The organism is Mesorhizobium sp. M0500, from assembly GCF_040321165.1.
Classification (GTDB): domain Bacteria; phylum Pseudomonadota; class Alphaproteobacteria; order Rhizobiales; family Rhizobiaceae; genus Mesorhizobium.
Map to the genome: position 1 here is coordinate 1 of NZ_JAMYRB010000032.1, position 49,420 is coordinate 49,420.

Annotated in this window: 45 protein-coding genes; 23 read left to right on the forward strand and 22 right to left on the reverse strand. The window is 60.5% G+C overall.

The annotated features are described in order from the left end of the window. Positions 1-636: 636 nt before the first annotated feature. Positions 637-1,515: a LysR family transcriptional regulator gene (locus NKI70_RS29800; protein WP_352725816.1), complete on the reverse strand. Its 879-nt coding sequence runs from the start codon at positions 1,513-1,515 to the stop codon at positions 637-639. Positions 1,516-1,671: 156 nt separating this feature from the next. Between NKI70_RS29800 and NKI70_RS29805 the strand changes: the two genes are divergently transcribed. From NKI70_RS29805 to NKI70_RS29815, 3 genes are all read left to right on the forward strand, one after another. After that, positions 1,672-2,910, forward strand: coding sequence for an aromatic ring-hydroxylating oxygenase subunit alpha (locus NKI70_RS29805; RefSeq protein WP_352725818.1), 1,239 nt, complete (start codon positions 1,672-1,674; stop codon positions 2,908-2,910). Positions 2,911-2,913: 3 nt separating this feature from the next. After that, positions 2,914-3,975, forward strand: a complete 1,062-nt coding sequence (locus NKI70_RS29810; RefSeq protein WP_352725820.1) for an FAD-binding oxidoreductase — start codon at positions 2,914-2,916, stop codon at positions 3,973-3,975. Positions 3,976-4,218: 243 nt separating this feature from the next. Beyond that, positions 4,219-4,500: a hypothetical protein gene (locus NKI70_RS29815; RefSeq protein ID WP_352725822.1), complete on the forward strand. Its 282-nt coding sequence runs from the start codon at positions 4,219-4,221 to the stop codon at positions 4,498-4,500. Positions 4,501-4,871: 371 nt separating this feature from the next. Here the strand turns inward: NKI70_RS29815 and NKI70_RS29820 are convergent, their stop codons facing one another. The 4 genes from NKI70_RS29820 to NKI70_RS29835 form a co-directional block, all read right to left on the reverse strand. Beyond that, positions 4,872-5,129, reverse strand: a complete 258-nt coding sequence (locus NKI70_RS29820; RefSeq protein ID WP_352725824.1) for a hypothetical protein — start codon at positions 5,127-5,129, stop codon at positions 4,872-4,874. Between the two features lie 471 nt (positions 5,130-5,600). After that, positions 5,601-7,244 carry an MFS transporter gene (locus NKI70_RS29825; protein ID WP_352725826.1) on the reverse strand — a complete coding sequence of 548 codons (1,644 nt, stop codon included), beginning with the start codon at positions 7,242-7,244 and terminating at the stop codon, positions 5,601-5,603. Positions 7,245-7,915: 671 nt separating this feature from the next. Then, the gene (locus NKI70_RS29830; protein ID WP_352725828.1) at positions 7,916-8,374 is read right to left on the reverse strand and encodes a hypothetical protein; all 459 of its coding nucleotides are present in this window, start codon (positions 8,372-8,374) and stop codon (positions 7,916-7,918) included. Between the two features lie 54 nt (positions 8,375-8,428). Further along, positions 8,429-9,031 (reverse strand): hypothetical protein, encoded by a 603-nt coding sequence (locus tag NKI70_RS29835; protein ID WP_352725830.1) that lies wholly within the window; start codon positions 9,029-9,031, stop codon positions 8,429-8,431. A 118-nt stretch (positions 9,032-9,149) separates the two neighbouring features. Here NKI70_RS29835 and NKI70_RS29840 point away from each other — a divergent pair, with 118 nt between their 5' ends. Continuing rightward, complete coding sequence (locus NKI70_RS29840; protein ID WP_352725832.1) at positions 9,150-9,677, forward strand: helix-turn-helix domain-containing protein; 528 nt, start codon at positions 9,150-9,152, stop codon at positions 9,675-9,677. A 435-nt stretch (positions 9,678-10,112) separates the two neighbouring features. Here the strand turns inward: NKI70_RS29840 and NKI70_RS29845 are convergent, their stop codons facing one another. Together NKI70_RS29845 and NKI70_RS29850 are read right to left on the reverse strand one after the other, a co-directional pair. After that, positions 10,113-11,138 (reverse strand): RcgR family putative quorum lactone hydrolase, encoded by a 1,026-nt coding sequence (locus NKI70_RS29845; RefSeq protein ID WP_352725834.1) that lies wholly within the window; start codon positions 11,136-11,138, stop codon positions 10,113-10,115. Continuing rightward, entirely contained in the window at positions 11,128-12,741 is a 1,614-nt protein-coding gene (locus tag NKI70_RS29850; protein ID WP_352725898.1) for an RcgA family putative transporter, read from the reverse strand. The genes NKI70_RS29845 and NKI70_RS29850 overlap by 11 nt, the downstream gene beginning before the upstream one ends. A 262-nt stretch (positions 12,742-13,003) precedes the next feature. On the opposite strand from NKI70_RS29850, the gene NKI70_RS29855 reads away from it, so the two are divergent. Both NKI70_RS29855 and NKI70_RS29860 read left to right on the forward strand, forming a co-directional pair. Then, entirely contained in the window at positions 13,004-13,213 is a 210-nt protein-coding gene (locus tag NKI70_RS29855; RefSeq protein ID WP_352725836.1) for a hypothetical protein, read from the forward strand. A gap of 118 nt (positions 13,214-13,331) precedes the next feature. Next, complete coding sequence (locus NKI70_RS29860; RefSeq protein ID WP_352725838.1) at positions 13,332-13,676, forward strand: hypothetical protein; 345 nt, start codon at positions 13,332-13,334, stop codon at positions 13,674-13,676. Here NKI70_RS29860 and NKI70_RS29865 read toward each other — a convergent pair. The 3 genes from NKI70_RS29865 to NKI70_RS29875 are packed head-to-tail and all read right to left on the reverse strand — an operon-like array spanning position 13,673 to position 14,981. Continuing rightward, positions 13,673-13,837: a hypothetical protein gene (locus NKI70_RS29865; RefSeq protein ID WP_352725840.1), complete on the reverse strand. Its 165-nt coding sequence runs from the start codon at positions 13,835-13,837 to the stop codon at positions 13,673-13,675. The two genes, NKI70_RS29860 and NKI70_RS29865, sit on opposite strands and share 4 nt — an antisense overlap. Then, complete coding sequence (locus tag NKI70_RS29870; protein WP_352725842.1) at positions 13,834-14,382, reverse strand: thermonuclease family protein; 549 nt, start codon at positions 14,380-14,382, stop codon at positions 13,834-13,836. The genes NKI70_RS29865 and NKI70_RS29870 overlap by 4 nt, the downstream gene beginning before the upstream one ends. Further along, a complete protein-coding gene (locus NKI70_RS29875; RefSeq protein ID WP_352725844.1) occupies positions 14,379-14,981 on the reverse strand; it encodes a hypothetical protein in 603 nt (200 codons plus the stop codon). The genes NKI70_RS29870 and NKI70_RS29875 overlap by 4 nt, the downstream gene beginning before the upstream one ends. A gap of 87 nt (positions 14,982-15,068) precedes the next feature. Here NKI70_RS29875 and NKI70_RS29880 point away from each other — a divergent pair, with 87 nt between their 5' ends. The 12 genes from NKI70_RS29880 (at position 15,069) to NKI70_RS29935 (ending at position 28,082) form a co-directional block, all read left to right on the forward strand. Beyond that, the gene (locus tag NKI70_RS29880; protein ID WP_352725846.1) at positions 15,069-15,722 is read left to right on the forward strand and encodes a lytic transglycosylase domain-containing protein; all 654 of its coding nucleotides are present in this window, start codon (positions 15,069-15,071) and stop codon (positions 15,720-15,722) included. A gap of 12 nt (positions 15,723-15,734) precedes the next feature. Beyond that, positions 15,735-16,049, forward strand: a complete 315-nt coding sequence (locus NKI70_RS29885; protein WP_023749602.1) for a TrbC/VirB2 family type IV secretion system protein — start codon at positions 15,735-15,737, stop codon at positions 16,047-16,049. A gap of 3 nt (positions 16,050-16,052) precedes the next feature. Further along, entirely contained in the window at positions 16,053-16,346 is a 294-nt protein-coding gene (locus NKI70_RS29890) for a VirB3 family type IV secretion system protein (protein WP_023720449.1), read from the forward strand. After that, entirely contained in the window at positions 16,343-18,745 is a 2,403-nt protein-coding gene (locus NKI70_RS29895) for a VirB4 family type IV secretion/conjugal transfer ATPase (RefSeq protein ID WP_352725848.1), read from the forward strand. Before NKI70_RS29890 ends, NKI70_RS29895 begins: the two co-directional genes overlap by 4 nt. Beyond that, a complete protein-coding gene (locus tag NKI70_RS29900) occupies positions 18,729-19,886 on the forward strand; it encodes a transglycosylase SLT domain-containing protein (protein ID WP_352725850.1) in 1,158 nt (385 codons plus the stop codon). The genes NKI70_RS29895 and NKI70_RS29900 overlap by 17 nt, the downstream gene beginning before the upstream one ends. Positions 19,887-19,895: 9 nt before the next feature. Next, positions 19,896-20,630, forward strand: coding sequence for a type IV secretion system protein (locus tag NKI70_RS29905; RefSeq protein ID WP_352725852.1), 735 nt, complete (start codon positions 19,896-19,898; stop codon positions 20,628-20,630). A 183-nt stretch (positions 20,631-20,813) separates the two neighbouring features. Then, positions 20,814-21,857: a TrbL/VirB6 family protein gene (locus NKI70_RS29910; protein ID WP_352725854.1), complete on the forward strand. Its 1,044-nt coding sequence runs from the start codon at positions 20,814-20,816 to the stop codon at positions 21,855-21,857. An 8-nt stretch (positions 21,858-21,865) separates the two neighbouring features. Then, positions 21,866-22,642 carry a VirB8 family type IV secretion system protein gene (locus NKI70_RS29915; RefSeq protein ID WP_352725856.1) on the forward strand — a complete coding sequence of 259 codons (777 nt, stop codon included), beginning with the start codon at positions 21,866-21,868 and terminating at the stop codon, positions 22,640-22,642. After that, positions 22,639-23,436 carry a TrbG/VirB9 family P-type conjugative transfer protein gene (locus NKI70_RS29920; RefSeq protein ID WP_352725858.1) on the forward strand — a complete coding sequence of 266 codons (798 nt, stop codon included), beginning with the start codon at positions 22,639-22,641 and terminating at the stop codon, positions 23,434-23,436. Before NKI70_RS29915 ends, NKI70_RS29920 begins: the two co-directional genes overlap by 4 nt. Continuing rightward, positions 23,436-24,899, forward strand: coding sequence for a type IV secretion system protein VirB10 (gene virB10, locus NKI70_RS29925; protein ID WP_352725860.1), 1,464 nt, complete (start codon positions 23,436-23,438; stop codon positions 24,897-24,899). Before NKI70_RS29920 ends, virB10 begins: the two co-directional genes overlap by 1 nt. Further along, positions 24,896-25,921: a P-type DNA transfer ATPase VirB11 gene (virB11, locus tag NKI70_RS29930; protein WP_352725862.1), complete on the forward strand. Its 1,026-nt coding sequence runs from the start codon at positions 24,896-24,898 to the stop codon at positions 25,919-25,921. The genes virB10 and virB11 overlap by 4 nt, the downstream gene beginning before the upstream one ends. 13 nt (positions 25,922-25,934) lie before the next feature. Next, positions 25,935-28,082, forward strand: a complete 2,148-nt coding sequence (locus NKI70_RS29935) for a type IV secretory system conjugative DNA transfer family protein (protein WP_352725864.1) — start codon at positions 25,935-25,937, stop codon at positions 28,080-28,082. Positions 28,083-28,251: 169 nt separating this feature from the next. Here NKI70_RS29935 and NKI70_RS29940 read toward each other — a convergent pair whose 3' ends face one another. Beyond that, positions 28,252-28,887 (reverse strand): LysE family translocator, encoded by a 636-nt coding sequence (locus NKI70_RS29940; protein ID WP_352725866.1) that lies wholly within the window; start codon positions 28,885-28,887, stop codon positions 28,252-28,254. A gap of 32 nt (positions 28,888-28,919) precedes the next feature. Further along, a complete protein-coding gene (locus NKI70_RS29945; protein ID WP_352725868.1) occupies positions 28,920-30,068 on the reverse strand; it encodes a trans-sulfuration enzyme family protein in 1,149 nt (382 codons plus the stop codon). Between the two features lie 86 nt (positions 30,069-30,154). Here NKI70_RS29945 and NKI70_RS29950 point away from each other — a divergent pair, with 86 nt between their 5' ends. Both NKI70_RS29950 and NKI70_RS29955 read left to right on the forward strand, forming a co-directional pair. After that, entirely contained in the window at positions 30,155-30,820 is a 666-nt protein-coding gene (locus NKI70_RS29950) for a helix-turn-helix domain-containing protein (protein WP_352725870.1), read from the forward strand. Between the two features lie 32 nt (positions 30,821-30,852). Then, positions 30,853-31,491: an FMN-binding negative transcriptional regulator gene (locus tag NKI70_RS29955; protein ID WP_352725872.1), complete on the forward strand. Its 639-nt coding sequence runs from the start codon at positions 30,853-30,855 to the stop codon at positions 31,489-31,491. 195 nt (positions 31,492-31,686) lie between these two features. Here NKI70_RS29955 and NKI70_RS29960 read toward each other — a convergent pair whose 3' ends face one another. The 4 genes from NKI70_RS29960 to NKI70_RS29975 form a co-directional block, all read right to left on the reverse strand. Further along, a complete protein-coding gene (locus NKI70_RS29960) occupies positions 31,687-33,927 on the reverse strand; it encodes a relaxase/mobilization nuclease domain-containing protein (RefSeq protein WP_352725874.1) in 2,241 nt (746 codons plus the stop codon). Next, on the reverse strand, positions 33,924-34,496 hold the full coding sequence (locus tag NKI70_RS29965) for a hypothetical protein (protein WP_352725876.1): 573 nt from the start codon (positions 34,494-34,496) through the stop codon (positions 33,924-33,926). The genes NKI70_RS29960 and NKI70_RS29965 overlap by 4 nt, the downstream gene beginning before the upstream one ends. Positions 34,497-34,741: 245 nt before the next feature. Next, positions 34,742-35,794: a DUF7146 domain-containing protein gene (locus NKI70_RS29970; RefSeq protein WP_352725878.1), complete on the reverse strand. Its 1,053-nt coding sequence runs from the start codon at positions 35,792-35,794 to the stop codon at positions 34,742-34,744. A 14-nt stretch (positions 35,795-35,808) separates the two neighbouring features. Further along, positions 35,809-40,347: a strawberry notch-like NTP hydrolase domain-containing protein gene (locus NKI70_RS29975; RefSeq protein WP_352725880.1), complete on the reverse strand. Its 4,539-nt coding sequence runs from the start codon at positions 40,345-40,347 to the stop codon at positions 35,809-35,811. 186 nt (positions 40,348-40,533) lie between these two features. Between NKI70_RS29975 and NKI70_RS29980 the strand changes: the two genes are divergently transcribed. Then, positions 40,534-41,727 (forward strand): DUF1173 domain-containing protein, encoded by a 1,194-nt coding sequence (locus tag NKI70_RS29980; RefSeq protein WP_352725882.1) that lies wholly within the window; start codon positions 40,534-40,536, stop codon positions 41,725-41,727. Positions 41,728-41,763: 36 nt separating this feature from the next. Here the strand turns inward: NKI70_RS29980 and NKI70_RS29985 are convergent, their stop codons facing one another. After that, a complete protein-coding gene (locus NKI70_RS29985; protein WP_352725884.1) occupies positions 41,764-42,447 on the reverse strand; it encodes a transposase in 684 nt (227 codons plus the stop codon). Between the two features lie 319 nt (positions 42,448-42,766). On the opposite strand from NKI70_RS29985, the gene NKI70_RS29990 reads away from it, so the two are divergent. Continuing rightward, positions 42,767-43,162 (forward strand): hypothetical protein, encoded by a 396-nt coding sequence (locus NKI70_RS29990; protein WP_352725886.1) that lies wholly within the window; start codon positions 42,767-42,769, stop codon positions 43,160-43,162. Positions 43,163-43,344: 182 nt separating this feature from the next. On the opposite strand, the gene NKI70_RS29995 is transcribed toward NKI70_RS29990, so the two are convergent. From NKI70_RS29995 to NKI70_RS30015, 5 genes are all read right to left on the reverse strand, one after another. Continuing rightward, complete coding sequence (locus NKI70_RS29995; RefSeq protein ID WP_352725888.1) at positions 43,345-43,938, reverse strand: DUF1419 domain-containing protein; 594 nt, start codon at positions 43,936-43,938, stop codon at positions 43,345-43,347. A 133-nt stretch (positions 43,939-44,071) separates the two neighbouring features. Continuing rightward, positions 44,072-44,464 carry a hypothetical protein gene (locus NKI70_RS30000; protein WP_352725890.1) on the reverse strand — a complete coding sequence of 131 codons (393 nt, stop codon included), beginning with the start codon at positions 44,462-44,464 and terminating at the stop codon, positions 44,072-44,074. Between the two features lie 84 nt (positions 44,465-44,548). After that, entirely contained in the window at positions 44,549-45,025 is a 477-nt protein-coding gene (locus tag NKI70_RS30005; protein WP_352725892.1) for a UCP036055 family protein, read from the reverse strand. Positions 45,026-45,098: 73 nt separating this feature from the next. Then, positions 45,099-47,249, reverse strand: coding sequence for a ParB/RepB/Spo0J family partition protein (locus NKI70_RS30010; RefSeq protein WP_352725894.1), 2,151 nt, complete (start codon positions 47,247-47,249; stop codon positions 45,099-45,101). A gap of 324 nt (positions 47,250-47,573) precedes the next feature. Further along, positions 47,574-48,770 (reverse strand): DUF932 domain-containing protein, encoded by a 1,197-nt coding sequence (locus NKI70_RS30015; protein ID WP_352725896.1) that lies wholly within the window; start codon positions 48,768-48,770, stop codon positions 47,574-47,576. Between the two features lie 355 nt (positions 48,771-49,125). Here NKI70_RS30015 and NKI70_RS30020 point away from each other — a divergent pair, with 355 nt between their 5' ends. Beyond that, the gene (locus NKI70_RS30020) at positions 49,126-49,380 is read left to right on the forward strand and encodes a DUF982 domain-containing protein (RefSeq protein ID WP_352725900.1); all 255 of its coding nucleotides are present in this window, start codon (positions 49,126-49,128) and stop codon (positions 49,378-49,380) included. Positions 49,381-49,420: the final 40 nt, after the last annotated feature.

Consider the following 49,420-nt stretch of genomic DNA (forward strand, 5'->3'; position numbering starts at 1 on the left):
GGTTCCAGGACGGGATCGAGGTCATCGAAATGAAGCCGCAAAGCGCCGCTTGATCAACCCCGTCACCCAAAATCCGTCATAGCTCCCTGTGCTGGTCATCGGGGCGTAACGCCCGCCGCACATGGGACATCAGTGTTCGTCAATCGGGCGGGCTGCTGGCAAATGGCACCGAATTACGCCGCAACGCGCTCGGCTTTGGCCATGACGATGGGTTTAGGCCGTAAGTCGAAAGCGTCGGAAAAGCCGGCACCAGGAGGGCGACAGGCAAGAAGGTCGCGGTTTGATCGCAGAAATCGCACTCAGCGCATCAGCATCAGTCCGCAGGGGGTATAAAGAATGTGGGCTGCATTCTCGCCTTTCTGTTTCTATGCTTGCATAATTATATTACGACGATTTACAGCAACCTTGCTGCCTCTGCCTCTAATCACGTCTTACTTTGCAGGCTCTCGCCGGTCGCCGCCGAAACATGGTACTCGGCCCACTCATCGGCCGTGCCCGGCGGCAGGGCACAATCCAGCAAGAAAAACGCGGGGGGCTCGTAGCCTCGGCGGGTGAGCATTCTCTGGCATGAATTAATTCAGACGAGATTTTTCCCGTTGAGATCAATGGGCCGGCCGATGCCCCCAGCTTAGCCACTCAAAAGCTCTTGGCTAGCCAGTTTGCGAAAAGTCGAGCTTTTGCACCTGCCCGGGTGTGGACCTTCAGATAGAAAGCCGAGGGCGACGGAATACTTTGAGACACCAATACGATCAGGGGCCCGTCTTGCATCAGATTTTTGACCAACCCGTCCCAACCCAGCACCGCACCGACATCGTCCTGGGCAGCCTGAAGGGCGATCATGTAGTTGTTTACGGAAAACCTGCGACCCTTTGGGGTTGGGTATCCAAGTGCCTGAAACCACTCCGGCCAGTTGGTCCAGCTGGTTTCCTCGTTATTCATATGAATCAGGGGCGCCATGAGTAGATCTTCAACTGTGCCGATACCGTACTCGGCGGCGAACCTTGCGGTGCCGAGGGCGACGATCCGATCTTGGAAGAGTTTGTAACACTCCTCGAGGTGTTCCTGCGCATCCCCGTATTGAATGCTTAGGTCGCAATTGATTGCTGTTGCGGGCACGTCGCTAACGATCTGCGAGACCGTGACGGTTGGATGATTCTTCCAGAAAGCTGAAATCTTCGGCGTAAGCCATAGTGAGCTGACCGCCGTGGTTGTCCGGATGGTCACGTCAACAGTGTCCGAGCGATCGCGCATGTGCACGACGGCCTCCGAGATCGTCTCGAGCCCGCGCTGCACCGCAACGAACAAAAACGCCCCCTTTTCGGTCAATTCGACACCACGGCTCCGGCGCAGGAAGAGGTTGCATCGCAGGTCACTTTCTAGCGCCTTGATCTGGTGGCTGATTGCTGCGGGCGTTACGTTCAATTCGTGGGCGGCTCTTTTGAAACTGGCGTGGCGCGCGGCCGCCTCAAAGCAGATGAGGGCGTTGATGGAGGACAGGTCATAGGGTCTTGGCATCAAGGGGAATCCTCAGATCGTTTCAGGCTCTCATGCATACGCCCCCTACAAGTGAGAGGTTAGCAAAGCTAAATCGGGTTGAAAATAATTGCCCTTGCGCAAGGGGCTTTGAGGCGAGAATAGCTCAACCCAAAATAGACTCGACGGAATTTCGGCATGAACGCTACCTCGCCCTCCATCCAAGGTTTGTTGGCGCGCCGTGTGCCGGGCTATGCCCTTGAGCAGCCGTTCTACACATCGCCGACGATTTACCAGCTCGATCTCGAGCACATCTTCTACCAAGAATGGCTCTATGCGGCTCCGGCGTGCCAGCTAGCGAAAACGGGCAGCTACGTGACGATGCGCGTCGGCGCTTATGAGGTGATCATTGTTCGAGGCCGCGATGGCGAAATCCGCGCTTTTCATAACTCCTGCCGTCATCGCGGCTCGATGATCTGCAAGGCGCGCGATGGCCAAGTGGCTAAGCTCGTCTGTCCCTACCACCAGTGGACCTATGAACTCGACGGCAAGCTGATCTGGGCAAATGACATGGGGTCCGACTTCGACATGTCCAAGCATGGCCTGAAGCCGGTGCAGCTGCGCAATCTGGAGGGCCTGATCTACATCTGCATAGCGCCGACCCCGCCAGACTTCGAACCGTTTGCCAAAGTGGCCCTTCCCTACTTGAAGGTCCACGACCTCAACAATGCGAAGGTAGCGTTTACGTCGACCATTATCGAAAAGGCCAACTGGAAGCTTGTGTGGGAAAATAACCGCGAATGCTACCATTGCAGCAGCAACCACCCGGCACTTTGCCGCTCATTCTCGCTAGACCCGGAAGTGGCGGGCGTCTCTGCTGACGGTTCAGTCTCGGCGACGCTCCAGGCGCATTTCGATCGTTGCGAAGCCGCGGGCGCACCTGCGCAGTTTCGGCTGGCAGGCGGCGGCCAATATCGTGTGGCACGGATGCCATTGCAGCAAAAGGCCGTAAGTTACACGCTGGACGGTAAGGCTGCCGTGCGCAAGAATCTTGGCCAGGTGGCTCTGCCCGAAGCGGGCTCGCTGTTGATGTTTCACTATCCATCGGCCTGGAACCATTTTCTGCCAGACCATTCGCTTACTTTCCGGGTCGTGCCGATCAGCGCCACGGAAACCGAAGTCACAACCATCTGGCTGGTGAACAAAGACGCCGTTGAAGGCGTCGACTACGATCTCAAGCGCCTGACTGAAGTCTGGATCACCACCAATGACGAGGACCGCGAGATTGTAGAAACCAATCAGCAGGGGATCCTATCCCCCGCCTATGTTCCCGGACCCTACTCGCCGGTTCAGGAAAGCGGCGTGACACAATTTGTCGATTGGTACGCAACCTGGATCGAGCGCGCCCTTGCGTCGCTTAAGGTGGCAGCGGAGTAGCCGATGAGTGCATTCAACAAGCTCACCGTTTGGACGGATGCCGAGACGCTTGAATGCGTCACTCGCACTCCAGAAGCACCGAATGTTGTGACCTTCAGCTTTCAGAGTCCGTCCCGGGCGCTGTTCAATCATGAACCGGGGCAGTTCGTCACGCTGAAACTGCCCGTTCCTGGCGGGCCGCTCTATCGCACCTACACGATCTCGTCTTCGCCTTCGAGGCCCACGGCGCTTACGGTCACCGTCAAGGCACAGGATGGATCTATCGGCACGAAGTGGATGCTGGACAATTTGCACAAAGGCATGCGGATCAAGGCCATCGGGCCTGCGGGGAAGTTTTCGATCGTCCATCATCCGGCGGATAAATACCTCTTCATCTCAGCCGGTTCCGGCATCACGCCCATGGTGGCAATGACGACTTGGCTTTATGATTCCGGTCGAGAGCCAGACATTGTTTTTATAAACTGCGCGCGCCGTCCGTCAGACATCATCCTGCGTGACAGAATGGAACTCATGGCTTCGCGCATCATCGGCATCGATCTGAAGTGGGTCGTCGAAGAGGCTGATCCCTTCCGGTCCTGGACTGGCTATCGAGGAATGTTCAACCAGATCATGCTGGGCCTGATGGCGCAGGATTATCTAGATCGCGAGGTGTTCTGCTGCGGCCCCGAGCCCTTTATGCGGGCCGTCCGCGAGGCACTTGCCGGGCTCGGCTACGACATGACCCGCTACCATCAGGAAAGCTTCGCGGCAGAGCCGGACCACGCCGAGGACGTGCCAAACGACGTGGTGCCGAGCGAAGAAAATCAGGCTGAGATCGTCTTCGTCTCGTCTGGCGTTACAACGAAATGCGCCGAGACCGATACCCTTCTTGCAGCAGCACGCACCGCGGGTCTGATGATTCCTTCAGGGTGTTCGATGGGAATCTGCGGAACCTGCAAGGTCCGAAAGACCGAAGGGCAGGTGCATATGGTGCACAATGGCGGCATCACCGACGAGGACATCGCCGACGGCTATGTTCTTGCCTGCTGTTCCCACCCAATCGGTCGGGTGACGGTCGCCGCATAAGCATCCGATTGTTCTGGAATCGATCCGGCGCATCGGCGCGGCAATGATGGACGATGCAGTCGGCTGAGAGCGAGCCAGCTTATGGCCCGAAGGGATAGTTGGCCAGGATCAGAGGGGGCGTTCGACCGTGGGCCGGATGAACTCGTGAACAAGCTTGTGACCTCGCTCACTTGAACTTTCTCCTAGGCCAGCAGCTAGGGAGGGGGAATAGGGACGCTGAAAGGTAGAGATGGAGAACCAAGGTTGACCGGCATCCTGTCCCGCGTTGTGATGACCGACGCGAGACTTCCATCACAGGCGAAAAAAGCAAAGCGCAAAATCGCTTCTTATCGAGGAAATCCACAATTTCGTGAACGGCGGTTTGAGCGGGAAAAAGCAACACAGGCGAAACCGCCCGGTGGTTCCATAACAGATATTATGCGACTTTCGACTATTGATACAAGTATCTCTATGTATCTCCAAAGCATACTCTTACCGATAGACAGTTTCTTGAATATTAATCAGAGAAAATTCCGACGAACCTAGTCCCACCGAAACGTCTTGACGTCTGATCGAACTAGTCGAACGCTCTAAGCTCTCCGAATTACGGCGCCCAAAATCAGACAATCAACGATGAAATGTCTCGCGAGTAAGATGAATTGGTGCGTCGCGCGAAATGCCTTCCAGGCGCCCCAAGGATCGTGATCATCTATGTCGTACTTTCCTGAACCTGCCGGAGCTTACCTGCTCCGCACTTCGCCGTCCGGACTTGAAACACTGCCTGCTCTGCATCCGTGCAAAATCCGCGATGGCGGCTCGATTCCTGGGCCAAGATGCCATTTTCGGGTGGCAGTTTCAGCGCCACCTTGAGCGGATCATTCCGCTGATCTCTTAGATGTCTCATTGTCGTGCCCCATTTAAGCCGGCCGGGCCTCCCGACCGCCGGCGATAATGACCATCGCCTCTGGAGAATTGTTCTTGTTGTCGAGCGAGACGGCTTCCACCGTCTTGCCGTGCCGTACTCTTTGCCAATGGCCGGCACGCGGCCGAGCGATGTCATTGGCATCGCAAGCCTGCGCGACGTGCTGGTCCCTGACGCCATGCAGTCTTGCGATCTCGACCATTGGTTTCGACCAGACCAGCCTATGAAGCTCGAGGCGCGTCATTTTCAGCATGTTTCTTTCCGCTCAGTCGAGAGCAACGCCAGCCAGCCTGCCGACACGTTCGACGTGGTCCCCTGCCTTACCTGCATCGTGTGAAGGTTTTGTGGGTTCGCTCGGGCAGCGCCATCCCCAGCCTACCTCCCATCACGCCCAACAGCGAAGCATCCAATCCTAATTCGTGAAGCGTCGAGAGAACAAAAATTTGACTGGCAACCAAGTTCTTGCGGCGCCGACTTTTTTCCTGGATGCGAGAGCCAAACAGCCCGATCCACTGGGAATGCTTGCTGCCTAGACCTCGCTCCGGCCGGCCGAGCGCCCTTTGCGGCGCCGGCCGTCAATCTCGGACGTTCCGACGGCAACGTCACCGAATGCGCTCTTCCCCTCAATCCCAGTTGTCCATCCCACCGCCATCGCTTCCTCGCAAAACAAAGCGAAGGTGATGGACCGCTCAGGACTGACGACCAGGTTCCAACTGCGGAGGCGTTACGGACGGGACACAAAGGGCACGGGCTGGATTTGGCTGCCCGGGGCCGGTCTCGTCGACCGCTCGATCGAGAGTGCCAGACGAGGGAGACAACCATCGACCTGCAGAGCGGCAAGGCGCTCGCTTACCTCCCTGTCAGTCACCGTTAGCCTATGGTTTAGGCGAAGATAGTCCGTCCATGTCGGCGTGCGGAACGTCTCGGTCCAAAGCATGGGCTTCTGAAGGTCGCGCTGGAGGGTCCAGTCCCGCGCACCGGCACGGCTCTGAACGCGCCGCCTTTCGCGCATGCAGCGCAGAAATTCCTCGATGTTCTCCTCAGGGACCGAGTACTCCACCTTGACCACAATTGGGCCGCTCCTGGGCTTCAGATCGAGGGCCAGATCTGGTGGCGTGAAGTCGAAGGCCCCTTGATCCGATTCTTCCCATAGCTCTATCGGCAAGAGCTTACCCGCTGCTGCAACCAGCAACAGTGCCGCTGCAGCACCTTCCAAAGCCCAGGTCAGGGAATAATTCTGCGCGACAGTACCCCAGATCCAGCTGCCCGCTGCCATGCCGCCGTAGGTCAAAGCGTAATAGATCGACAGAGTGCGACCGACGACCCACCTTGGGCTTGCCAACTGCACACACACGTCGGTTCCGGTCCAGGTGACAACCCAGCCTGCGCCACCGATTGCAAGCGCGATCGCCGCTACAGCCACCGATGATGTGAGAGCCAGTAAAAGGCAACAGGTTGCGCAGGCAACGGACGCGAGCGTGATCAATCGATTTTGGGACGTGATGCGTCTCAAATAGCTATTGCTAATGCCGGCGATCAAGGCGCCTGTGCCGAAGCCGGCCAACAGGACGCCGTAAACAATTGGCCCACCCGCCAGTTGGTCGCGAACCAGGAGGGGGAGCAACGCAAGAATCGAGATGCTCGACAGCCCGAACAGGGTAGCACGCACAATCGCCACTCTGATCTCCGAGGAAATCGCCGTGAAGCGCATGCCATCGTGAATGGCCGTCGTCATCCGCTCGCGCGGAAGAGGCGAAGAGCGAACTTGCCATTTGGAGCGCAAGACAGCGCTCAACGGGACCAGGTCGCTCAGCGCCGCGAAGACGAAAGCCGACAGCGGTCCCAGCAACGCCAAAATCACACCGCCCAGCGCCGGTCCTATGCTCCGAACAACGTTGTACCCCACCGACATCAGCGTTACCGCAGCGGGTATCTCGCGCTTTTCCAGGATGTCCCCGACGGAGGCGTGCCAGGCTGGATCGTTCAACGCAAAGCCGCACCCGGCCAGGAAACTAAGTGCCAGGATCAGCCATGGACTGACAAAGCCCAGCCCCACAGAGAGCGCCAGCGCCGCGGATGCCGTCGCAATCAGGCAATGGCCAGCAAGCATTACCCCGCGGCGGCTGAAGCTGTCTGCAATCGCTCCAGCAACAATCGACAAGAAGAAGGCGGGCAGCGTCGATGCCGCCTGTACGAGCGCAACCATCAGATCGGAGGCCGAAATCGTTGCCATGAGCCAGCTTATGGCAACGCTTTGCACGAGCCAGCCAAGGCTGGATATCTGCGTGGCTGTCCAGATCGAACGAAAGACCGGATTCTGAAGCGGGACCAGTGTGGCTGCCGTAAAGGGGCGGGAATCTCGACGCATGACTTCTCACCTCCACCACGTAGTTCTTTCGCTCACTCACCTGCTGACAGCGGTGCGCCTGCGCCCAGCTGCATCGCAACAAAGTTAGATATCGCGCTCGCAACAAAGCCGATGTCGCATCAACGGTGCCGATGCGCGATGTGTGTGCCGGTTGGCGTCAGTTGGTCTCGGTCGCGCAGCCCGACGGGGTGCGGTCTGCCCTGCGACTCTTGGCCTTGGACGGTGCTACCGCGCCGATGGCTGCGATGTCAAACTGCCGCGGTCCTGGGAGCGCCCATAGCATCGGCTGGACGATTTCAGGCAGGCCAACGATGACACGCAACTGGGGAACAGCGAAGCATCGCGCAGGCTTATATGAAGCCAAGCAGAGCCAGTCAGCACGGCCACGGCTTCGATCGGACGCGGTGGTTCTTGGGGGTCGGCGGACTTGCGAATGTGGACCACCTTGGGTGGCCGATTTCGCTTGTCGTCGCTCTGGGGCGGGGGAGTGAAAGAGTGATGCAGCGTCTGTCTGCCGCAAGGCTCGGGGACCTTTTGGCGGGAGACCTGGTGTTTTGGCGGGCCCTCGACGATCGAACCACTTGCCGGCCGCACGGAGCAGGTCAATATGGTGCTTCGCAACACGCCTCTTGGCATGGTTGCGAACGTACTCACCTCCCCTCTCGGCGCACTCACTTGTGCGGCATGCAATAAACCCCCTCGGATTGCATCAGTACCGCGCCACCCTTCAACTCGCTCAGGGCGCCGACCCATGCTTCCGAATACGTGCGGCTGGCATCCACGGCCGACAGCCAGAGAACGCGATTGTCGGCCAGTTCGACTTTAACTTCCTGCTGCAAAGGGCTTGCCTGCACGGTCTGTTGATAGTGACGCTTGATCCTGACATTGCCAGCTGCGAACTCGGCTTCGTTGCTGCCGTAGTTCAGCACAAATCCAGAGCGGTCCTCAGTCACTGTGCAACCGCCATCACGCTCGCATACAATTTTGGCAGCGGTCTTGCAGTCCCATTTCAGTGAAGCGGGCCACATAGGATTGTTCACGCTTGATCCCGGCTTGTCGCTCTGACCAGCCGCCGTCGACACTGCGCCTGTGTTCAAAATCACAGTGGACAGGAGAAGCGCCTTGAACACTACAAACCTCCTTGAATTGCGACAATAGTACCTCGTCCTGCGTGATCGCCCGGCTCATGGCATGTTGAGGTTGAACCAGCTTTTCTGGCGCACGCCGTTCGCGTCATCATATTCGATGAACCAGGGCTTTCCGCGCATCGGTCGAGGGATGGTGTAGTAGGTGGGGCCATTACCAAGGGAATGCCCTCGATCGTTCCCCGCGGTCTGGATTGTTGCCGCAACCACCTTACCGTCGATGTCGATTTGGACCTGACGTGATCCGTCTCCATGATGCCCGCCGAGGCCGCTGTTTTTAAAAACGACGGGCAAGGAGAGCCTATCGACCGCGATGCGGCAGATGTTCCGTTCTTGGCCTAAGCCCGGCTGATCGGATTCGGAGCTCCCAACTGCTTGCCAGCCAGACGGACAGTCCTCATACTTCTCAAATCTCGCCGCGCTGGAGTTGGCTTGCGGACAGGTCGGCCAATTAAAACCCGGGGCTTCCATCGCCGCAATCAACTTGTAAATTGGCGGGTGGCACGAGGGGGTGCCTTGCCAGTCGCCGGAAAGACATAGGAGGACCTGACAGCCCCATTCCGACGCTTTTGATTCGGATGGAAGAGCCGCTGTGCCCGCGATGGCGACGGCACCCACCAAAAGAGATTTGAGTATGGTCATAGCCTTTTCCTCGCTGCGGATTTTGACAGTTTACTATGGATGGTCCGAGCGAAAAAGGATAGGTCGAAAAGGCAGGTTTGTGCGACTACATCGATTTATGAAACGAGACGACGGAGGCGTGGTCAACAACCCGTTGCGCGCCAACATTGCTTTGACGCTTGAGCGGGAGCGAGCCAAACGTGGCCTATCCCATATGCACATGGCCGAGCTGTTTCGGACCGCCGAGGGCGAAAAACTCGCCTACCGAACGTACATTCAGACTGTGCGTCAGAAAAATAACGTCACATTGACGACGCTGCAGATCATGGCAAACGGCTTGCAAGTGTCCTTTGCAGGACTGCTCGCCGGCGGTAAGAAAGTTCCGGAATGGGCGCATCGGTTGGACGACAATGCGATCCGCAAGCGGCTGGCGCACATCATCGATTTTGAGCGACAACGACGTACTTTGCACCGCTATGAGATGGCCGAACTCATCGGTGTGGCGGAGGCGACATTCACGAAACTGGAGCGCGCGAGCGGCAACATCAGCGTGGACACGATTGCCGCGATCGCCAAGGCGTTGAAACTGGATCCAGCGACCTTCCTCTTTTCCGAAAAGATCCCGCCTGGCAGAGCCGACACCTCGCCGCCCCACGAGTGTTCCTAAAGGGCCTGTAGTTCGCTCCAGCCGGCGCCGCTCCTACGCCCCTGCCGGTCAGGCCCGGCGGCCGACTAGCGCCCCCCGCCGCGCTGTCGGGCCGCTGCCGTCATCGTGTTAGCCTGTTGCAGCGACGGGGATGATAAGGGGACTTTGACATGGACGACTGTGCCGCCGGCGGGAATGCTGCTGATGAAGTGCTTTCCCTTGAGGATCGAAACCATATGAGAACAAGCCGTCAACCTAGCCCGCTGCGATTGCCGGCGCGAGTAGAGAAGAAGGGTGTCGTGGCCTTTTCGACAATTGCCGGTGTCATGCCTGTGCCTTTGTCGGCCACTTCCAAGGGTCGGTTCCGGTAGTGGGGGCGACCCCCTAAATTCATCACTTTCGTGTCGTGATGCCTACCAGAGAATCTGCTAATGAACTCACCGGCCAAAGCCAAACTCATGCTCGCCGGGCCGACTTGTCAGCACGCGACACAAACCGCTTCAAGCTCAAACCGGCCAATAAAATGTAAGGCGGCATGGCGAGCGAATAGTGACCACAGTTTAATTCCAAAATATTTGGCCTAGCTCCGGCGTCGTTCAGCCTGTGCATGAACCTCTCCGATAGCTCTGGCAACACCACTTTGTCTCTCTTAGCCAACAAAACATGAAGATCGAGATCAGGCCGTGCCAAACTATGCACGTAATTCTCCAAGTTAAGTGGACCCCAGGCCCTTCTGAGATCGGTCAGCTCAATCTCAGGCTCAAGGCTATCACGTATCAATCGTGTCGCGCGACCCGTCCAAACCATATCCGCTAGACTCCCCGCCGTCAGAAACAACGAGGCTTTTGACACAGCCGAGTCGTGCGCCGCGACCACGCCCGCAACCCAGGAGCCTAAGCTCATACCGAGAACCGAGATCTCTCGATAGCCTTCGCTTTTCAACCAACGTATGAGTTTTCGCCCATCCAACACTGCCTGCCTTACAGATTGGATCGTTCGACCGAGATTAGGGCTAAGCATATAGTCGGCGTGCACGGAGCCGGGACGGCTGCGTTCGAAGTGATAAGGCATAGCAATCTCGACAACCGTGATGCCACGCTGCGAGAAAAAGTTGGCAATCTGACGATTCCGGGCGCTTGCATTCCAATGGTGAAAAATCACCATGGCCTGGTCGAACGACCCGCTTTCTGTGATTTTCGCCGAGACGACATTGTTCTGTTCGATATCAGTAGAAATGTCCGATGGGAATTTTAGCCACCCATCTAGCCTTTCAAACCCCTGATCACTCACATTCGGGTCATCGAAAAAGGCTGGATCAGCCACGGCTTGGTCCGCAAGGGCACAGAATTCCTCGATACTTGTTATCTTCTTCGCACCTGGAAAGGCGCGTTCCGCGTCAAGGACGAAATCCGTTGGTTTCTTCCCTTCCTCTCCGCGAAGGGCCCGGCGTTCGTCCCAACGATCCAGCCAACTATGAAACACTCTGATTGTTTCCTAACTCGCTCGCTCGCCAGCGGCCTAACCCTGGATCAAACAGGCCGTATATTGCGAACAGTACTCCAACGGCCAGAAGGATCGAAAAGCCAGCAAATGCATCGATCAGCAAGTAGCCAGCCACGAGTAACGCTACGATCGCTGACATCCTCCACAAAGACATACAAAACCGACGTTCGACACCTAAACGGATGGAGCCGTACAGAAATACAACACAGGTCGAAATAGCGATAAGAAGGCTACTGAAATGGGTCGGCCTACGGTAGTTGATCCCGACGCTCACATCATTGCGCCCATAGAAGGCGGAAGACATATCGCCGACCAACCAAGCCACAATATTCTCTCCACGCGATGTCAGGTAAGCACTCTGGAGCTTCATGACTATGGCGATCAGAAGCCCCAAAACAGTACACCGAAAAATCGCACGCATAACCCTGAGGCTGGCTTCATGGAGCTCGTGTTGATAATCCACCTCCAGCCGATCATTCGCTGCTCCTCCAATTCTCCAAAGATCATGGATCACCGTATAAAGCAAAATCAGGCCTACGAAGAACAGATAAAAACAGAGGCACATGTATAGGTAAGCGAGCCCCGTGAAAACGACCGCTTCCGGCACCGATATAACCTCAGGGCGCACAATCGCTAGTGAGCCCCAATCCGTCGCATAGTTGCCACCACCTTTGAGCAACGGGATTAAAGACACGCCGATCCACTGAAAAAGACCGGCGAACACCACACAAATCAAAAAAACCGCCCAATATGAATACGAAGAAGCTTGTACGCTGCGCGCCCAGGCTTCGTCGCTTTCCATCTTGTCGCCCTGCGCTACAAGCTTTGGGCGGCCTTCATCTTTCCAAAAGGTCACCAGCTCGGTCACGAAGGCAAAAAACAGTGGCAAAAATACCATGAAAACGAATGTCCAATTCGCTGTCCAAAGAAACCCAACCTGCTTGACGACGCCATCCGCCCGGCCATATGTCACGCTGTGAATCCCCGTAAGATAGGATAAAAACCCAAGAGCGGTGACACCGGCAAACACCGACGCCGGTAAGTTCAGGGGAGATCCGCGACTAAAAAACGCCTCCGATTTCCTCGCCAAACTAAAACGCCGGCTCGGCCCCTTGGCGTCGGTATCCCGCGTCAGCTCTGCCGGGGAGACTGTCTCGTAATCGAAGGTCGCCGTCAGTGCCGTTTCAGGAATCTCCTGGGCAACGCTGCTTCCGGCTCTATTCCGTTTTCGTCTCTTGGCCGATAGCCGCGATTGCGCCGCACTAAGCTCCATCTGCCATTCGCTAGTTGCGACCGGATCATCGCATCCAAAAATCCTCGCCAGCCAACGAATGTTGGCAGTGCTAATTCCCTTCTCGTTCTCTTGGAACCATAGCTGCACAGTTCGCAGATCGACCCCAAACTGGTTGGAATCAATCTGTGAAATCGCCTCTGCAAGGAGCTCGGGCGTCCATGGGCCTGCAGGAAACCCGTCTTCGCCCAACAGTCGACCCGCACCCGCTGCCGCTAGTCGTTTGAATAATTCTTTGAAATCACTCCCGTCTCTTGGCGGAGGGAGAAATAACTTTCCGTTCCTAAACAACAAGTTACAGGCTCTAGTTTCGTTCCGTTTCGCTAGGCTTCGTATCCTATCGTGCCTTCGTCCTCAATCAACGTTTTTATCAACTCGATTTTGGCTGGCACGGGAGAAGATCGAATGACGGGTGACCCGCTGGAGAGGCTGAACACGGTTGTTGCGTGGGAGATGTCTCGCAAACCGCCGGCCAAGGCACTGAACTGCCCCGATCGGCCGCAGGGCGCGCTTCATCAGCCGCGTGCATCGCAAGAAGCCAAGAGGCAGGTCGATGCCGAAGAATATCGAGCACGGCAACCGACATGTTTCGGAACCCGTGCCCTTGTCGAGCTATCCTTTCGCCGAACAGAAGGACCGCATGGGACTGTTCATCCGCACCATCGGCCGGTCGCGCCCGCGGCAGGTCAAAATCGGCGTGGGCAATTTCGCCTACAATCTGAAACGTTTTGTCTGGTGGCAGGGGCGGAGTGTGACCGCATGAGCGAAAAGTAGGGAAGCCAGGGCTTCGGGAGCCTGAGAAGCAGAGGGATGAACCCATCCCTATTTTTCTCGCCTCCCCAGGTATCATTTACGAATTGTCATGCGCATGGAGCCGGTCGATGCCCATTCAAGTGGTCTGTAACAACGGAGTGATGGAAGAGGGCGATGGGGTCGCGAATCTGCTTGTGGCGCATCGTCAAACAGTCGCCATGGTTGAACGTCTCGGCAAGCGATGGACGAGGGCCGAAGGGCCGGACGCGACCCTGATCGGCCGGCGGTTGGATTCGGTCATGGCGGAAGAGGCTATCGCGCGTCGGCGCGCGGCCGCTGCGCCGGTGGCCGATGTCGTTGAGATGAAAATGAAGGCAACTTATTTCCGGCGGTTGTTGGGGAACGAATGGTGCGAGGTTGATGTCGACGATTTTCGCGCGTTGCTCGGTTCTTTCGCGAAACTGCAGTCCTAGGAGAAGAGGGCTGAAATCCATGAGGCCACGGTATTCCAGGCCGCATAGAGTCCCGCCGGTACCAAGATGATCGCGATAATTGCGATAGCATCGGCGATGGCGCCGTCAGTGCGTCCTTCCACGGGATAGTAATATTTGTGCGCATCATCGTCGTGCTTCATTGTTGTCTCTCCGACCGCTTGTTTAGCAGCAGCTGCACAGGATGCTGAAACGTCGTGCCCCACAAACCTGCACGTTTCATCTTGGCGTTGATTTCCGCGACGAGGTAGTTCTCATTGACGGCTTTGCCCTTTGCTGTCGTTGCGGCAAACGCGTATCCGGTCGCTATGAGCGCTGTGCCGACGTCGATTGTTTCGCCATTCAGCTGCGCACCGCACACGACAAAAACCGCCTTGTCGAGGGCGTAGCCGATTGGCTGGCATGTAACCGCCGCGCTATCGAACAGCGCAGCAAGGTGCGCCAGCGAGGTGTTCCCGCAGTCGATTTTGTTCCCATTTGGCTCGTCGGCTGATGTGCCTCGAAGACATGACTGGACGCCATAGAGGCGGAAAAGGTGGTCTCCGTCACGCCAGGTATCTCCGGTCAGCAGTTGAGCCGATTTCGATACGGCGAAGGGCGCGGGTTCGGGAGACGCGGGGGCATCCTCCGCCTGCGCCGATGCGCATACCGAGAATGCGGCCAGCACTGCAAAGCTCGCCTGTTTCATTCCTGGAACTGTCCACCGAGGTCGGCGGAATGCTCGAGATCGGGGCGCAGCGACTTGCCGTCCTTGTTGCGTCCGATCGCTGCCATGTCGAAAAAAACCATTTCGTCGTCGTCGTAGGCAACGTTGTACGGGTCGTTGGCGTTGCCCGCACCCACGAGAGAGAAACACGACACGGCGTCGGGTTCACCCTTCTTGCTTTGCAGCACAAGTGTTTTGCAAAGCACGACAGATGCACGATCGTTGTAGATTGCCTCTTCATAGTCCTGCGCGGCTTTCGTGCAGTCCCATTGCTGCGCCTTGTAGGTAATCTTTGGTTTTGGACAGGCTGCAAGGCCGCGCAGTCGATACGCCATGCCGTTGATGACGCGCTCGGTCGCCGAGGGCACCTTGACCGGCGAGACAAGGGTCGCCGCATCGCGCTGAAAGAGCGCGCCTTTCGCATCGTAGCGCTCATAGACGAACACTTTCTCTCCCGGCTTGGCAAACTGGAGCAGATAGTGCTCCGACGGCTGCGCGAAGGCACTTGGGGCGTCGGCGCCGGCAGCATAAGCGACGGCACCTTGGAGCAGCAAGACCGTGCAAAGGGCCGTCAGTTTCATCGAAATCCGTCCTTGTGATCGATATCGTGTTGACACTTTACTAGGGCTGCGTGTAGCCATAGTAAAGTGTTAAATTTTGGCGACAGTATGAACACTCGATTCGCTCTTCTGCTCACCCTCTTTGGCGCCACGATGCCGTTGCAAGCGCACGGCCAGGACAGGGCATCAGACCGCGTCGCAGTCGCCTTTGCAACGCCGGTGCAAGCCCTTGCCGCGGTCGGGGCGCAAAGGCCGGGGGCGTGTGAGACCGGAAATCGTGCCGAGGTCTCCCAACTTGTGCGTTCAATCGCGCAGGACGAAGGGTTCGACGCCGATCTGGCCGAGACAATTGCATGGGCCGAAAGCGATCTCGGCGCCAGTCAGGGCCCCTCAGAGGCCGGAGCCTTGGGAATCATGCAGCTGATGCCGGGCACGGCGGCCGATCTGGGGGTGAGCGACCGTTGCGATACACAGGCAAATGTCCGGGCTGGCCTTCGCTATCTGAAGTCACTCTATGACGAATTCGGGGACCCGCTGCTGATGCTGGCAGCATACAACGCCGGGCCCAACAGCGTCTACAAGGCCCAGGGCATTCCGGTGAATCCGGAGACGGCGGAATACATTGTGAAAATACTGAACCGCTGGAAGTTCGGCGGTGTGGTGAAGAAGTCCGCCCTGACCAAATCCGAGACGCTCGCGGCCGCTCCGCCAGCAAGCGAGGACGCTTGGCAGGGTGGTCATGTCATGGATTTCGGCAACTGAAAGGAGCCAAGGGTGGAATACAGGAAAGCGGGCAGATTTGCCCTGAAACTGGCCTTGGCCTCGGCGGTCGGAATAGCTCTCGCGCCAGCCACTGCGTATGCCCAGTCGGCGGCGCCAGTCGAAAATGTGCTGGAGTGGTTCGTCGGAGTTCTGCAGGGCAACATAGCGCGTTCATTCGCCATCATCGCCGTCTGTTTTCTCGGCTTCCTCGCCATGACGGGCCGGCTCGCGTGGATGATGGCTTTCTCCATCATCATTGGCATCGCTCTGATCTTCGGCGCTGCCCAGCTGGTGGATGCGGTTCGTGCGACCGCGGGAGGCAGCTGAGACATGGATGACGAGGAAGTCTATGTCGAGCCGGTCAGCCTGCCACTGACACGCCCCCCGATGAAATGGGGAGTGCGCTATGAGGTCTTCGCTCTGAACGGCATCCTGGCGGTTATCGGCTTCATTGCCACGAGCAGCTTCATGCTCGGCCTTGGCGTGTTCGGCGTGGTGCATCTGGTCAGCGCATATCTGTGCCAGCGCGACCCCTACATGTTTCATATTTTCGAGCGGCGCGTCTCCAAACGCGGAGCGGTGGCGAACCTTACTTTCTGGGGCGCGCGGAGCTATTCGCCATGAGCCTCGATGCCGACCTGAAATTTGGCCGCGAGCGCCGGCGTGAAAAACCCGCGGCGATGCACATCCCTTACCTTCGCCATGTCGATGACAATCTGATCGTGACGAAGAGCGGCTTTCTGATCGGCGTCATCCAGCTCAGTGGCCTGCCCTTCCAGACGATGGACCAAGCCGAGTTGAACAGCCGCATGTTCAACCGCAACACGACGTTCCGCAATCTCTCGACCTCTCGATTTGCGGTCTACACAACGATCATCCGCCGCCACGTAACGCCGGAGATCGAAGGCGACTTTGACAATCCTTTCGTGGCCGAGCTCGACGCCCGCTACATGGATGAGCTTGGGGCGAAAAACCTTTTCGTCAACGAGGCGTATCTGGCGGTCATACGCCGACCGATGGTCGGTCGCGTCGGCTGGGTGGACAAGGCGCTCAATGCGTTCCGCATCAGTACCGCGGGCGAAGAAACCCGCGAAGAGGCGATGGCCGAACTGCATGACGTTCTCGACGGAGTCGTCAAGGATTTTACGGCTTATGGTGCACGTCTTTACGGGGTCGTGAAGCGCCGCAACGGCTTCTTTTCCGAGCCGGCGGAATTTTTGGCGAAGATCCTCGCCGGCGGCATCGGCGTGGAAATGCCTTTGCCGCGCATGAGCCTTGGTGACGTGCTGGCGACGCGGCAGCTGTTTTTCGGCAAGTCCGCGCTGGAATTCCGCGGACCGGACGCAGGCAAGCTTGGCGCCATGGTGTCAATCAAGGAATACCCCCCGTTCACCGCGCCGGGCTCTTTGGACGGTCTCTTGCGCCTGCCGCATGAGTTTGTCCTGACGCAGAGTTTCGCGATCGAAGACCGTGTAACGGCGATGCGCAGGATCAACACCATCGCGAACCAGGTTGAGGGATCGGACGAGGCGGGCACGACGGTCGAGGAGTCCGTCCACGACGGCGCCGACAAGCTGGCCGGTGGCGAAGTGGTCTTCGGACAACATCATATGAGTGTCATGGCCTTGGCATCGGACATGACTGGGCTCAACCGTGCGCTATCCGACATTACGGCCGAACTTTCGCGCATGTCGATCGTGCCGGTCCGCGAGACACTGAACACGGAACTAGCCTTTTGGGCGCAGCTGCCGGGAAATTTCAGCTACATCGCGCGACGTGCGTTGATCTCGTCGCTTAACTTCGCCGGCCTTTTTTCAGGACACAATTTCCCGTCGGGCCAACGCGAGAGGCTGCACTGGAAACGCCCTATTGCCTTGCTCGAAACGACCAGCCAGACGGCCTACTACTTCAATTTCCACGTTCACGATGTCGGGCACTTCACGGTGTTCGGCCCGACCGGCTCGGGCAAGACCGTGGTGCTGTCCTTCCTGATGGCGCAGGCCATGCGCATCATGCCGCGTCCGCGATGTGTATATTTCGACTACATGCGCGGCGCTGAAATTTTCGTGCGGGCGCTCGGCGGGCGCTACGAGGTGATGGAGCCTTCCCAGCCGACCGGGTTTGCGCCATTGCAGCTCGAGGACACCGCAGAAAACCGTTCTTTCCTGGAAGATCTGCTCATCTACATTTTGACCCCGGAAGGCGGCGCGCTGGACGTGGCGGAAATGCGCGTCATCAACGCCGCCGTCGACATGATCTACAAGATCCCGCGCGAACAGCGGACCTTCGACCTGCTGCCGGAAGTGCTGCGGGGGTCGCTCATGCCCGGCATGAACGATCTGGCCGCGCGGATACAGCCGTGGCTCGACCCGAAGGACAAGGGCTGGCTTTTCAACAATCCCGTCGATCTCATCGATTTCTCGAAGCCGGTTGTCGGCTTCGACATGACAAAGATTCTGGGCGACCGAAAGCTGCGCTCGGCGGCGTTGCTCTATATCTTTCATCGTCTTGAGGACGTCATCGACGGCTCGCCGATCATGCTCTTCCTCGATGAAGGCTGGAAGCTGTTGGATGACGAGGTTTTCGCCGCCTTCATCAACGAAACTCTGAAGACCATTCGTCGCCGCAACGGCGTGGTTGGCTTTGGCACGCAGACGGCGGAGGACGTCGTCAATTCCTCCATCTCGTCGTCGCTGATCGAGCAAACGAAGACCAACATTTTCTTCCCCAACCCGAAGGCGAGCAAGGACTCCTACGTCGAGCGCTTCTCGCTGACAGCGAAGGAATTCGAGTTCGTGCGCCGCACCGCGAAGGAAACACGCACCTTCCTCGTCAAGCACGACAGCGACTCGATCGTAGCCAAGCTCGATTTGTCGGCGATGCCCGATCTCATCAAGGTCCTGTCCTCGAACGAAGCCAACAGCAAGGAATGCGCGCGGCTCCGGGAGACCTTCGGCGACGAGCCGGAGATGTGGCTGCCATACTTCTGCGGATGGGAGAACGAGCATGACGAAGCGGCTTAGCAGCGCTTGTCTGGCCCTGGCTCTCGCGACGGCGGAAAGCATGAGCGTGGCTGTCGCTCAGATCGCGGTCATCGACGGGCAGAACCTCGACAAGCGGCAAGAGGACGAGCAGCACAGCACGAAGTCGGATGAGGCCAAGAAGGACGAAACCGACAAGAAGAAAAGCGTCGTCTGCACCTATTCGAACAAATACCGCTCACAGATGTTTCGCCGGTCGCCTGCTGAAGCGCTGCAGCGCGACGCGGGCAACGTGAAGATGATCCGCTACTATGCGCAAAAGTACGGCGTTCCCGAAGGCCTGGCGCTCTCCGTCGCCTATCAGGAATCGCGCTTCGACACATGCGCCGGGAGCCACACCGGCGTCAAAGGCGTCATGCAGCTGACCAAGGGCACCGGCAAGTCCATGGGACTGGACCGTGACGTGAACGAGCAGAATGTCGAAGGCGGCGTCAAATATCTCGGAATGGGCGTGAAGCAATGCGGGGCGACGAATTACACCTGTCTCGCCTCCTTCTACAACGGATCGAACGCAGGGGAGCAGAGCCAATGGGCCGGCGGTGTCGGCCGTTGGAACAGCTACTTCAACGACTATGTGTCGAGCGGCAAGGCTCCGGCCGCCGCGCCGCCACCATTCTCGATCGTAACGGCCGGTGGCGCAGGCGGCACGGCCCAGGACGCGGCCATGGGTGCGGTCAGGAAGGCGGCTGGCGGCCTCGGTTCAAGCTCATCGCAGATGGGCGCCAACGACGCGGCAATCGACGCGCTGGCGGGTAACGTTGGCCAGGTGACCGAATACAAGGACGCCTGGGAGCTGAACTCGTCGGCTCGTGGGATCAACGCCGATGTCACCAACCAGTACCTCGCCCAGGCGGGGGATCTTACGACGTTGCTGGCCCAACTTCTATCGTTGCAGAATGTTCAGGCATCGCAGTCGGCCAAACTGATGCAACAGCCAAAGAGCGGCTCTCCAAACCCGTTCTCTTGTGATCCCGCGGAACTGGAACGGTTGAGGATCGATCGCGGCCGGTGGCTACCATGCGCACTTGAGAACGCGGGGGCAAGCTCGGCCGACAGTCGCTCGATGATCATCACCAGTGATCCTGCCGGCGCTGCCAGCGTGATCAATTCTCTACAGCAATAGGAGGCTGACATGAAGAAATTCGCGATTGCCGGCAGTCTGGCGCTTTGGGCAAGCACGGCCCACGCACAGATTGCAGTCATCGATGGCGCCAATCTCGATGTCGCCCGCAAGAATGCGGACAACACCAACTCCATCATGGACTCCAACAAGGACATTCTGAAAAAGAGCGAGGAGATCCTGCAGGCTCTCAGCGGCAGTCGCGACGGTTCGCTCGGGATCGGACAAATGGGCCTCGGCGGCAACATGTCGATTGCCCAGGCGCCGTCGTTCGGGTCGATCCTGAACGGCGGTGCGCTTTCGTTTGGTGGCCTGTCGCCCGAAATACAGAAAATCGCCGGCGCCGTCATCAACGGGCTGCAGCTGGTGAAGCAGCTCCAGCAGATTGCCGGCAAGGAGACCAGCGCCGTCAACACCGCCTATGGCGGCAGCGTCAATGTAGCCTCGCTGCTAAGCGCATTGACCTCGCAGGCTTCGCAGGGCGTTACCCAGCGCCAACAGTCGCTGCAGTCAGCGAGCGGGCAGATTGGGCAGTCGCAGGACGTCAAGGGTTCGGTGGACCAGAACACACGAATGCAGCTGGAAAACGCGCGGGCCGTCAACGAACTGATCGGCGTCCAGAACGGCGCGGTCGCGGCTCTGAATGAGAAGCTGAAGGGAGATCTTCTTCGCCAGAGCCAGGTGCAGAAGATGATGACACCGCGCACCGTCAATCCGTTCGCGGAATTCGGCAAGAGCGGGGGCTGAGCGCTTGTCGGGGCGAGTCCTGCGCATATGCGTTGTGATTGGGCTCGGCGCAGGGCTTTTTGGATGCGCAAATCGCGAACTGAAAGCTCCGTGCGGGCCTTTGGCATATGCCCACGCCGACGAATGCGGCGCGCTGAAGCCGGTCAATCCAACTCCGTTCGCCAGCATCGTTGACGAGGATCCATGAACGGTCTCGCCGCAAGCATCCTCGGTGGCATTGACAACATCGGTGAGGACTTCGTTCGCACCGTCTATATGCAGTTGGGCAATGCGATGGGCAACGTCTTCACCCTGATGCTGACCCTCTATATCGCGTGGTGGGGCTATTCGATCCTGAGCGGGCGAGAGTCGATTTCGCCAATCGAAGCGGCCTATCGCCTCGGCCGCGCCGTCATCATCTATCTGCTGCTGACCGGATGGGGCACATTTTCCGCGACGATCTATCAGCTCGTGCAAAGCATTCCCGACGAGGTCGGTAAGGTGATCGTCGGCGCCGTGTCGCGGGCCACCGGCAATCAGCTTAGCGACCAGGCGGCAATTCCAGCGCTGATCGACAATCTCTACCAAGGGGCTCAGGACGTCGCCAATCAGGTCTACAGCGGATCCTTCTATGACATTTTTGGTGCGCTGTTGTCGCTGCTCGTTCTGCTGTCGGCCATCATCTTCGCAGCGCTTGCCATTGCCGCGATCATCGCCGCCAAAGTGATGTTGTTCATCACGCTGGCCTTGGCGCCGATATGGATCATCCTTTGGCTTTACCGATGGTCCTCGCGCATGAGCGAAGGCTTTCTTTCGCTGACCACCTTCCTGATGATCCAGCAAATCCTGATCTACGGCTTTCTCGGTTTCTATTTCTCGCTCGTCAACGCGGCGCTGAACACCGCCACATCCGGCGGAGCGACCATGGACAGCAAAATGTCGCTGGTGCTGCCGCTGGTGCTGGTGACGATCATCGGCATCTACGTTCTCATGCAGATACCCTCGATTGCTTCGATCCTGAATGGCGGCGGGTATCTCAGCACCATGGGCGCTCGCTACTCATATGGGACGTTCGGCAGGAATGCCGTGCGCTACTCCGGCGCGCGATGGGCCGCAGGCCGCGCCGCTCGGGGCGCCCGGCAGCTCGCGACAAACAGTTTTCGATCTTCGCGAGCAGCCAGGGCCGATGCCGCAACCCGGACCGCTATCCAGCAAGGTGCGCGCGATAACTCCAGGCCTCTGGCCTAGACCACACAATGATCACCGATCGCGGTGCTGGATCAGATGCGTCCCGAAAACGAGGCAATAGTAAAGTGGCAATTCCAATGGAAACAGCTGCTAACAGCAGCAGCGAACTCGTCGACAAGCGCTATTACAGGGCGGGCGCGACCTGGGAAGACGACACGCACAGGTCAATGCGTCGATCGCGTACATTGGCCTGGATCGTCAGCGGCGTTTCCGGACTGGTGGCGGTGCTGTCGCTGCTGGCGCTCGTGCTGATCCTGCCGCTCCGGCAGTTCGAACCGTATGTTGTCGAGGTCGACAAATCGACGGGCTACCTCGAGATCATGCGCGCGCTGAAGCCTGGAGATTTATCCCAGAACGAGGCCGTCACGGCGGCCAATCTGGTGCGCTATATCAGGGCCCGCGAAACCTACGATTCGCGTGAACTGAAACAGAATTACGACCTGGCGCAGCTCTACTCGACCGACGCCGCGTCCAAGGATTTGACATGGCTTTATACGCCAGCAAACCCACAATCGCTGGACAAGATTTTTGGCCGCAATGTCACTATCTCGGTCGAGATCAAGTCGGTTTCCCTGCTCAATCGCAACACAGCCTCGGTGCGCTTTGCCACGATGACGCGGCGGGACAATTCGTCCACAGCCGACAATTGGGTGGCGGTGATAAAATTCCGCTACACCTCAACGCCGCTCAAGAACGAATGGCGTTTTGACAACCCGTTGGGATTTCAGGTTACGGATTACCGCCGCGACCAGGAATCGGCGCCGGCCGCGGGGAGCCTGCAATGAGATGGCGCGCGGGCCTCGTCCTATCGGCCGCCTTTCTGCTCGGCACGATTCACGGCGCGGCCGCACGCGACGGCCGCATCCGATATGTCACCTTCAACAATGACGACGTGACGTCGGTGCGCGCCGCTCTTGGGATTTCCACGATGGTCGAACTCAGTCCGACCGAAGTCATCGAAACCGTGTCGGCTGGCGACACGAAAGGCTGGTCGATCATCCCCAAACGCGGATCGCGATTTCTGTTCGTCAAGCCGCTGGAGCGCGATGCGTGGACCAACGTCAACGTGGTCACAAACCGGCGCGTCTATTCCCTGCTGCTGCAGGCGACTGACAATAGCCGTGACCGGGCATCCTTCCAGGTCCGGTTCAAATACCCGGACGAGGACATCAACGCGCGGCTGCTTACACAGGCCAAGGAGAGCGCCGCCGATCCGGATTTGAAGGATCTGAACTATGCCGATCTCAACTACGACTATGCCTACAAGGGCGAGGACAGCTTGAAGCCGCGCACCGTATTCGACGACGGCACCAAGGTGTTTCTGGAGTTCAAGGGCGACATTCCGGCGATCTTCGTTGTCGACGACAAGCGTCGGGAGTCGCTGGTCAACGTTCGCACGCAGGGCAAATACACCGTCATCGACAAGGTCGCACGGCAATTCACCTTGCGGGCCGATGGCAAGACGCTCTGCCTCTACAACCGGGCGCGATCCAACGCCATCGATCCCGTCGAGCAAGTCTACGGTCCAACGAAACTGACAGGCGGTTCCACCCTGTTCGGATCCAGCGGAGGGCGGTGATGACCCAGATCGATTATAACCAACTGGACGGCAGCCCAACGGTGGCGCGCCGTGGTGCCGGCGTGGGTACCAGGATCGCATTGGTCAGCCTCGGCGTAGTGCTGGTAGGCGCGCTGATATGGCTCAACTGGCCCCGGGAGCCTGTATCGCGAGATGTTCGCAGCGATGGCGAGGAAAATTTCAATCCGCCAGAGTTCCGCCCGCCGGCGTTGAACGAGCCGCCGCAACCTGCCGACGGCACGATCGACCAGATCGTGGTGCCGCCACCGGCCGCCGACCAGGGTGGCACGCAACAGGCCGATAATGTCGATCAGACGGTGCAGGAGGGCTCGGATCTCGATGCGCAGCGGCGCGCGCTTGAGGCGCAAATGGCTGCCGAGGAGGCTCGCCGCAAGGCCGAGGAGGACGAAGCTCGCCGCAAGGCCGCGGCTGAGGACGAGGCTCGCCGTAAGGCAGAGGCCGCCGATCATGAAAAAGCGGTGTGGGAACGCCTGCGGTCGAACCAGATGGTGACGAATGATCAAACCGGCTCGACGGATGCCGGCGCCCAGGCGGCACAGGTCGAAATCGCGCCCGACGGTCAGATCCTTCCGGTCCCCGGCGCCGACAGTGATCCCAACAAGGCATTCCTGGCGCAGTCTGAGGCAAGTTCTTCCGGCATCGTCAAAGCCAGGGTCTTCCGGCGCACCGATGCGTTGATCCCAGAGGGAACGATCCTTCGCGGCTATTTAGAAACCGCGATCAACACCGACCTTCCCGGCGCCGTGCGCGCTGTCGTGCGTGAGGATGTCTTCTCGCTCGACGGCAGGCGGATCCTCATTCCGAAGGGCTCGCGACTGACCGGGGAATATCGCTCGGGGCTTGCGCGCGGTCAGAAGCGTGTTTTCATCGTCTGGAGCAGGGTCATCCGCTCGGACGGCATTTCCGTTGATATCAAATCGCCTGGTGCAGACGCGCTCGGCCGCGGTGGCATGGGCGGCCGTGTCGATACCCACTGGGTTGAACGGTACGGTAACGCCATCATGCTTTCCGTCGTTGGCGGCGTCTCTGAATATCTGTCCTCGCTTGGCGATAGCGGGCAAGATGGCCAACAGCGCCAGGTGTCGACGATCGATCCCGTAACCGGTGAGACCACGACCGTAACCTATGGTGGCAATGGCTCGCAGCGCGACGCCCGCGGCATCGCCTTCGACAAGTCATCGACCGCCTTGCAGCAACTCGCGCAGGAGGCATTTCGCGACACGCAGAACATTGGCCCGACAGTCTATGTCGACCAGGGCACCTCGGTCGTCGTGCTGGTGCGGCGAGATCTCGATTTCTCGGACTTGTACGCGGATCCAATCCAGGAAGAAGTGGCGCGCCTGAAGGCAGGTGGGCGACCGAAGACGGCGATCGATCCGACGCCTCTCTACACGACGCCAAAGGATAATTTCTATCCCGGCTATGGGAGTCCGGTGAAATGAATGCCGTGCATCCCCTCCCCGACCCATGGGCGAGAGCCCCGGTCCTGCGCGCTCATCTGGAGCCGATATGGTCCTATTTGAACGAAGACGCGGTGTCCGAGATTGCGATTAACAGGCCGGGTGAATTGTTCATCGAACGCCTCGGCGCGAAGGCAATGGAGCACGTCGTCAAGCGAGAGGTCACGCCCGGGTGGATTAGGCATATCTCGACAGGCGTCGCTTCGGCGACCAATCAGGTCATCAACGAGGAAAAGCCGGTCCTGTCAGCTGCTCTACCCTCGGGAGAGCGCATCCAATGCATCTTGCCGCCCGCGGCTCCCGAAGGCGGGGCTATCTCGATCCGCAAGCAGGTCATCATGGATATGAGCCTTGATGCCTACAACAATCTCGGCGCATTCGAGAACGCGGCGATGGGCGCCGGCTTGGCGCTTTCAACAGAAGAAAAGCGACTTGTGGAAATGCTGCACGACACGTCGCCGATGGACTTCCTGCAATATGCGGTGCGCAACCGCGTCTCGATCGTCGTTTCAGGTGGTACGTCGACTGGCAAGACGACGTTCTTGAATGCGCTCTTGAAGGAGATTCCGCCCCATGAACGGATCATCACCATCGAAGACACCCGAGAACTGAGGCTGCCGGCTCCCAACAACGTCACCCTGATAGCCTCGAAGGGCGACCAGGGCCTTGCCAAAGTCTCCGCGCAACAGCTGCTCGAAGCGTCGCTTCGCATGCGACCCGACCGTCTGCTATTGGGCGAGTTGCGCGGCGCTGAGACCTTCGCGTTTCTCCAGGCGATCAACACCGGCCATCCGGGTTCGCTCACCACCGTTCATGCCAATTCCGCCCGGTCCGCCTATGAGCGGCTGGCGCTGATGGTCATGCAGGGCAGTTCGGGCCTCTCACGAAGCGAAATCCTCGACTATCTGCGCGAGGTCATTCCGGTGGTCGTTCAGATGGTCCGCACCGAAGGCGGACGGCGCGGCATCAGCGAGATCAAGTTCACCAAGGCGGAGACAATCTAGCGGGGGCCCATCCATGCAGAAAGTCGCAACAGCAATTTTCATGATGCTTATGGCGATGGCCCTAGGCGTCCTGCTCTTCACGGTCGCCTATGCCGCGACTGATTGGTACCGGACCGGCTCCCACGTGCTGTTCGACCAGCTGAACGCCAATCCCTTGCCGGTCGTTCGTCAGGCCTGGGCGGACACGATGGCGAGGGATCTTGGCCGGGTGCAATACGCCATTGCCGCGGGAGTATTAGGGTTTCTCTTGCCACTGGTCAGCCTGTTTCTCATGCGCCCGAGAAAGCGCAATGACTCTCGCTTCATGACGATGAGCGACGTATCGAAAACCGGCCTGACGAAAGTGGGCGGCGTCTTCGTCGGTCGAGCCGGCGGTAGGCTTGCCGAAATTATGTCGCCGCGCCGCGATCAGCGCTCAGGCAAGATCCGCTTGACCCAGCGCAAACTGATCGGCGGCAAGAAATTGTGGATTGATGGCGATGATGTCGGCGGCTTCGTCATAGGGCCGCCGCGCTCCGGTAAAGGCACGTCTCTCATCATCCCGAACGCCCTCACCTGGCCGCATTCGCTCGTGGTTCTCGACCTACGGGGTGAGACCTATGCGGCCACCGCCGGTTACCGTTCGACCATGAGCCGCGTGGTGCGTTTCGCGCCGGCTGATCCGGACGGCAATACCGCGTGCTACAATCCGATGGACTTTATTTCCCTGGACTCAGCACAGCGCGACATCGACCTTCGCAACATCGCTGCGGCGTTGTTTCCCCGACCGCCCTCAAATGCAGACCCGTATTGGGTTAATGATGCCCGCCTCCTTTTTACCGGCATTGCGTCCTTCGTCATGGAATCGCCTGCGATCCCGAACGAGAAGAAGACCTTTGCCACAATCCTCGAGGTCATGAACGGCGCCGAGCAGCCGCTCCTGGAGTTCATCGGCTCGCTACGCGAGGAACGCCGCCGCGAATGCTCGCATTTTACGCTGCAGACCCTGCTGCCATATTTCGAGATGTCTGAGCGGCAGTTTTCCGGGATCTACGCCGGCGTACGCACCGGCATGGCCCCCTTTCTCAACGAGCGCCTGATGCGCGCTACATCGCGCAGCACCTTCGATATTCGCAAGCTCAAGCGCGATCGGATTTCCCTCTATCTCGATGTGCGGCGTGAGCAGATTACGTCGCTTGGACCGTTGTTCAACGTTCTGATTACGCAAATGATGAACTTCATGTCGGAAACCATGCCGCGTGCGGACGAGCGTCCGGTGCTTGTGCTGCTCGACGAGTTCCAGAACCTCGGCAAGCTGGAGAACGTGACCGAAATGGCGAGCGTGCTCGGCGGCAACGGCGTTTCCATGTGGTTTTTCGTGCAGTCGCTGAAGGCTGTAGACGAGATCTATCGCCAGGAAGGGCGCAAGACGCTCATCAACGCGGCTCGCGTACAGATCTTTTTCGGTGCGCAGGACGCTGACGATCTGCGCTACGTGTCCGAGCAGCTCGGTGAAACGTCGGACGTGCAAAAGGACGTGACGCGCACCAAAGCGACGTTGTTCGACACTTATTACACGCGCTCGGAGCACCGCAAGGAAGTGCGGCGGCCCCTCATGCGGCCGGATGAAATCCGTACGCTCGACAAGAACAAGGTCATCATATTGCCGCGCGGCGAACTGCCAATCCTCGGCACGCGCAATTTCTATTTCGCCGACGGCCAGCTCGCTAAACGCGCGTTCATGCCCCTGCCCGCCTCTACCGACGTTTCGCGCTCGAAAAGACCTGCGCTGGACTCCTCTGTGGCGGTTCCATCTCCTGCGCTCTCGACGATTGTGCCGACAGCACCCGCGTACCGCTCAGGCCTCTTGCAGACCCGCCTGCGACGCGGCGCGACATTTGCCGCAAAAGCAGGCCGGATAGCTCCGTCACTGGGCCGGCGCGCAATCGTGAAAGACCGCCTGGAAGCAACAGACGCTGCAGCCATACCAGCTTATGCCGTTATAGATTTTACCGCTTTGGCCGCCAAAGCCGTGACAACACGCATAGCGCCCGACAAAGAAGCGGCGGTTGCGGCGATCCTGAACAAGGTGCGGTCCCTGCGCGCCAACGCATCCGACACCGAGACTTTCGATCGAAATCTGAGCATCGTCGAAGATGCTTTGCCTGATCTAGTCGATTAGCCAAGCAATCTACGGCGATCGCTAACAACAAGCCTCCAGCCCAACCGCGACAGGCCGCATTTTTGATGCGCCAGCCGCCACGTAAAGCGGTGCCAGAGATACCTCCGCCCCAGGGACTTGACCCCTCGCTCCCGCTCCTCGTCGCGAGGCAGTTGTTCAGGAGATTCTTTCAGGTTCGCCAAAGCAGGAGCCGCAGCCCTGCAAAACCAAAGGCGGCGGCTAAAACAACTTCAATGCCTCGCCGCGCCCGACGGTACATCCTGACCATGGGCTGCGTGGAAAACACGACGGCATACCCGCAAAATATTGTAACGCTGAGCACCGCACATCCTGCAAGGATGACGATGACATCCGTAGGCGAGGCGTCCGGCCCAAGGCCTAGCGTCACCAGTGCAATCCAGGCGAGAATCGATTTCGGATTGCTGAGGTGCATCAGCAAACCGCGCCTGTAGAGACCGAGCCCTGAGATCGGCCGGCGTGCTGTACTAGGCGTGGCATCATGCTGGTCCGGTGTCAGAGCACCCCTTCCTGCCTTGAAAGCTAAATAGAGCAGATAACAGCCTCCGAGAATCTTTAGAATGACGAGCGCCTGGGCGTAGCTTGCCAAAAGCGCGGAGATGCCTGTCGCCGCCATGATGCCCCAAAAAATCGATCCGGTGACGACGCCGGCTGACAAAGCAAGGGCTGCTTGGCGCCCTTGCTGCATTGCCGTTCCCATGATCCGCATTGTGCTGGGACCCGGGCTCCCCGCTGCAACGACGTAGGCCGTATAGACAATTAGCAGGTGGTTCAGATGGTTGAGCATCTTGGATCTTTCGCCGGTCTCTCACGCCTGATTCATTTGGGAACTACGCCCCCAGACGTCGCACTGAGAGCCTGCATCAGGTCGTCAATGATGTCCTGAGGGTGCTCGAGCCCCACGGACATTCGCAGCAATCCGCCTGGCGCTTTGGACTTCGCACCCTCGACGGATGCGCGATGCTCGATCAGAGAGTGCGTCCCTCCAAGGCTTGTCGCACGGACAACAAGGTTGAGGCGGTCAGCCACCGCCATCGCGGCATCGGTTCCACCTTCGACGATAAAGGAAAGCATCGCTCCGTAACCGCTCATCTGCCGCGTAGCCAGATCGTGTCCCGGATCATCTTGCAGGCCTGGAAAGAGCACTTTCTCGACGCGTGGGTGAGACGCCAAGGCCTCGGCAACCTTCTGGGCGCCTTCACAATGAGCGCGCATGCGGATCGGCAATGTCTGCAGGCCCCGCAATGCCAGCCAACAGTCGAATGGCGCTGCGACGCTGCCCTTGTGTTTCTGGACCATCCGTAGCGGCCGTCCGAGAGGCGATGAATGCGGCACAACAACGACGCCCGCCATCAGATCCGAGTGGCCGCCAATGTACTTTGTTGCCGAGTGCATGACCGCGTCCGCCCCAAGTTCAAGCGGGTGCTGAAGCACGGGCGTTGCCCACGTATTATCCACCGCCGCGATGGCGCCGGCCTCGTGCGCGATTTTGCAGATGGCCGAAATGTCGACAACGCGGATCATCGGGTTAGACGGCGTCTCGACCCACACGAGGCCAGTCCGCTTTGAGGTGACCGCATCGCGCACCGCATCCAGATCCCGCATATCGACCGCGGCGAAGTCGAAGCGAGAGCCGATATCCGTTTCGTCCATCAGCGAGCGGATGCCAAAATACATATCATCAGGAAGGACGATCCGTCCCGTCGAGGGATGGCTCTCAAAGACCGCAGCGATTGCAGCCATACCCGACGCAAAGGCTATTCCTTCGTGTCCGCCCTCGAGCGCGGCCATCGCCGACTCGAATGCATTACGCGTCGGGTTTGCATCACGCGTGTACTCGAACCCAAACGGAAACGAACCGTCGGCATCGCGCTCGAAGGTCGTGCTGGTATGAAGCGGTATTGAAACCGCGCCCGTGGATGGATCGACAGCTCGACCGCTGTGGATTGCCTTCGTTTCAAAGCGCACTGGCCAATTCCTGTTTAAGGCGCGCTTGCCATTTTGCGCCGGTCATTATATTGACCGTATGCGATGCGAGAGGCCAAGTCAATATAATGACCGACACCCCGACACCTTTAGAGACCGAGCAGGCGCTCGGCCAGGCGATTGCGATCCGGATCCAGGATCTGAGACGCGACCAAAACCTGACCCTTGATCGACTGGCCAAACTGACTGGCCTGTCGAAAGGGACGGTTGTCGCGCTTGAGCAGGGTAAGGCAAACCCGAGTATCGGCATCCTTTGCCGCCTGGCGGCGGCGTTCTCGCTATCGGTTGCCGATCTGCTGAACGACGAACCTTCCACAGCACCCGACCACCCGATCGAACGGAGTATTTCCAGGACGCTTTGGACGAGCACCAAAGGCAGCCGGGCACAGCTTCACACATCGACGTCGGGACGCACGATGTTCGAACTTTGGAGCTGGGTCCTTATGCCGGGTGACGTGTTTGCCGCCGATGCGCACAGTCCCGATACGCGCGAACTGCTCTCGGTTACGCAAGGCGCCGTCACGGTCACGGTAGGCAGCCACGAGATCATCCTAAATGCAGGCGAGAGTGCGCGCCTCGTTACGGATCAATCCCACTCGTATGCCGCGGCATCTGACGTGCCCGCCCACTTCTCGATGGCGGTGCTTGAGCGCGGTGGACAGCGGATTCCGGCACCCTCTTCGCAGGCAGCAACGTCGCCCCTGGCTGTCTCGGAAGACCTCGCTAACCACTGACAACTGCCCCCTTCACGATAGGAGATCCACCTTTGTACGTTCCTCCGCATTTCGCCGTGCCCGATCAGAACGCCCTCTTTGATCTTATCGAACAACACCCGTTTGGTATCCTGATCACCCACAGCAACGGCTCCCTCGACGCCAATCATATCCCCTTCGAGCTCGACCGCTCAAAGGGCGACAAGGGCGTCCTCAATTGCCATGTCGCCCGTAAAAACCCGGTCTGGACGGAGGTTGCCAATGGTGATGAAGTCCTCGTCGTCTTCCGAGCGGCCGACGCTTACATCTCGCCGAACTGGTATCCCAGCAAACACGAATTCCATAAGCAGGTGCCGACCTGGAACTATCTCGTTGCCCACGCCCATGGTCGCATTACTGTTCGGGACGACGAGCGCTATGTGCGCCGCAACGTCGCGAAGCTCACTCACATGCACGAGGCCAACCAGCCGGCCCCGTGGAAGATGGGCGACGCGCCGAAGGATTTCATTGACACAATGGCAAAAGCGATCGTGGCCTTGGAGATCGAGATCACCAGCCTGGTTGGAAAATTCAAGCTCAGCCAGAACAAGGAGCTGCGCGACATCCAGAACGCCGGGGAGACGCTGACTGCTCAAGGCGCTGTTGAGGTGGGCCAGGCGATGCTCGCAGCGGCAGCGGCCAAATCCCAATAGCAACTATCTTGTCCCGACAAAGCACAGGTGCTGGATTCCCAACGGGTGACCTTGAGCCGGAAACGGGACCAGGATCTGACAACTGCGATGCGGTAGCAATTTCGATATCATGCCCGCAAACCGAGGCACGAACGAGCCTCAGCGACATTGTCCCTGCACCCTCCCGCGCCTTAAGGGCCGGCAATCGATCTTTGCTCAGCGCTCGTAATCGTTATCATTCGAGCGCTGGGTCTTACGGTCCTGTTCTTCAGCCTGCTGAGCCTTCTGCTTGTTGGCGTCCTTCTGCTTGGCTCTCACCTTCTCCTGCCCGGTGCCTGTGCGCGGCTCCTCAGGCTGGTGGGGATCGGCCCGAGTTGGAAGGTCGCGCCCTCGCGCCTCGCGCTCGGGGATCGGCTCGCCGCCGCCACCACCACGACGCTGTTGCTGCCGCTCGAATTGCAGCCGTGCGAGACGGTCATGCATCTTGTCGTTGACCTCTTCACGATACTGTTGGAACTGCCCTTGATGCGCCGGCGGCAGCGTCTCGCGCATGTTGTCCAGAGCCTGATTGACGCGGGCCATCTGACGCCGCATTTCCAAGGGGGTTTGCGCCATGTTCAAATCTCCTATCAGTGCATTCAATTCTCTCATACCGGGATGGGACAGGAAAGACTTCGGCCCCGATTGATCAGCTCCGCGACCCGCGGCAGGACCTGGTTGCCCCTCTCGTGTCCGGTCGCGACGGAACTGCAGAAAATTGTTGCCGATCGACTCCGCTGCCGTGAGAGCCTGACCGACCACGCCCGCGGTCCGCATCGTCGTCACAGTCTTTTGCCATGCGGCAGCGATTGCATCGCCGTTCACGACAAGGGATTGTCCATCCAAACGGCGTTGCCGCTTGGCCTCCACCCGCTCGATCGTCCTGGCGCTTACCTGGTAGCGCGGATCGCTCTGGGCACGGTTGTAGGCTCCGGCATGCTCCTTCGTGAATGGCCGCGTCATCGCATGATCCATGCGCCGCGTCGCCACCATCGCGATGCCGTTCTCGCGTGCTTTTTCCGCAAAGGTCTCGCGCCAGGCGACCAGATCTGGCTTATAGAATTTCAGGCGCTCCCCGTCGGCTGACCGTGCCTGCACCATCGCGTGGATATGGACGTGCTTGGTGTCGTTGTGATGCGCCAGGACGAACTTGTATCCTGGCGCGCGCTCCTCGAGCACGGCGCGCGCCGCTGCCATGACGGCGTTGGCATCGGTGCCGGCTCTTGCCGAGAAAAGCAGGTGATAGGCATTGCGGCGCTCACGCCCCGAAAACTGCGGGCGCCATTGTTCGTAGACCGAAGCCGCCGCCTTGGCGGGGTTCCTCGCGCCCCGAATTGGCTCGCCGTTCGCAGTGCGGACGTCTTTGTTTGTACGGATGAACTTTTGCAAAAAGTATTTCGCTTTGGGTTCACGGCTGACGGCGGCAGTCACCTCTGCCTTGGCTACCACACCAGCCGCGCCCATGGCTTCAGACAAGCGCGTCTCGAACTTGTCGAGCGCCTTGCTGCGCGAATTTTCCCGACCACCGGCCAGCACCTTGGCAAGCGGCCCTGCCCGCTCATCGGTGTGTGCGTAAACCTGCACCGTCTGTTTATCCTGCGCATAGACGAACGGTTTTGCACCGAAGGCCTCGTTCAGCGCCTCGCTCAGGGCGGCATCGGTGACCTCGCCGGCGAGCTCGAAACGAACGTCGATAAAATTGGTGTTTTCCAGGGGCGGTTCGAACGTCTCGCAAAACGTCTCCAGAAACGCTTTTCGTGCGCCGCCTGTCGCAAGGACCTGCCCGCCCTCGTCAAAAATCTCGATGTCGTGTTTCTCGCCTTTTTCGTCCTCGCGCTTGCCGATGTAATTGAGCAGCCGAGCGGCGGCTTCCCTGGTCGACGGAGGATTGGGCATGACCTTGAACACGGCAGGCTGCGCGCCCGCCGCATAGCCTGCCCGTGCCGCCACGGCCCGCGCCTGATAGCCCGTCCGCGCCGCTCGCCCTGTAGCGCTCGCGCGACCCGCACCACGGCCGCCGCCGCCGCGCCGCTTCCAGTCTTCCTCCTCCTCTTCCGGCCGGAAACCGGCGAGCGTGGCGCCATAGACCATGATCGGCGCGCTAGGGGCCCTGGGCGAACTCGCAGCAGCAGTGGACTTCGGTGCCCTGCTGGACATGGAACTCCCCGCCGCCCCCAATCCTCCTGGCGACGAACGAGGGGCGCTCCTGCCGCCATCTGCCGGCGAGCCGGCTTGTCCTTGCTCGAGGCTTCCGCCGCCACCGGTCCGCTCATGACTCTTCATCACCTGGAATTCACCGGCCGCGCGTCGGGCGCCCGTCACGGACTTGTCGTCGTCGAGCTCCTCACGCTTCACGCCGGACTCGCCCCGCAGATAGCGTTCGATTTCGGCCGCGTAGCCAGCAAGACGACCGCTCATGGCCTGGCCTCCCTCGCCTTGCGTGACCCGCCAGTCATCGCCTTCAGTTCCTCGCGAAACTGCCGCACCAGGTTGCCCACGGCGACCAGCGCCTGTTCAAGATCCTCATCGTGGGCAACACGGCCGTCGTTCATGGCGCGCACGGCCTGATTGAAATTGATGCCAACGCGCCGCAGCTGATCGGTCATGTCCACGATCGCCGGCCGCAACGCCTCTGATGCGATAGGCAGATGCCCGACCTCTGCCCGCACCAGACGCCGGACGACCTCGCTGACGGTCACGCCGTCCCGCTCCGCAATGGCTTTAAGGTTGGCCAGCTCGTCAGCCGAAAACCGGATGTGCGTCACGAGATCGGGTTCGAGCCTGGTGTCCCCGAGCATGCCGGCGAAGGTTTCTACGATCCCGGCGAGGCCGGCCCGGATCACCTCGTCGTCGGGAAGCGGCCGAGGGTCAGGTTCGTCCTGATGCGGGCGATGGCCGTACATCTGCAGTTCAAGGATGACGCGGTCGGTCGGCGAGGAGGCGTGGGAGGGCTCGTAGCCGTCGTCGAGAGGAATGTCGTAGGTCATGGCGGTGTCTCCGTCGGTTGTGGCCGCGCCTATCGCGGCCTGACAGCGCATCCCGGCCGCGCCGCGGGCGCGGCCGCACCGAAGGCCGAAGCGCGAGCGGAGGACGGCGCAGCCGTTGCGGCCGTGACCGGGGGGTGGCAGGGGTCGCCTCTCGGGCAGGCCGCGGGCGCGGCCTCTCCGGTGGACCCCCGCCATATCTGCAGGCTGTCCGACGCCGCGCCGACCCGCGTGCCGGCCCGACGCGTTCATCCGGGCGGCAGGAAGAGACGGGCATCCTCCGGGAGGAGTTGATCGCGGAGCCATGCCGCGAGGTGGGCTTGGCCGAGATGACGCAGATCGTCGTTGAAGTCGCCGAGCTGCGGCCGCAGCACCAGGGCGAGAATCCCTGCCTCGCCTGCGCGCTGGCTGAGACGCTCTATGCCGTGCCGGCCGGCGGCGTCGGCATCGGCTGCGATGTAGAGGCGACGGCAGCCAGGCGGGAAGATCAGGCCGGCGAGGTGATTGGCTGAGGTGGCGCCAGCCAACGGCAGCGCCGGCATCACCGTCCGGAGCGACGCCATCGTCTCGAAGCCCTCGCCGGCGGCCATGAGGGGCGCATCGGACTGTTGGCCTAGCCAGATGCCGTTGCCCAGCAGGTGACCAAGCGAGCGGCGTGGATCGGCGACCGGCGCCTTGCCGACCTTGCCACTCGGGTCCAGCCCAGAGGACAGGTAAGTGCGCTGCAGGCCGGTGATACGCCCGTCGAGGCTGGTGACAGCGGCGATCAGCGCAGGCAGGGTCCGCCTCTCGCCCGTGACGAGATCCCTGTAGTAGCAGCCAGGATGGAAGCGCAGCGCGCGCTCATGCGTCGAAAGCAAAATGCCGCGACCGGCAAGATAGCGTTCGGCCAGCGTACCGGCGATCGGATGGGACATGGCGAACAGGCGACGCGCGGCGTCAGGCGAGCCGCGTGTCGCAGCAGGCTGGCGATGCGAGCCAAGGGGCTGGGGCGGTGGCAGCGGCATGGAGAGGAAGCGACGTGCTTCATCCGCGACCTCGCGGAAGTCGACCAGACCACAGCTCTGCTCGATGACGTCAAGCAGGTCGCCATGTTCCCCCGACGACTCGTCGACCCACTTTCCGGCTGCCTTGCCGCCCACCGCTTTGAGCCGCACATGCATGGAGCGGCCGCGCGTGTTGCGGACATCGCCGACCATCCAGTAGTTGCCGGAGCGATGGCCGTTGGAGAGATATTCGCGGCACACCGCCTCGGCATGTTCGCCAAGGCGGTGTGCCAGCTTGGAGGCCGAGACGGTCATGATCGTCTCTCCCCTCACGCCGCTGCCGCCCGGTCGGTGACGCCGACCAGTGTGTGTCGGTCGAGGAGCGCGGCGAGGATGGACGGTCCTTGCTCGCTCGTCGGGATGAACAGCCGGAGCTTCCAGGAGATGATCTCGGCGATCAGGCCTAGCGCCTTCAGCCGCGGAACAAAAGCGTCGCTAAAGCCGATCAGCTCGATACGGTGGTCGTTCATCACCCGACTGCGGCGCAGGATCAGGCCATCGGCGAGTTGCAGTCCAATCCTGCCTTCCACGAGCCCAGTCCAGGCATCTTCCGGCGCGAGCTTGGGTAGATCGTCGAGACCCAGATTGCGGAACATGGTCGCGACCAGCGTCGGCGCGATGTGGCGGCCGATGATGCGCTCGCCGGCATCGGTCTGGATTCGATAAACTCGACAGTCGTCGTCCGGCAGCCGACGCCAGATCGGCAACAGCAGACCCGTCACGATGTGAAAGGTGCTGGTGGTGAACTCCGGGACGGCGGCGACTTCTGCCTGCCACAGGTCGCAGAACAGGTTGCGGTTCGTGGGCTGCCAGTGGGTTTCGGCAAGGGCGTCGAGACCGAAGCGCAGCTCGTCGGTCGGCCGCAGCAGGCGTACGCGATGCTCTATCGTGCCGTCGTCGAGCATCAGGCTTGCCGTCGGCAGCCGGATTGCCGCGCGGCTGGAGCGGGCGTTCACCAGGAGAACCGATTGCGGCTCCGCCCGGACAATGGCCAGTGCGTCGACCAGGCCGAGCGGCCGGATACGGTCCTTGCGCGCGACGGTCAGCACATGCGACTGCGCGCCGGAGACCGGGTGCGCGTAGACGGTGCGGCGATCGGTGACGACGATGCTTTCGGCCGTGATCGTCTCCAGTCCCTTGTCATAGTTTCCGGCGGCGATCGCGCCCTCAACCTTCGCCGCCACCAGTTGCTCGAACGCCTCGAACAGCACGTTCTGGGTTTCGATGCGCAGCGCCAGCAGGCGATTGAGCCAGGTCGTGATCGGCGGCAGTTCGTCGCGCAGCCCACCCTCGTCGGTCGTCAGCGACAGCCCCGTGACGGTTTCGAAGGTCGTGAGCGAACAACCTTCGATCCTGCCCTGATGCAGCAGCATGTAGAATTGGCGCAGGGCCGCGCGGGCGTAGGGACTTTCCAGATTGTCTTCGGCACGAAACAGACCTGCCCCACCGGTCTGGCGTTGGCCGCGCGTGATAGCGCCCAGCGTGTCGAGCCGTCGTGCGATCGTCGACAGGAACCTTTTGCCGGCCTTTACATTCGCGGCCATGGGCCGGAACAACGGCGGTTGCTTCTGATTTGTGCGGTGGGTCCGTCCGAGCCCCTGGATGGCGTTGTCGGCGCGCCAGCCGGCCTCGAGCAGATAGTGCTTGCGCAGCCTCTGGTTCCTGACCCCGAGATCGGCGTGATAGGAGCGGCCGGTACCGCCGGCGTCGGAGAAGATCAGAACGCTCTTGTCGTCATCCATAAAACTCTGGGTCTCGGCGAGGTTGGCCGAGCCCGGGCGGGTCTCGACGGCAAGCCGGTCGATACCGTCGCGGCCGGTCTTCTTGACGATGCGCCGCGAGCGGCCGGTCACCTCGGCGACGGTGTCGGTGCCAAAGTGATGGATGATCTGGTCGAGCGCGCTACCGACCGGCGGCAACGACGCAAGCCGCTCGACCATCTCGTCGCGCCGGCGAACCGCCTCCCGGCACTGAACCGGATTGCCATCTTCGTCGTGAACGGGCCGCGAATAGACATTGCCATCGGCGTCCGAGTATTCCTCGAACAACTGCGTCGGGAAGGAATGCATCAGGTACCCGCCGACATATTCCCGCGGCGTCACATCGACATGCAGGTCCGACCATTCCTCGGTCGGGATTTCGGCAAGTCGCCGTTCCATCAGCGCTTCGCCGGTCGAGACGATCTGCACGATCGCCGAATGGCCGTCGGCAAGATCCTGTCCGATCGCGCCGATCAGCGTCGGCGTCATCATCGAGGTGATCAAATGCGAGAAAAAGCGCTGCTTGGTGCTCTCGAAGGCCGAGCGCGCCGCCGATTTGGCATTACGGTTCAGCGTGCCGGATTCACTGGTGATGTTGGTCGCCTCGAGTGCGGCGGTCAGGTTGTTGTGGATGACCTGGAAAGCGTCGGCATAGGCGTTGTAGATGCGGATCTGCTCGTCGCTCAGCGCGTGCTCGAGAAGGTCGTATTCGACACCGTCATAGGAAAGCGAGCGCGCCGTATAGAGTCCGAGCGACTTGAGATCGCGAGCGAGCACTTCCATCGCCGCGACACCGCCGTCCTCGATCGCCGCGACGAACTCGGCACGGTTGGCGAAGGGAAAATCCTCGCTGCCCCAGATGCCGAGGCGCTGCGCGTAGGCGAGGTTCTCGACGGCGGTCGCGCCAGTGGCGGAGACATAGACGATGCGGGCGTCAGGCAGTGCATGCTGCAGCCGCAGGCCTGCCTTGCCTTGTTGCGAGGGCGCGACGTCGCCTCGCTCGCTTTTGCCGCCAGCGGCATTGGCCATGGCGTGGGCCTCGTCGAAGACGATGACGCCATCGAAAGATTTTTTTGCCCCCGACGGGTTTTCTCCAATCCCCGTCTGGCTTTCTTTAATCCCCGTCGGGCTTTCGGCCCTTCCCGTGTCTTGTCCAACCCAGTCGAGGATCTGGGCGATCCGGGATTTCTTGCCCTCCCGTTCCTGCGAGCGGAGCGTCGCGTAGGTCGTGAACAGGATGCCCTCGGCAAGGCGGATCGGTGTGCCCTGCCGATAACGTGACAGCGGCTGCACGAGAAGTTTTTCCTGGCCAAGTGCTGCCCAATCGCGCTGCGCGTCTTCCAGCAATTTGTCGGACTTGGAAATCCAGATCGCACGGCGGCGGCCCTGCAGCCAGTTGTCGAGGATGATGCCGGCGACTTGCCGTCCCTTGCCGCAGCCGGTTCCGTCACCCAAAAACCAGCCACGGCGGAAGCGGACAGCGTCCGCAGCCCCTTCTGGCGCGGCCGAGACGACATCGCAGGTCTCGTCAACCGTCCAGGCGCCGGTGAGATGGCCGCGATGGGCTTCACCCGCATAGACGACGCTTTCGAGCTGGGCGTCCGACAGCAGGCCTTCGTCGACGATCGCATCAGGTAAAAGCGGCCGATAGGAAGGTTTTGGTGGCGCGACGGCGGCCATTGCGGCCGACTGCACGAGCGGCGTCGGATGCGGCTTGGCGCGGGGAATGTCGATCGACTGGAGCGCGTACGGTTCGTAGATCGTGTCGGTGAGCCGGCCGCCCTCCTCCGGCATCCAGTCGCGCAGCTCATAGCCGAGCGGGACGGCAGGCGCGCTGCTTGCCATGACCCGGCGAGCGGGCTTCGCCCGCACAATCGGACGGACCGATCGGATGGCCTTCGGAGCAGCCGTTGAGACACCGAGGGGTGCGGCTCTCGCCCCCGATCGGGCGCCCATGTGCATGGCGGCATTGCGCAGGATGCCGCTTAACAACGCACCGATCGAGTCCGGAAAGCCGCCCGGTGCTCGGGGCGGCAGGGCGGAGATCCAGGAGAGCAACGTCTCGACATCCATGGCCTTGCCCGGCGAGCCGGAGAAGCTGGTTGGGTCGGTAGCAGGAACTTTGTCGATGATGGTCAAGCGGGTCTCAGTGGTGGTGCCATGGCGGGCGTAGACACGGCCGTCGATCGCCGCGGTGAAGACAATGGTGCCCCGCTGCTGCAGGCGTTCGAAGGCGGGCCGCCATTTGGGGTTTTCGGAAGACAGGCCGGTGCCGGTGATGGCGACCAGGCGTCCACCCGGACGCAGGCGTGCGAATGCGGAGGAGAGATGCCGCCATGCCGCGTCAGTGACGTGGCCATCGACATAGGCGCCGACGCTGAAGGGTGGATTCATCAGCACGACGGACGGCTCCATGGCCGCGTCGAGATGATCGTCGATATGGGCGGCGTCGTGCCGCGAGACGGAAACCTGTGGAAACAGCAGGCCGAGGAGATCGGCCCGCGTCGCGGCAAACTCGTTGAGGGCGATCGAGGCGCGCGCCATCTCGGCATGGACGGCGAGCAGACCGGTGCCGGCCGAGGGTTCGAGAACGAGGTCGCAAGATGCAATCGCCGCGGCGTGCGCTGTGACGAAGGCCAGCGGCAAGGGCGTGGAGAGCTGCTGCATGGCCTGACTCTCGTCGGAGCGCCGTGTGTGTGTCGGAACGAGTTCCGCGATGCGCTTCATCATCGCCAGCGTTGCCTGGGGCGTGGTGGACCGGGACAGGATCGCAGGGCCGAACCGGCGCAAGAACAGCACCTGGGCGACTTCGAGCGCCTCATAGGCCTCCTTCCAGACCCAGAATCCTTGCGCATCGCTGCCGCCAAAACCTGTCGTCATGGCGGTGCGCAGTGCGGCGGTGGTGACAGGCTTGCCCTGCTCGAGAAAAGGCATAAGCAGCGTTGCCGCTTGATAGATTGCCTGGGCGTTGTTGATGGAGGCCGGCGTCGGCGCGTCGAGGGGAGCGGCGGTCCGGGTAACGGCAGCTGTGGCGGAAACGATGTTCATGGAGATGTCCTTCGCAAGGGGGGGAATGATGCCCGCGCCGGCACTCTCTCCGCGCCAGCCGGGCCACACTCCTCCCGGCTCCCCTCTGCCTCTGGCGCCGATGCACCAAAGGGGTTGCGCTCTGTGCAAACCCATGACTTGAATGCGCGCACAGGGATGCGGCGGCGACCTGGAGCTGTGGAGGTGATGCGACGGTTCAGAATTGGCAGTGCGGTCTACGAGGAGGCAGCGCCTGACCTGCAGGCGGCGCTGGCGAGCGCTTATGCCCGCACCGAGCGTCCGCTATGCCTGTGCCGCGAGCCAGGCTGTCCGATGTACATCGCCCGCATCGGCGACCTTCACCTGATCAAGCGCATGCCGCTGAGCGGCGGCGGGCATGATCCATCCTGTGAATCGTATGAGGCGCCTTACGAACTGTCAGGCCTGGGCGCCTTGATGGGCAGCGCGATACAGCTCGATCCGCAAAATGGCTTGGCGGCCCTCAAGTTGGACTTCAGCCTGTCGAAGACGGGGAGCCGCGCGGCATCGGTGCCTGCGGGGCAAAGTTCCGCCAGCGTAACCGCCGATCCCAGGAGGATGTCGCTGCGAGGCCTCCTTCATTATCTCTGGCACGAGGCCGAATTGACGGTCTGGACATCGCGATGGGCCGGCAAGCGACATTGGTGGAATGTCCGCTGGCATCTGCTCGAGGCCGCCGGGCAAATGACCGTGAGAGGCGGACCGCTCGCGGATATCATGTTCGTGCCCGAGCCGTTTCGCGCCGAGAACAGGCAAGCGATCGAAAATCGTCGCAACGCGGTTCTCGGCACGGCGCTCCCGCCGAAATCCGGTCCCCGAAAGTTGCTCGTCCTGGTCGGCGAGGTGAAGGAGATCGTGCCCGCCCGCTCCGGTCAGAAACTCGTCATCAGGCATGTGCCCGGTTTTCCCTTCATCATCGACGATGCATTGCATCGCCGCTTGCAGGCGCGTTTTGAGAAAGAATTGTCCCTGTGGGCGGCGGATTCCAGCTCACATCTCATGACGATCGCGACGTTCGGACTGAACCCGGCCGGCCTCGCCATTGTCGAGGAGATCGCGTTGATGGTGGTGTCCGAGAACTGGATTCCTTATGAGACGGTCCCGGAGAAAAGGCTCGTCGACGGGCTCGCCCGCCTTCGCGAGAAGAGCGTGAAGGGATTGCGCTTTGACCTGCAACCCGACCAGCCGATCGCCAACGCATTGCTCCAGAACAGGCAAGAACCCATCGCGCTGTTTGTCGTCCCGGCCGGAGCCGACGAGACCTACGAAGCCTCGCTCGACGAAATGATCGCCGCGCGACAGGAGATCGGCTCCTGGGTGTGGCGGGTCGGCGAAGGCGATATGCCGCCGCTACCGCCTTGAGTGTCGTGCCGAATTTCCAGCGATGCTCACTATGCCTTAGGCCAGGCCCAGCTTCTTTTTGAGCTCGGCATTTTCCTTGCGCAGACGGTCGGCAAGCAGGTTCTTGAGGCGCTTGTTTTCTTCTTCGAGTGCGACAAGATCGCGGAGATCGCCGCTGTCTGAGGAAGGTGCGGCAGCCCTCTTCCAATAATAGTAGGTCTGCTCGGATATGCCGGCCTGGCCGACCGCAATCTTGCTGGTCGCGCCGCCAGCGATCGATTTCTCGATCTGGGCAAGCTTCTGGGAGCGTTCATTCTCGGAATATGTCTTGCGGGCGGTCTTCGCTGCCACGGTAGCTTCCGCCGCCCGCGGCGCAGGTTTCGCTCCGTTCTTGCGGACCGGCTTTACGAGCTCTGCCTTCGCTTTCTTTGCTCGCGGACCTTTCTTCTTGGATTCAGGCACTTCCACTTTGGCTGGCCCTACTGTCGTCTGAACAGTTTGAGCGTCCTGAAAATCGGCCATGATATACTCCGCTTGTGGTGTTTCCCCTTTTTCAGCATCAAGGGGTCTTATACTGAAGTCAATGACCTGGGAATTTGGAAGCCGAACAGCATGAGCCGGCTGCGTCATCTCCGTGGCAATTTTGGACAGATCGAGATCGCCCCAGATCGAATGGCTTGGCTTTTGCTTGCCGCGCTTCTGTTTGACTTCCACGATGAATGGCCGGATCTGGCGCTTCATAGTCTGTTCCTTGATGTGAGGACGACTTGCAAGCCAAGTCGCTGTTCGTGTCAGCGAGTATCCGACGCGAAGGCATCTGTCGCTCTCGCCGTGCTTTATCGGAGAAGCGACGCAACGAGCAAGCGATGTGTCATGGGCCTTGGGCGATCGGCTCAATCATCGGCGCAAAACATACCTACTGAGAGAGAGAGAGAGAGAGAGAGAGAGAGAGCTGCCTCATACACGCGATGCTCAGGCGTCTAGCTGGCGGTGTGCGATGACTGTGCACAATCCGGCTGGAGCGATTGCAATCCTTATATTCTTGGGAGCTAATCCTCTCATGGCGGCGGATGAGCTGGACGGGCTTGTTTTCGGGATGGCGGTCGACAGCGTTCGTGCGCTTTCTGTTCCTTTCGCGGAAAAAGTCGAAGAAATCGCCCACAGAAGCCACGGCGCGCTGCTTTTCAATTTGCGCATCGATGGCGACATGGAATTTCAGCGCGTCGCCGCTATCCGGTATCCAAGCAATCAGACAGGCGTTCTGGTGCTGGATAAGCAAGGCCTGTTGACCAGCCATTGCATGGTCAATGGCACTTTCTCCCACTTTATCGCTCCGTTGGAGGACTGGAACACGCTGCCGCTCGCAACGCAGGCCAAGACGAGTATCGCTGGCCCGGCCAGCCTGTTCATCGGCGCTTTACGCAATGCCGGGTACTTCGCGCGTGGCAGGCACTGAAGTTTTGCTGAGGGCCGGATGCTTGTATCCTCGTTGCAGTTGGCCATACGGTCTCGCATGTCTCAACAGCTTGAGGATGGCCGTACGCGGGTGCATCCATTGAGCGAAAGTCGGTCACCGTTATGGAGACGCTTCACCGCCGACCCGCGGTTCTTATAGATGCCCATCGTCGTCTTCCTTCATCAGCTCCGACGCAATCGGACTTTGGACAGGAACTCCTCGATCTCGAGATCCGACAGATCATCGAGCAGCTTGAAGACAGCACCATGCCTTCCGGCGTTAACGAGAATCGTGCGTTTGCCGCGATGTTCGGCCCACCCGGGGTCTGCGTTGCGGGCGGTCCCCCTGAGCTCGACAGGGATTATGTTCCAGATCGCCTCGAGCTTTTCCGCACGGGTCATGCTGTCGCTCGCGCCGGTCTCGTGGGCGATGATGGCGGCGCGCATCTTGTCTGGCGACTGCCGATCCGTGAGATCGCAGAAGCCATGAAACCAGCGCTCGCGGCCCCGGATCCGGATCGCGAAGAATACGCTGGTGACGTTGCCGGCCTTATACTCAGACATTCCGAACATGCCGGTGCGCATGAAGAGCGGCGGCAGCAAATCGAGCATGAAGTGGTATTCTGACGCGGTGATCTGGAACCACTCGCCTGAATAGGGAGTGCCGGAAAGCGGATCGATGCCGGGAGTGTCCTTGTGTCGGCTGAACAGTTGGAACATCTGCTCGCGGGTGGCGAGGCCGTCGAGCACCTTCCTGAAGGGTGGATGTGCGGTCATGGGGTTCTCCTGAACGCAGGTCGACCACGCGCGGCATGAACCGCGTCGTCGCTACTGCTTGATGGTGTCGTGGCTGTCGACTGGCCGAGCCTGCGGCCGGCGCGTGCACCGGCGATGATGGGGTTTGCAGGGTTCAGGCGGCGCGTCGTTCGGAGGAACGCGAAGCGTCTCGACCAACCCCGGTGATGGCACGGACGGCGGCGGCGAGTGCCGGGATGTCATCGAGCATGCCGAGCGCAACGAAGTGGTTGGCCCCGCCAGTATAGTCCTTGCGGCCCTTGCAGGTGCGGATCAGGATGCCGTGACCTGAGGACAAACCGAACTGGCCGACCTGGATGTAGGCGCGGTCATGGTGCAGGGTAATTTCGCCGGAAACGGCTATGCCCGCCTTGTTTGAGCGCAGGTCAAAGCTTCCCTGCGGTAGTGCAAGCTCGGCGGCGAGTTTCTTCAGCCGTGAACGGGCTGTCGTGTGAAAACGTCTCTTCTGCTGCTCGTCATAGGAGCAGCTTCTGTTCCAGTCGAACATGTCGATCTCCATGAAATGGAACAGGCCCGCGATCGCTCGCGCGATCCCGGGCCTATCATCGGGCGGGGTTAAATGGTGAAGCGATCAGGCGGCCGTGCGGCCCTCTATGACGTCTGCGCCGACCTCATCGGAGGAGACTTCCTCGAGATAGGCTCGGCTGTATGAATTGCCGGCGAGCCAGCGTTCGGCCGCCTCGCGGTTCTTGGCGAGATGCAAGAGTTCCGGGCTGTCGCCGAGTTCCTGCAGGACGCGGACCATGCCGATCGTGGGACGCTCGATGATCTCGAAACGCAGGTCGCTCTCGACGGACCAGGTGCGCCTGACCGAGACGACGATGATGCCGCCCTGTCCGAAATCGCCCTCATGCAGGGTGAAGTAGGCCGGCGAGCTATAGGTCGCGCGATCGCGCGGCGGTTCCTTCCTGACCAGGCGCCCGACGCCGTTGCGGCTCTCCCAGGCGGCGAGTTTCTTGGTGAAGCGAGCAGGCGGTTTCGCGGTGCCGTCGCTGTACCGGATAACGCTACCCAGAGGAGCGGATTCGTACACGATATGTGCGGACATGCGGGTTTCTCCATGTCAGAAAACGAAAAAGGGCCCGGCGGGAGTGCCGGGCCCGGTGCGAGCGTGAGGCCGATTATTCAGCGGCCTGGAGGTGGTCCGCCTCGTCGCCGTCGATGGTCACAGGCTCATCGGAGGACGTATCCGCATCGTCGGCGAGGAAGGCCGGCAGCTCGGCGGCATCGCCGTCGAGAGCCGCCTCTTCCGACATGTCGCCGGCAACCGCGTCGCCCGCATCGGTAGCCACTTCATCGACCTCAAGCCGCAGCGGCTCGGGCAGCCAGCTTGATCCTTCGAGAAGACGGGCGGCTTCACGGGCCATGATGTCCTTCTTCATGTGGTCGATCAGCTGCGCGGAGTCTGCGCCTCGAGCTTCACGGACAGCCTGTAGAATCCGCGCCTTGGTGAGCCGCCCGAGGAACTCGACGGTAGGCGTCCAGCCGGCGTCGACCATGTCGAACTGGAGCGAGCGGCCAAGCACTTCTGCATGCTCGAGCGCCTTCGGTCGCCTGTTCCAGGGTTCGACCACCGCATTGAGAGTCAGCGAGACGCAGTGCGCGAACAGCGCCTTGCGGCTTGCTTCGTCGAGGCCGAGAAGGAAGTCCCACAGGCCATCCGCTTCATCGGGCAAATCGCGATCCCAGGCTTCGTGCCGCTCGGCGATCTCCTTGGCCCAGGATGTCTCGGCAAGACCGTCGACCTGGCTGAAGCTGCCGCTCTTCAGGCTGATCTCCAGGCACGTGTCCGGCGCGAAGCGATAGAAGACCTGCAGGACGAAGGCATGGAGTGCGGCGACGAAGGCGATGTCGACGTCACCGGCGAGCGCGTTGCGCAGTGCCAGCGTCCGCTGCGCGGTCAGGTCGAAGACGAGCCGATCGGGCAGTGGCTTGATGCCATCGTCCTCGCCGTCGTCGCCAGAGGTGTCGTTCACCGGCTTGCCGTTGACGACAACACCATCGCCATCGTCGTCGCCATTGGATCGGGTTCCGCCGTCGGCGCACCCTTCCTCCCCCTCATCGACGTCGCCGGTTTCGGTCCGCAGCTCGTCCTCGGACCGCACGAAACCGGCGTCGACCTGGAGCTTGCCGTTCGCGGAAAGCGTAACGAACACACCGGCAATGGCCTTCTGCGCGGGATCGTAGCTTTGAGGACGATCATTGATCGCATCGAGTTCGGCACCCAGTTGGTCGAGCTTCGCCTCGATTGCTTCGTCGGCATCCTCGGCCTGGGCGTAGTCCGCATCCAGCTTGTCGTATTCGGCCTTCAGCGCGTCGTAGCGTTCGATCTCCTCGGCGCTGAGCTCCTGCGCCTCGGCGTAGATGCGCCGCATGCCGGAGGTGTGGCCATAGGGAAAGCTGATCGCCGCCTCGACCCATTTCCAGCCTTCGGCGCGAATCGCCTCGGCATCCACCTTCAGCCTATCGAAGACAAGCTGCTCGAGGAGCGCCGCATCTTGGAACCAACCGCCGGAATCCTGCTCGAACAGGTCGCGAAGGATGACCCCGCCGGCAGCCTCATAGGCTTCGGCACCGACATAGACGGCCCGGCGATCGTCGGCGCGAACGGTGGTCTCCGTCAGCAGACGCCTGATGTAATAGGGTTCCTGCGTGTGGGAGCTGGAGATTCGCTCCCAGACCTGCTCCTGGCGCCCGTGATCGTCCGAGATCGAGAAGGCCATGATTTGCTCAAGCCGGATCTCGTCATTCTCGTAGAGGTCGAGCAGCTTCGGCGATACCGATGCCAACCGCAGGCGCTGCCTCACCGTCGCAGATGATACGAAGAAGCGGGCACCAATCTCCTCGGGATCAAGACCCTGATCGCTGAGCGTCTTGAAGGCCCGGAACTGGTCGAGCGGGTGCAGGTCGGCGCGCCGCAGGTTTTCGGCAAGCGAATCCTCCTCGGCCGAGGTCTCCTGCCCGCGGTTGACGATGCAGGGGATTGGCTCGTTCTTCGCCAGGCGCTTTTGCTTGATGAGGATGCCGAGCGCGAGATAACGCCGGCCGCCGGCGGGCACCTCGAACGTGCCGGTCTCCTCGCCCTCGCCGTCGAGCACGGGACGGATGTTCAGGCTCTGGATCAGCTTTCGCCGTCCGATGTCTTCGGCCAGCTGCTCGATCGACACGCCGTCCTTGATGCGCCGAACATTCTTCTGCGACAGCATTAGCTTGTCATAGGGAATATTCTCCGCGGCGTTCATCGCGATCTTCTGAATGGCGTTCTTTGCCATGGTCAGGTTCTCCATGACGGGCGGCCCGGGGCCTCTCCCCGAACCTCCAAGCCCGTCAGGAAACTCCCCTCCCCCCTCTGCCTCCAGGCCCCTCACGCCAGCGCCGCCTCCCGACTTGCAGGCTCGACATGAAGCGCTGCTGGTTTCGGCTCGCGGATCTAGACGCGGCCGAGCCGCGCCCGAGGCGCCTTCAGCATGTTGGCGTCACCGCGCCCTCCCACGAAAAAGCGCCGTCCACTTGCTTCGAAGGACCGCGCTGGGATTGATGGAAACGGCCCGGAGGCAGGCCGGCGACGAGAGTTTTCGTTGCCGGCCTGAGCAGGATCAGGCGGCGAAGTCGAGAAGCTTCTTGGCTTTGCCCTCCATGTCCAGTCGGACATCCTGATGCGGCTTATCGCGCGCGACCCGCGTGATGCCCTGCACGAAATCAAATATCGATTCCGGTGGTCTGCCTTCCTCCATGAGCACAGTATCGATGATCTTCGTGGTCTCGGACTTGGAGAAGCCCCGCTTGCGCAGGAAGCCCTGGCGGTCGTCGTCGTCTCTGGCAACGATCCTTTGCCGCGCTGTCTTGATGCCGTTGACGAATGGCATTGGCGGAGATTCCGCGAATTGGATCAGCGCCGGCTCGGCTTCCAGGGCGAAACGGGAGGCCGCGTATTTTGAGTGGCGGATGGTGATTTCCTCGAAATCTTCGACGCCCCATAAATTACGATTCTGACAAACCGCGCGCAGATAAAAGCTGGCGATCCCGAGGGTGCGGGCCCCGACTTCGGAATTCCAGCAATAGAAGCCGCGGAAATAAAGATCCGGTTCCCCATTCGGCAGCCGCCCGGCCTCGATCGGATTCAGGTCGTCAACGAGGAACACGAAGATATCGCGATCAGACGCGTAGAGCGTCGTGGTGTCGCTGGAGATGTCGACGTGCGGATTGTAGAATCCCGTTGACCAGTCGAGCACGCCGGGCACTTTCCAGCGCGTGTCGCCGGTACCGTTGCCGGCAATCTTTTGCACGGCGTCCACCAGCTCTGAGTCAAATATTCTGCCGTAATCAGGGCCTGTTACCGCTCGCAGCTCGAGGCGTCCGTTCTCGATTTCCAGCGTCTTCACCTGCTCGGCGCGGTGGTTGAGGAGACCGTGCTGGAGATTGATCGCGGCGAGCGGGGCTGGAAGCTGCCGCAGATAGGTGGCCGGTGCGCCGACCAGGCTGGCGAGTTGCCCAAAACTCCAATGCGTTGGGGCAACAGGGGCAGGCGCATCGGGCAGCATTAGCGTCAGGCGCTCCGGATCGTCGCGGCTGGCCTCGACGCGGATGAGCTCACTTTCCACGATGCGGGTCTTGCTGCGCTCCGACCGGCTCTTCACCGCATTTCCAAGGTCGTTGAGCGACAGGTATCGCTCGTCCGCCGGCCGGTTGAACCATTCTGACGACACGCGGCCAATACGCTGGCCGCGGCTGACGTCGACCTTGTAACCGGCACGCTCATTGCGCTTGGGCGTGTGAATTTCCATCTGGGTCATGGGTGTCGCTCCTCGGCGGGCGCCGGGAGACTCTCTCCCGGACCTTCACCCGCCATCGCGGCCCGCCCGCCCTCTTCCTCTCCCGGCACCGCGCGCATTGGCAGCGTCGTCATTGCGGCAGCGGCCGCGTCAAGGCTGGCACCCGCCGCTTCACCTTCCGGACGCGACAGAATTCCGCTGTGCTTCTTGCGCAACAAGGCCGGAACATAGCGGCCTGCTTGATTGGGCAACTGCCAGTTCTGTTATGGCCCTAGTCAGAAATGTATAAATTGTCCCAACGTCAGATACGCGAAAATCGTGTCATGGTCAGAACTGAGGGTGTAATTGCTCGAGCAGGTTCGCCCGGCCCGTGGTGGTGCAAGTTGGCCGGCATGACCGTGAGCGCGTCATATGCGATGTGAACGATGCAGCCTCGATCCTGCTGCGGAGTTTCCCTCTTCAGACGAAGAAGCGAAAACTGGCTATGGATGCATGTCTTCAGGGTTTGCGTGGAGAAGCCCAGACACCGGCAGCGAGACGGGCTTTCGTTGCAGCGGCTTTAGAAGCGAAAATTCTACGCAGCGACTGGAGTGCGCCCCTCGGACCGGACAGGGTCAAGCCGCAGTTTTGACCATCTGCCGGGCGTGTTGGTCCTCGAACTGTTGCGGGCT

Excerpts from the sequence above, each read along its gene's own strand:
- NKI70_RS29880 (WP_352725846.1), top strand. The coding sequence starts at position 15,069 with ATGAACACTCGATTCGCTCTTCTGCTCACCCTCTTTGGCGCCACGATG.
- NKI70_RS29855 (WP_352725836.1), top strand. The coding sequence starts at position 13,004 with ATGCCGAAGAATATCGAGCACGGCAACCGACATGTTTCGGAACCCGTG.
- NKI70_RS29940 (WP_352725866.1), bottom strand. The coding sequence starts at position 28,887 with ATGCTCAACCATCTGAACCACCTGCTAATTGTCTATACGGCCTACGTC.
- NKI70_RS29870 (WP_352725842.1), bottom strand. The coding sequence starts at position 14,382 with ATGAAACAGGCGAGCTTTGCAGTGCTGGCCGCATTCTCGGTATGCGCA.
- virB11 (WP_352725862.1), top strand. The coding sequence starts at position 24,896 with ATGAATGCCGTGCATCCCCTCCCCGACCCATGGGCGAGAGCCCCGGTC.
- NKI70_RS30015 (WP_352725896.1), bottom strand. The coding sequence starts at position 48,770 with ATGACCCAGATGGAAATTCACACGCCCAAGCGCAATGAGCGTGCCGGT.
- NKI70_RS29920 (WP_352725858.1), top strand. The coding sequence starts at position 22,639 with ATGAGATGGCGCGCGGGCCTCGTCCTATCGGCCGCCTTTCTGCTCGGC.
- NKI70_RS29860 (WP_352725838.1), top strand. The coding sequence starts at position 13,332 with ATGCCCATTCAAGTGGTCTGTAACAACGGAGTGATGGAAGAGGGCGAT.
- NKI70_RS29910 (WP_352725854.1), top strand. The coding sequence starts at position 20,814 with ATGAACGGTCTCGCCGCAAGCATCCTCGGTGGCATTGACAACATCGGT.
- NKI70_RS29960 (WP_352725874.1), bottom strand. The coding sequence starts at position 33,927 with ATGAGCGGTCGTCTTGCTGGCTACGCGGCCGAAATCGAACGCTATCTG.
- NKI70_RS30000 (WP_352725890.1), bottom strand. The coding sequence starts at position 44,464 with ATGTTCGACTGGAACAGAAGCTGCTCCTATGACGAGCAGCAGAAGAGA.
- NKI70_RS29970 (WP_352725878.1), bottom strand. The coding sequence starts at position 35,794 with ATGACCGTCTCGGCCTCCAAGCTGGCACACCGCCTTGGCGAACATGCC.
- NKI70_RS30005 (WP_352725892.1), bottom strand. The coding sequence starts at position 45,025 with ATGTCCGCACATATCGTGTACGAATCCGCTCCTCTGGGTAGCGTTATC.
- NKI70_RS29825 (WP_352725826.1), bottom strand. The coding sequence starts at position 7,244 with ATGCGTCGAGATTCCCGCCCCTTTACGGCAGCCACACTGGTCCCGCTT.
- NKI70_RS29980 (WP_352725882.1), top strand. The coding sequence starts at position 40,534 with ATGCGACGGTTCAGAATTGGCAGTGCGGTCTACGAGGAGGCAGCGCCT.
- NKI70_RS29895 (WP_352725848.1), top strand. The coding sequence starts at position 16,343 with ATGAGCCTCGATGCCGACCTGAAATTTGGCCGCGAGCGCCGGCGTGAA.
- NKI70_RS29805 (WP_352725818.1), top strand. The coding sequence starts at position 1,672 with ATGAACGCTACCTCGCCCTCCATCCAAGGTTTGTTGGCGCGCCGTGTG.
- NKI70_RS29820 (WP_352725824.1), bottom strand. The coding sequence starts at position 5,129 with ATGCTGAAAATGACGCGCCTCGAGCTTCATAGGCTGGTCTGGTCGAAA.
- NKI70_RS29995 (WP_352725888.1), bottom strand. The coding sequence starts at position 43,938 with ATGACCGCACATCCACCCTTCAGGAAGGTGCTCGACGGCCTCGCCACC.
- NKI70_RS29875 (WP_352725844.1), bottom strand. The coding sequence starts at position 14,981 with ATGAAACTGACGGCCCTTTGCACGGTCTTGCTGCTCCAAGGTGCCGTC.
- NKI70_RS29905 (WP_352725852.1), top strand. The coding sequence starts at position 19,896 with ATGAAGAAATTCGCGATTGCCGGCAGTCTGGCGCTTTGGGCAAGCACG.
- NKI70_RS29990 (WP_352725886.1), top strand. The coding sequence starts at position 42,767 with ATGGCGGCGGATGAGCTGGACGGGCTTGTTTTCGGGATGGCGGTCGAC.
- NKI70_RS29810 (WP_352725820.1), top strand. The coding sequence starts at position 2,914 with ATGAGTGCATTCAACAAGCTCACCGTTTGGACGGATGCCGAGACGCTT.
- NKI70_RS29950 (WP_352725870.1), top strand. The coding sequence starts at position 30,155 with ATGACCGACACCCCGACACCTTTAGAGACCGAGCAGGCGCTCGGCCAG.
- virB10 (WP_352725860.1), top strand. The coding sequence starts at position 23,436 with ATGACCCAGATCGATTATAACCAACTGGACGGCAGCCCAACGGTGGCG.
- NKI70_RS29835 (WP_352725830.1), bottom strand. The coding sequence starts at position 9,031 with ATGACCATACTCAAATCTCTTTTGGTGGGTGCCGTCGCCATCGCGGGC.
- NKI70_RS29890 (WP_023720449.1), top strand. The coding sequence starts at position 16,053 with ATGGATGACGAGGAAGTCTATGTCGAGCCGGTCAGCCTGCCACTGACA.
- NKI70_RS29985 (WP_352725884.1), bottom strand. The coding sequence starts at position 42,447 with ATGAAGCGCCAGATCCGGCCATTCATCGTGGAAGTCAAACAGAAGCGC.
- NKI70_RS30010 (WP_352725894.1), bottom strand. The coding sequence starts at position 47,249 with ATGGCAAAGAACGCCATTCAGAAGATCGCGATGAACGCCGCGGAGAAT.
- NKI70_RS29900 (WP_352725850.1), top strand. The coding sequence starts at position 18,729 with ATGACGAAGCGGCTTAGCAGCGCTTGTCTGGCCCTGGCTCTCGCGACG.
- NKI70_RS29965 (WP_352725876.1), bottom strand. The coding sequence starts at position 34,496 with ATGACCTACGACATTCCTCTCGACGACGGCTACGAGCCCTCCCACGCC.
- NKI70_RS29915 (WP_352725856.1), top strand. The coding sequence starts at position 21,866 with ATGATCACCGATCGCGGTGCTGGATCAGATGCGTCCCGAAAACGAGGC.
- NKI70_RS29800 (WP_352725816.1), bottom strand. The coding sequence starts at position 1,515 with ATGCCAAGACCCTATGACCTGTCCTCCATCAACGCCCTCATCTGCTTT.
- NKI70_RS29935 (WP_352725864.1), top strand. The coding sequence starts at position 25,935 with ATGCAGAAAGTCGCAACAGCAATTTTCATGATGCTTATGGCGATGGCC.
- NKI70_RS29975 (WP_352725880.1), bottom strand. The coding sequence starts at position 40,347 with ATGAACATCGTTTCCGCCACAGCTGCCGTTACCCGGACCGCCGCTCCC.
- NKI70_RS29865 (WP_352725840.1), bottom strand. The coding sequence starts at position 13,837 with ATGAAGCACGACGATGATGCGCACAAATATTACTATCCCGTGGAAGGA.